At 66.5% G+C, this 57,671-nt stretch carries 47 protein-coding genes and 1 tRNA gene (1 of these 48 only partly in view); 35 read left to right on the top strand and 13 right to left on the bottom strand.

What is annotated here, in order from left to right:
- Positions 1-96: 96 nt before the first annotated feature.
- The 9 genes from DIE17_RS22165 to DIE17_RS22120 all read left to right on the top strand — a co-directional run bounded on the left by DIE17_RS22165 (position 97) and on the right by DIE17_RS22120 (position 13,407).
- Positions 97-1,035: a LysR family transcriptional regulator gene (locus DIE17_RS22165; protein WP_124521942.1), complete on the top strand. Its 939-nt coding sequence runs from the start codon at positions 97-99 to the stop codon at positions 1,033-1,035.
- A 492-nt stretch (positions 1,036-1,527) separates the two neighbouring features.
- Positions 1,528-2,748, top strand: coding sequence for an NAD(P)/FAD-dependent oxidoreductase (locus tag DIE17_RS22160; RefSeq protein ID WP_124921303.1), 1,221 nt, complete (start codon positions 1,528-1,530; stop codon positions 2,746-2,748).
- 105 nt (positions 2,749-2,853) lie between these two features.
- Positions 2,854-3,066, top strand: a complete 213-nt coding sequence (rpsU, locus tag DIE17_RS22155; RefSeq protein ID WP_006479415.1) for a 30S ribosomal protein S21 — start codon at positions 2,854-2,856, stop codon at positions 3,064-3,066.
- Between the two features lie 185 nt (positions 3,067-3,251).
- Complete coding sequence (locus DIE17_RS22150; protein ID WP_059524656.1) at positions 3,252-3,698, top strand: GatB/YqeY domain-containing protein; 447 nt, start codon at positions 3,252-3,254, stop codon at positions 3,696-3,698.
- Positions 3,699-3,770: 72 nt separating this feature from the next.
- Positions 3,771-5,642, top strand: a complete 1,872-nt coding sequence (dnaG, locus tag DIE17_RS22145; RefSeq protein WP_124486423.1) for a DNA primase — start codon at positions 3,771-3,773, stop codon at positions 5,640-5,642.
- 88 nt (positions 5,643-5,730) lie between these two features.
- Complete coding sequence (gene rpoD, locus DIE17_RS22140; RefSeq protein ID WP_124486422.1) at positions 5,731-8,148, top strand: RNA polymerase sigma factor RpoD; 2,418 nt, start codon at positions 5,731-5,733, stop codon at positions 8,146-8,148.
- A gap of 138 nt (positions 8,149-8,286) precedes the next feature.
- Positions 8,287-8,365 (top strand) — tRNA-Ile (locus DIE17_RS22135).
- A gap of 630 nt (positions 8,366-8,995) precedes the next feature.
- Positions 8,996-11,446, top strand: a complete 2,451-nt coding sequence (locus tag DIE17_RS22130) for a glucose/quinate/shikimate family membrane-bound PQQ-dependent dehydrogenase (protein WP_124521940.1) — start codon at positions 8,996-8,998, stop codon at positions 11,444-11,446.
- Positions 11,447-11,856: 410 nt separating this feature from the next.
- Positions 11,857-13,407: a phospholipase D family protein gene (locus tag DIE17_RS22120; RefSeq protein ID WP_124921302.1), complete on the top strand. Its 1,551-nt coding sequence runs from the start codon at positions 11,857-11,859 to the stop codon at positions 13,405-13,407.
- Positions 13,408-13,554: 147 nt separating this feature from the next.
- On the opposite strand, the gene DIE17_RS22115 is transcribed toward DIE17_RS22120, so the two are convergent.
- Together DIE17_RS22115 and DIE17_RS22110 are read right to left on the bottom strand one after the other, a co-directional pair.
- On the bottom strand, positions 13,555-15,390 hold the full coding sequence (locus DIE17_RS22115) for a protease pro-enzyme activation domain-containing protein (RefSeq protein ID WP_124486419.1): 1,836 nt from the start codon (positions 15,388-15,390) through the stop codon (positions 13,555-13,557).
- 241 nt (positions 15,391-15,631) lie between these two features.
- Positions 15,632-15,817, bottom strand: a complete 186-nt coding sequence (locus DIE17_RS22110; RefSeq protein WP_124486418.1) for a hypothetical protein — start codon at positions 15,815-15,817, stop codon at positions 15,632-15,634.
- A gap of 360 nt (positions 15,818-16,177) precedes the next feature.
- Between DIE17_RS22110 and DIE17_RS22105 the strand changes: the two genes are divergently transcribed.
- A complete protein-coding gene (locus tag DIE17_RS22105; protein WP_124921301.1) occupies positions 16,178-16,588 on the top strand; it encodes a hypothetical protein in 411 nt (136 codons plus the stop codon).
- Positions 16,589-16,661: 73 nt separating this feature from the next.
- Here DIE17_RS22105 and DIE17_RS22100 read toward each other — a convergent pair whose 3' ends face one another.
- Positions 16,662-19,151: a mechanosensitive ion channel domain-containing protein gene (locus DIE17_RS22100; protein ID WP_124486416.1), complete on the bottom strand. Its 2,490-nt coding sequence runs from the start codon at positions 19,149-19,151 to the stop codon at positions 16,662-16,664.
- Positions 19,152-19,503: 352 nt separating this feature from the next.
- On the bottom strand, positions 19,504-20,463 hold the full coding sequence (locus DIE17_RS22095; protein WP_185702607.1) for an LLM class oxidoreductase: 960 nt from the start codon (positions 20,461-20,463) through the stop codon (positions 19,504-19,506).
- 1,185 nt (positions 20,464-21,648) lie between these two features.
- On the opposite strand from DIE17_RS22095, the gene DIE17_RS22085 reads away from it, so the two are divergent.
- From DIE17_RS22085 to DIE17_RS22070, 4 genes are all read left to right on the top strand, one after another.
- Positions 21,649-22,545 carry an NAD-dependent protein deacetylase gene (locus tag DIE17_RS22085; RefSeq protein ID WP_124486414.1) on the top strand — a complete coding sequence of 299 codons (897 nt, stop codon included), beginning with the start codon at positions 21,649-21,651 and terminating at the stop codon, positions 22,543-22,545.
- The gene (locus DIE17_RS22080) at positions 22,542-23,183 is read left to right on the top strand and encodes a DUF938 domain-containing protein (RefSeq protein WP_124570558.1); all 642 of its coding nucleotides are present in this window, start codon (positions 22,542-22,544) and stop codon (positions 23,181-23,183) included. The genes DIE17_RS22085 and DIE17_RS22080 overlap by 4 nt, the downstream gene beginning before the upstream one ends.
- 97 nt (positions 23,184-23,280) lie before the next feature.
- Positions 23,281-24,693, top strand: a complete 1,413-nt coding sequence (gene gndA, locus DIE17_RS22075) for an NADP-dependent phosphogluconate dehydrogenase (RefSeq protein WP_044845293.1) — start codon at positions 23,281-23,283, stop codon at positions 24,691-24,693.
- A gap of 200 nt (positions 24,694-24,893) precedes the next feature.
- Complete coding sequence (locus DIE17_RS22070; RefSeq protein WP_044845294.1) at positions 24,894-25,238, top strand: DUF4148 domain-containing protein; 345 nt, start codon at positions 24,894-24,896, stop codon at positions 25,236-25,238.
- 115 nt (positions 25,239-25,353) lie between these two features.
- On the opposite strand, the gene DIE17_RS22065 is transcribed toward DIE17_RS22070, so the two are convergent.
- Entirely contained in the window at positions 25,354-25,674 is a 321-nt protein-coding gene (locus DIE17_RS22065) for a hypothetical protein (RefSeq protein WP_044845295.1), read from the bottom strand.
- A gap of 428 nt (positions 25,675-26,102) precedes the next feature.
- On the opposite strand from DIE17_RS22065, the gene DIE17_RS22060 reads away from it, so the two are divergent.
- Entirely contained in the window at positions 26,103-26,837 is a 735-nt protein-coding gene (locus DIE17_RS22060) for a peptidoglycan DD-metalloendopeptidase family protein (RefSeq protein ID WP_124521934.1), read from the top strand.
- Positions 26,838-26,891: 54 nt separating this feature from the next.
- On the opposite strand, the gene DIE17_RS22055 is transcribed toward DIE17_RS22060, so the two are convergent.
- The gene (locus tag DIE17_RS22055; RefSeq protein WP_124521933.1) at positions 26,892-27,530 is read right to left on the bottom strand and encodes a Pr6Pr family membrane protein; all 639 of its coding nucleotides are present in this window, start codon (positions 27,528-27,530) and stop codon (positions 26,892-26,894) included.
- Between the two features lie 231 nt (positions 27,531-27,761).
- Here DIE17_RS22055 and DIE17_RS22050 point away from each other — a divergent pair, with 231 nt between their 5' ends.
- The 5 genes from DIE17_RS22050 to DIE17_RS22025 all read left to right on the top strand — a co-directional run bounded on the left by DIE17_RS22050 (position 27,762) and on the right by DIE17_RS22025 (position 33,404).
- Positions 27,762-28,298: a cytochrome b gene (locus DIE17_RS22050; RefSeq protein WP_124486410.1), complete on the top strand. Its 537-nt coding sequence runs from the start codon at positions 27,762-27,764 to the stop codon at positions 28,296-28,298.
- A 156-nt stretch (positions 28,299-28,454) separates the two neighbouring features.
- Positions 28,455-28,823: a DUF2946 domain-containing protein gene (locus DIE17_RS22045; protein WP_044845298.1), complete on the top strand. Its 369-nt coding sequence runs from the start codon at positions 28,455-28,457 to the stop codon at positions 28,821-28,823.
- Positions 28,824-28,906: 83 nt separating this feature from the next.
- Positions 28,907-31,039 (top strand): TonB-dependent copper receptor, encoded by a 2,133-nt coding sequence (locus DIE17_RS22035; RefSeq protein WP_124921300.1) that lies wholly within the window; start codon positions 28,907-28,909, stop codon positions 31,037-31,039.
- A 232-nt stretch (positions 31,040-31,271) separates the two neighbouring features.
- The gene (locus DIE17_RS22030) at positions 31,272-32,366 is read left to right on the top strand and encodes a triacylglycerol lipase (protein ID WP_124486408.1); all 1,095 of its coding nucleotides are present in this window, start codon (positions 31,272-31,274) and stop codon (positions 32,364-32,366) included.
- A 3-nt stretch (positions 32,367-32,369) separates the two neighbouring features.
- Positions 32,370-33,404, top strand: a complete 1,035-nt coding sequence (locus DIE17_RS22025; protein ID WP_124646436.1) for a lipase secretion chaperone — start codon at positions 32,370-32,372, stop codon at positions 33,402-33,404.
- 21 nt (positions 33,405-33,425) lie between these two features.
- Here the strand turns inward: DIE17_RS22025 and DIE17_RS22020 are convergent, their stop codons facing one another.
- On the bottom strand, positions 33,426-34,952 hold the full coding sequence (locus DIE17_RS22020; protein ID WP_124521332.1) for a PLP-dependent aminotransferase family protein: 1,527 nt from the start codon (positions 34,950-34,952) through the stop codon (positions 33,426-33,428).
- A 108-nt stretch (positions 34,953-35,060) separates the two neighbouring features.
- Between DIE17_RS22020 and DIE17_RS22015 the strand changes: the two genes are divergently transcribed.
- The 5 genes from DIE17_RS22015 to DIE17_RS21995 all read left to right on the top strand — a co-directional run bounded on the left by DIE17_RS22015 (position 35,061) and on the right by DIE17_RS21995 (position 41,220).
- Positions 35,061-36,155 carry an ABC transporter ATP-binding protein gene (locus DIE17_RS22015; RefSeq protein WP_044845303.1) on the top strand — a complete coding sequence of 365 codons (1,095 nt, stop codon included), beginning with the start codon at positions 35,061-35,063 and terminating at the stop codon, positions 36,153-36,155.
- A gap of 78 nt (positions 36,156-36,233) precedes the next feature.
- Positions 36,234-37,280, top strand: coding sequence for an ABC transporter substrate-binding protein (locus tag DIE17_RS22010; protein ID WP_044845304.1), 1,047 nt, complete (start codon positions 36,234-36,236; stop codon positions 37,278-37,280).
- A 93-nt stretch (positions 37,281-37,373) separates the two neighbouring features.
- Entirely contained in the window at positions 37,374-38,648 is a 1,275-nt protein-coding gene (locus DIE17_RS22005) for an ABC transporter permease (RefSeq protein WP_124921299.1), read from the top strand.
- A gap of 37 nt (positions 38,649-38,685) precedes the next feature.
- Positions 38,686-39,522 carry an ABC transporter permease gene (locus DIE17_RS22000; protein WP_124646435.1) on the top strand — a complete coding sequence of 279 codons (837 nt, stop codon included), beginning with the start codon at positions 38,686-38,688 and terminating at the stop codon, positions 39,520-39,522.
- A 261-nt stretch (positions 39,523-39,783) separates the two neighbouring features.
- The gene (locus tag DIE17_RS21995; RefSeq protein ID WP_124646434.1) at positions 39,784-41,220 is read left to right on the top strand and encodes an MFS transporter; all 1,437 of its coding nucleotides are present in this window, start codon (positions 39,784-39,786) and stop codon (positions 41,218-41,220) included.
- 82 nt (positions 41,221-41,302) lie between these two features.
- On the opposite strand, the gene DIE17_RS21990 is transcribed toward DIE17_RS21995, so the two are convergent.
- Positions 41,303-43,042: a protease pro-enzyme activation domain-containing protein gene (locus tag DIE17_RS21990; RefSeq protein WP_124570561.1), complete on the bottom strand. Its 1,740-nt coding sequence runs from the start codon at positions 43,040-43,042 to the stop codon at positions 41,303-41,305.
- A 700-nt stretch (positions 43,043-43,742) separates the two neighbouring features.
- Here DIE17_RS21990 and DIE17_RS21980 point away from each other — a divergent pair.
- Genes DIE17_RS21980 through DIE17_RS21970 form a run of 3 tightly spaced genes read left to right on the top strand, consistent with a single transcriptional unit; the run spans position 43,743 to position 44,931 of the window.
- Positions 43,743-44,066 carry a helix-turn-helix transcriptional regulator gene (locus tag DIE17_RS21980; protein ID WP_124646432.1) on the top strand — a complete coding sequence of 108 codons (324 nt, stop codon included), beginning with the start codon at positions 43,743-43,745 and terminating at the stop codon, positions 44,064-44,066.
- Positions 44,066-44,497: an SRPBCC domain-containing protein gene (locus DIE17_RS21975; RefSeq protein WP_124486404.1), complete on the top strand. Its 432-nt coding sequence runs from the start codon at positions 44,066-44,068 to the stop codon at positions 44,495-44,497. Before DIE17_RS21980 ends, DIE17_RS21975 begins: the two co-directional genes overlap by 1 nt.
- The gene (locus tag DIE17_RS21970; protein ID WP_124921298.1) at positions 44,494-44,931 is read left to right on the top strand and encodes a DUF1801 domain-containing protein; all 438 of its coding nucleotides are present in this window, start codon (positions 44,494-44,496) and stop codon (positions 44,929-44,931) included. The genes DIE17_RS21975 and DIE17_RS21970 overlap by 4 nt, the downstream gene beginning before the upstream one ends.
- A gap of 117 nt (positions 44,932-45,048) precedes the next feature.
- Here DIE17_RS21970 and acnA read toward each other — a convergent pair whose 3' ends face one another.
- From acnA to DIE17_RS21945, 5 genes are all read right to left on the bottom strand, one after another.
- Positions 45,049-47,766, bottom strand: a complete 2,718-nt coding sequence (gene acnA, locus DIE17_RS21965; RefSeq protein ID WP_044845311.1) for an aconitate hydratase AcnA — start codon at positions 47,764-47,766, stop codon at positions 45,049-45,051.
- Positions 47,767-47,818: 52 nt separating this feature from the next.
- Positions 47,819-49,270: a bifunctional 2-methylcitrate dehydratase/aconitate hydratase gene (locus DIE17_RS21960; RefSeq protein ID WP_124521921.1), complete on the bottom strand. Its 1,452-nt coding sequence runs from the start codon at positions 49,268-49,270 to the stop codon at positions 47,819-47,821.
- 22 nt (positions 49,271-49,292) lie between these two features.
- A complete protein-coding gene (locus DIE17_RS21955; RefSeq protein ID WP_044845313.1) occupies positions 49,293-49,802 on the bottom strand; it encodes a hypothetical protein in 510 nt (169 codons plus the stop codon).
- 223 nt (positions 49,803-50,025) lie between these two features.
- Complete coding sequence (locus DIE17_RS21950; RefSeq protein WP_124486401.1) at positions 50,026-51,030, bottom strand: CoA ester lyase; 1,005 nt, start codon at positions 51,028-51,030, stop codon at positions 50,026-50,028.
- Positions 51,031-51,214: 184 nt separating this feature from the next.
- Positions 51,215-52,201, bottom strand: a complete 987-nt coding sequence (locus DIE17_RS21945; RefSeq protein WP_044843799.1) for a malate dehydrogenase — start codon at positions 52,199-52,201, stop codon at positions 51,215-51,217.
- A gap of 288 nt (positions 52,202-52,489) precedes the next feature.
- Here DIE17_RS21945 and DIE17_RS21940 point away from each other — a divergent pair, with 288 nt between their 5' ends.
- The 7 genes from DIE17_RS21940 to gltA form a co-directional block, all read left to right on the top strand.
- Complete coding sequence (locus DIE17_RS21940; protein WP_082088449.1) at positions 52,490-53,320, top strand: GntR family transcriptional regulator; 831 nt, start codon at positions 52,490-52,492, stop codon at positions 53,318-53,320.
- Positions 53,321-53,490: 170 nt separating this feature from the next.
- Positions 53,491-53,907 (top strand): succinate dehydrogenase, cytochrome b556 subunit, encoded by a 417-nt coding sequence (gene sdhC, locus DIE17_RS21935; RefSeq protein WP_012365678.1) that lies wholly within the window; start codon positions 53,491-53,493, stop codon positions 53,905-53,907.
- Positions 53,908-53,911: 4 nt separating this feature from the next.
- Positions 53,912-54,280 carry a succinate dehydrogenase, hydrophobic membrane anchor protein gene (gene sdhD / locus DIE17_RS21930; RefSeq protein WP_006399546.1) on the top strand — a complete coding sequence of 123 codons (369 nt, stop codon included), beginning with the start codon at positions 53,912-53,914 and terminating at the stop codon, positions 54,278-54,280.
- 3 nt (positions 54,281-54,283) lie between these two features.
- The gene (gene sdhA, locus DIE17_RS21925; RefSeq protein WP_044843800.1) at positions 54,284-56,059 is read left to right on the top strand and encodes a succinate dehydrogenase flavoprotein subunit; all 1,776 of its coding nucleotides are present in this window, start codon (positions 54,284-54,286) and stop codon (positions 56,057-56,059) included.
- Positions 56,060-56,080: 21 nt separating this feature from the next.
- A complete protein-coding gene (locus DIE17_RS21920) occupies positions 56,081-56,782 on the top strand; it encodes a succinate dehydrogenase iron-sulfur subunit (protein ID WP_011658352.1) in 702 nt (233 codons plus the stop codon).
- Positions 56,783-56,790: 8 nt separating this feature from the next.
- Positions 56,791-57,063, top strand: a complete 273-nt coding sequence (locus DIE17_RS21915) for a succinate dehydrogenase assembly factor 2 (RefSeq protein ID WP_044843801.1) — start codon at positions 56,791-56,793, stop codon at positions 57,061-57,063.
- 65 nt (positions 57,064-57,128) lie between these two features.
- A protein-coding gene (gene gltA, locus DIE17_RS21910) for a citrate synthase (RefSeq protein WP_014899964.1) crosses the window boundary here: on the top strand, positions 57,129-57,671 show its 5' end (the start). Its footprint extends 759 nt past the window's final position; the window shows 543 of its 1,302 coding nt (coding positions 1-543); the start codon lies at positions 57,129-57,131; its stop codon lies beyond the right edge, outside the window.

Raw genomic sequence — 57,671 nt, 5'->3', positions numbered from 1 at the left:
GTCGGTCTTTGTGGCGAAAGTTTGCGTCGGGCTATTCAATAAGACAAACGATGATTTCTGACCTATTATCGAGAAAAACTGTTCAATGGAGGGCGCATGTCCGGGGCCAGATTCACGCCGAGGCAGCTTGCTGCTTTCCTTGCCGTGGCGGATGTTCGCAACTTTGCGCGAGCTGGCGAGCGCCTGAACTTGTCGCCGTCCGCCGTAAGTCTGCTGATTGCGGAACTCGAAAGCGGTGTGGGCTTTCGCCTGTTCGATCGCACCACGCGTAGCGTGGCACTGTCGCCGGCCGGCCGGGAGTTCGTCGTTCACGCGAAGAGCGTGATGAGGAATATCGAACTGGCTCAGGCCGCGGCGGACGATATACGGAATCGCGCCGCAGGGATCGTTCGGATTGCAGCTCCGCTTGTAATCGCGACGACGATGATGCCCACTGCGATTAAGAGATACGGGCAAACGCATCCCAAGGTGGTGATACGGATTCGGGATGCGGCAGTCGATAACCTTGTAGACATGGTTGCCAACGGAGACGTCGACCTCGGAGTCGGCCCCGATCAGACGGTCGGTGATGACGTGGCGCGTATCGAACTGTTCAAAAGCCCCTGGGTGCTCTGGTGCGCGCCGGACAATCCTCTCTCTAAACGTGGACGGATTACGTGGTCCGACCTGCGAAAGCAGCCGGTTGTCGCGGCGGGTCGAGACTATGAACGTAACGTTTCACTGATGCGCGCAGGCGTCGCTGACGACGAGCGTATCGCGCCTATGGACGTCGTCGACAACATCAGCACCGCTCTTGGGATGGCAGCGGTTGGACTTGCGTTGACGTTGGCGCCGGCGTATGTCGGCCTGCTGGCGCGACCGCTTGGTTTGGTTATGCGCCGGATTGTAGAGCCGGAAGTCATGCGCCAAGTATGCCTTTACCATTCAGCAAGCCGCGCGGTCTCGCCAGCCGCTGAGGGCTTCCGTCAATACCTTGTAGACTCGTTGAGTGGTATGGAGTCGCTTGGAATAGCTGGGCGACGCGTCAAATGTTGATCCAGTGCTGTCGCACGGGTACGGCCGTCCAACGTGCCGATTCGAAATCGGAGCCACGATTTGAATTTGGGAAAATGTCGCGAGCTTCGGTTGTCCGGAATGTATCGATACAAGGTTGATCCGCGCTCGAACAGCCGCTCTTGGATATCACGCAGGCTGAGCTGAAACCTGTTGACCGAACGACAACCCTCCATGCTGTCCCAAAGCAGGATCGGGAAACCGGGATAGGGCCGGCTGCTGATGAGGAGTCGCTGGTCGCGGAGTTCAGCCGCATTCAGGTTCTCCTGGCGATCAGCAAGGACGAAGGCTGTCGATTCGCGGTTGCATGCGCCCTACCTGAGAATCGAAGCTGCGGCCATCCAAGCGTTGCGTTCTCCGCCGTCGCATGTATCATTCGCCCTTCCTCAAGATATTCATCAGTCGCCTACCTCTAAGTGGCTGATAAATATGCATAATTCATAGCCTATGCAAAGTTCCTGAACAAACCGCGCCATGGAAACTTACGACATCGCCGTGATCGGCGCGGGCGCCGCCGGGATGATGAGCGCCGCGGTCGCCGGGCAACTCGGCCGCCGCGTGGTGCTGATCGACCATGCGCCGCGGCTCGCCGAGAAAATCCGCATCTCGGGCGGCGGCCGCTGCAACTTCACGAACCTCCATGCGGGTCCCGACAACTACCTGTCGTCGAATCCGCATTTCGCGCGCTCGGCGCTTGCGCGCTACACGCCGCGCGACTTCCTCGGGCTCCTCAAGCGCCACCACGTGACCTGGCACGAAAAGCACAAGGGGCAGCTCTTTTGCGATCACGGCAGCGACGCGGTCATCGACGTGCTGAAGCATGAATGCGACGCGGGCGGCATCGCCTGGCGCCGGCCGGTGGTCGTCGACGCGGTGCGCCACGCGCCGTCCGACGGCTTCACGCTCGACACGCAGCAGGCGGGGCCGATCCGCGCACGCGCGCTGATCGTCGCCACCGGCGGCCTGTCGATCCCGAAGATCGGTGCCACCGACTTCGGCTACCGGCTCGCGAAGCAGTTCGGCCACAAGCTCGTCGATACGCGGCCCGCGCTCGTGCCGCTCACCTTTGCGTCGCAGGACTGGGAGCCGTTCGCGGCGCTGTCCGGCGTGTCGCTCGAAGTGCGCGTGTCGACCGGCGACAAGAAGCGCGGCGGCGAATTCGTCGAGGACCTGCTGCTGACCCATCGCGGCCTGTCGGGCCCGGGCATCCTGCAGATCTCCAGCTACTGGCAGTCGGGCGACCCGATCCGTATCGACCTGCTGCCGCAGCGCGACGCGGTGGCCGACCTGCTCGACGCGAAGCACACGTCGAAGCGGCAGATCGGCTCGCTGCTCGCGGACTGGGTGCCGTCGCGCCTCGCCCACGTCTGGCTCGACACGCACCGCGTCGCGGCCGACGCGCGGCTCGCGGACCTGCCCGACAAGACGCTGCGCCAGATCGGCGACGCGCTGTCCGGCTGGACGCTGACACCGAACGGCACCGAGGGCTACAAGAAGGCCGAGGTGACGAAAGGGGGCGTCGATACGCGCGAACTGTCGTCGGCGACGATGATGAGCGCGCGGGTGCCGGGGCTGTTCTTCATCGGCGAGGCGGTGGACGTGACGGGCTGGCTCGGCGGTTACAACTTCCAGTGGGCATGGGCGTCCGGCACGGCGGCCGGGCAGGCTGCGGCGGAGTTCTCGCGCGGCGTCTGACACGGCTGCGCGCCCTGCCGTTGACGGGACCCGGCCCTTATGTCTTTGCACGACGCTCTGCTATACTCGTAAGTCTTCCCTGCAAACCTTTATTCGTGTCGGATCATGACGATCATTCGCGTTAAAGAAAACGAGCCGTTCGAAGTCGCCATGCGTCGCTTCAAGCGCACGATCGAGAAGAACGGTCTGCTGACCGAGCTTCGTGCGCGGGAGTTCTACGAAAAGCCGACCGCCGAGCGCAAGCGCAAGAAGGCTGCTGCGGTGAAGCGTCATTACAAGCGGATTCGCAGCCAGACGCTGCCGAAGAAGCTGTACTGAACGATTGAGCGCCGCGCGGTTCGCTGAGCGGCGCACCGGCGACCTCCGCACGATCGGCCTCGTTCCGGGGCCGCGAGTCGCCGATGCCGGATTCGAGCAACCCGCTTGAGACTTAGTCCCAAGCGGGTTTTTGTGTTGACGCCCGTTCGCGGGCGTCGAAGTCACGTTTCCATCCCGGGTGCAAGATGAGTTTGAAAGAGCAGATCAGCGAAGACATGAAGGCCGCGATGCGCGCGAAGGAAAGCGAGCGTCTGGCGACGATTCGCCTGCTGATGGCCGCGATCAAGCAGCGCGAGGTCGATGATCGGGTGACCCTCGACGACGCGGGCATCACCGCGGTGATCGACAAGATGATCAAGCAGCGCAAGGACTCGATCAGCCAGTTCGAGGCCGCCGGCCGCGACGATCTCGTCGCGAAGGAGCAGGCCGAACTGACGGTGCTGGGCGCCTACATGCCCGCGCAGCTGTCGGACGCCGAAGTGGCCGCCGAAGTCCAGGCCGCGGTCGCGGCAACCGGCGCAGCCGGCCCGCAGGACATGGGCAAGGTGATGGGCGTGCTGAAGGGCAAGCTCGCCGGCCGCGCCGACATGACGGCCGTTTCCGCGCAGGTCAAGGCCGCGCTGTCGAAGTAAAACCCGCTTCCCGGCGCGTCGCATGCGCGTGCGCCGGGGCGTCGTATTGTCTTTTTTTCGCTCGATCCCACGGTGATTCCGCATTCGTTCCTGCAGGATTTGCTGAACCGCGTCGATATCGTCGACGTGGTGGGCCGGTACGTGCAGCTCAAGAAGGGCGGCGCCAACTTCATGGGGTTGTGCCCGTTCCATAACGAGAAGAGCCCGTCGTTTACCGTCAGCCCGACCAAGCAGTTCTATCACTGCTTCGGCTGCGGCGCGCACGGCACGGCGATCGGCTTCCTGATGGAGCATGCGGGGCTCACGTTCCCGGAAGCCGTGCAGGAGCTCGCGCAGTCGGTCGGGCTGACCGTGCCGCACGAGCCGTCGATGCGCGGCGGCGGCGGTGGAGGCGGCGGCGACTATCCGGCGCCCGTGTCGAAATCGGTCGCGACCGCGCTGTCCGACGTGATGTCCGCCGCGTGCGACTACTACCGCAAGCAACTGCGTGGCGCGACCGTCGCGATCCAGTACCTGAAGAACCGGGGCCTGACCGGCGAGATCGCCGCGCGCTTCGGGCTCGGCTATGCGCCGGACGGCTGGCAGAACCTCGAAACGGCGTTCCCGGACTATCGCGACGACTCGCTCGTCGAATCGGGGCTCGTGATCGTCAGCGAGAAAACCGACGCGCAGGGTGTGGCGCGACGCTACGACCGGTTCCGCGAGCGGATCATGTTCCCGATCCGCAACGTGAAGGGGCAGGTGATCGGGTTCGGCGGACGCGTGCTCGGCAGCGGCGAGCCGAAGTACCTGAATTCGCCGGAAACGCCGCTGTTCAACAAGGGCAGCGAACTGTACGGGCTGTTCGAGGCGCGCCTCGCGATCCGCGAGCGCAAGTACGTGCTGGTCGTCGAAGGCTACATGGACGTCGTCGCGCTCGCCCAGCTCGGCTTCCCGAACGCGGTCGCGACGCTCGGCACGGCATGCACGCCGATCCACGTACAGAAGTTGCTGCGCCAGACCGACACGGTCATTTTCAGCTTCGACGGCGACTCGGCCGGCCGGCGCGCGGCGCGCCGCGCGCTCGAAGCGTGCCTGCCGCATGCGGCGGACAACCGGACGATCCGATTCCTTTTCCTGCCGGCCGAGCACGATCCGGACAGCTATGTACGCGAATTCGGTGCGGACGCGTTCTCCGAGCAGGTCGAGCGCGCGATGCCGCTGTCGCAATTTCTGTTGAACGAAGCAATCGCGGGCAAGGCGCTCGATCAGCCGGAAGGTCGCGCGAAGGCGCTGTTCGACGCGAAGCCGCTGTTGCAGGCGCTGCCGGCGAACGCGTTGCGCGCGCAGATCATGCACATGTTCGCCGACCGTCTCGATATCCCGTTCGAGGAAGTCGCGGGATTGTCGGACGTCGATGCGCGCATCGCGGCGCCGCCGCGCCAGGCGCCCGCGCGCAGCGAGCGGCGGCGCGTGACGGACAGCGAAAAGCGCGCGTTGCGCACGCTCGTGATGCATCCGCGGATCGCGTCGCAGCTCGACGACGAACAGCTTGCGACCCTGCGCGCGCTGCCGCGGATCGGCGAGCTGTTCGCCGAAGTCGTCGAGCATGCGCGTGCGCTGGGTGACGGCGCGGAGTTCCGGCTGCTGTCCGATGTCCTGCGGACCTCCTCGAACGGCGCGACTTACGAGGAAATCTTCCGCGAAATTCTGGACTATGATGAAAACGTCCGCGATTTGCTGTTACAGAATCCGGAAGACGAGACGGTGCCCGAGCGGCAGCGTGAACAGGAACGGATCGCGGGGGAGGAACTGCAGGCCGCGGTGCTCAAGATGCGCTATGACGCCTGCTGCGACCGGCTCGATCGGCTGGCGCGGCAATCGACCTTCACACCCGAGGAACTGGCCGAATTGACGGAATTGAACCAGCAGCGAACCGATATGAAACGTCGGCTCGGGCTGTAGGCGGCCGGGGCGCTGAGAGAGGGCGCCCCAGCGTGCTATAATATAAGGTTTCCAGCGGTTTGTTTTCTAAGCAGAGGCGAGATTCGCGATGGCAAAGACGACAGGCGGAAAGAAAGCAACAGGCAAGGGCTCGACGGAGCCGACCACCAAGGTCACAGCGGCCAAGTCTGCTTCTTCCACCAGGACAACGTCTTCAGCCACGTCAGCCCCTGCAGGAAAGAAAACCGCGGCCGGCACTGCTCAGGCTGCGCCGGCGCCGGCAGCCAGAACACGGGCTGCCGCCAGACCCGACTCCGGGCCGGCCCAGCCGGCGGCGAAGCGGGCAAGTGCGAAAAGCGCAAGGGACACGACTGCCGCCGCGGACGAAACGGCAGTACGTACTACTCATGCACCTACGGTTCAACCGGCTGTCGTCCAGCAGCCGCGAGTCGATATAGCCGGTACGGCGAACTCCATGACCAAAAAGCTGAACGAAGTATCCGTCGATGACGACGCAAATCAGAGCGACGAGCAGCCCGCAGCCGCGGCTGCCCCGGGCAAATCCAAGGTGCGCGATCGTCGCGCCAAGGAAAAGGCGCTGCTGAAGGAAGCGTTCGCGACGAGCACGCCCGGCACGGCCGAGGAGCTCGAAGAGCGCCGCGTGAAACTGCGCGCGCTGATCAAGCTCGGCAAGGAGCGCGGCTTCCTCACGTATGCCGAAATCAACGACCATCTGCCGGACAACTTCACCGAGACCGAAGCCCTCGAAGGCATCATCGGCACGTTCAACGACATGGGCGTGGCGGTTTACGAGCAGGCTCCGGACGCGGAAACGCTGCTCCTGAACGACAACGCGCCGGCCGCGTCGTCGGACGATGAAGTCGAGGAAGAAGCGGAAGTCGCGCTGTCGACCGTCGATTCGGAATTCGGCCGCACGACCGATCCGGTCCGGATGTACATGCGCGAGATGGGCACGGTCGAGCTGCTCACGCGCGAAGGCGAAATCGAGATCGCGAAGCGGATCGAGGACGGCCTGCGCCACATGGTGATGGCGATTTCCGCGTGCCCGACGACGATCGCCGACATCCTCGCGATGGCCGAGCGCGTCGCGAACGAAGAGATCCGCGTCGACGAGCTCGTCGACGGCCTGCTCGATCCGAATGCTTCGGACTCCGCCGATACGGACGGTTTCTCCGCGAAGGAAGCGGAAGCGATCGAGAACGAGGACGAGGAAGCCGAAGAGGAAGAGGAAGAAGAGGAAGAGGAGGAAGACGACGGTGCCGCTCAGGCGTCGGCCAATGCCGCCCAGCTCGAAGCCCTCAAGCGTGCCTCGCTCGACAAGTTCTCGCAGATCAGCGAGTGGTTCGACAAGATGCGCCGCGCGTTCGAGAAGGAAGGCTACAAGTCGAAGTCCTACCTGAAGGCGCAGGAAACGATCCAGACCGAACTGATGACGATCCGCTTCACCGCGCGTACCGTCGAGCGTCTGTGCGACACGCTGCGTGCGCAAGTGGACGAAGTGCGTCAGGTCGAGCGTCAGATCCTGCACATCGTCGTCGACAAGTGCGGCATGCCGCGTTCGGAATTCATCGCGCGCTTCCCCGGCAGCGAGACGGATCTCGACTGGGCCGAGAAGATCGCGGCCGAAGGCCATGCGTACAGCGCGGTCCTGTCGCGTAACGTTCCGGCGATCCGCGAGCAGCAGCAGCGTCTGATCGACCTGCAGGCGCGCGTCGTGCTGCCGCTGAAGGACCTGAAGGAAACCAACCGCCAGATGGCGGCCGGCGAACTGAAGGCGCGTCAGGCGAAGCGTGAAATGACCGAGGCGAACCTGCGTCTCGTGATCTCGATCGCGAAGAAGTACACGAACCGCGGCCTGCAGTTCCTCGACCTGATCCAGGAAGGCAACATCGGCCTGATGAAGGCGGTGGACAAGTTCGAATACCGTCGCGGCTACAAGTTCTCGACCTATGCGACGTGGTGGATCCGCCAGGCCATTACGCGTTCGATCGCGGACCAGGCGCGCACGATCCGTATTCCGGTTCACATGATCGAAACGATCAACAAGATGAACCGCATCTCGCGGCAGATCCTGCAGGAAACCGGTCTCGAGCCGGATCCGGCAACGCTCGCCGAGAAGATGGAGATGCCGGAAGACAAGATCCGCAAGATCATGAAGATCGCGAAGGAGCCGATCTCGATGGAAACGCCGATCGGTGACGACGACGATTCCCATCTCGGCGACTTCATCGAGGACAACAACACGGTCGCGCCGGCGGATGCCGCGCTGCATGCCAGCATGCGCGACGTCGTGAAGGACGTGCTCGATTCGCTGACGCCGCGTGAGGCGAAGGTTCTGCGGATGCGCTTCGGTATCGAGATGAGCACCGATCACACGCTCGAGGAAGTCGGCAAGCAGTTCGACGTTACCCGCGAGCGGATCCGTCAGATCGAGGCCAAGGCGCTGCGCAAGCTGCGTCACCCGAGCCGTTCCGACAAGCTGAAGTCGTTCCTCGAAGGGAACTGATTTCCAGCGTCTCACTTGCGAACGCCGCCGGTATCCGCGTGATGCCGGTGGCGTTTGTCCTCTTTAGCGGCTTTGTTGTTACAATGCCGGCCCGGCTTCGTTGCCGGGGTGGCGTGTAGCACAGGTTGCTTCCCGTCTGGGCCCCTAGCTCATGCTTGGTTAGAGCAGCGAACTCATAATTCGTTGGTGCCGGGTTCGACTCCCGGGGGGCCCACCAGATTCGCTTTGTTCGAGAGTTTCCACGCGGTGCAACCGACCGCGATTGGACGCGAAAAGCCGGCCCGGTGGGCCGGCTTTTTCGTTTCTGGGCTTCAACGCGTCGGATCCGGGCAATCCATGGCTCCGGACTACCCGAACGGGTAGGGACCGTTCGTGTTCCCCATCCCTAAACTGCCTTCCCGAAGATTTCGCGGCGAGCGATCGCTTGTCTGCGTATTCGACGACAGACCGGTGCGCATCGAAGCCGACCATCGGCATACGCAGGCGAGCTCGACGCACTCGCTACCACCTATAATCCGAGCAAGCGCGCCTTCTTGTACGGCACGGTCGCACACGTGGACAACAGCAAGAACGGTAAATTCCCGGTGTTTGCGACGGCTCGCGATTCCAGCTTCCAGCTCGCCGACCCGTCCGAACATGGACGAAGGGCAAACCGGCGCGTACGTCGGGATGATGCACGTCTTCTAAAGCAACAGGCCGTTTCGCGGAGCGTTTTCCGCACAGCCGGCCACTGCGGGCACAGCGCAGTGGCTGGACGACTCGCCGGTGTTCGCGCGGGCGAGCCTCGCCACAGGCATCGCTTGACAAGCGATGCTGGCGCCGTCCTCAAAAGAAGGTTGAGATCATCATGACCAGATCAAGCGAATCATCATCGCCGGGGTTCATCGGCGTCGTAACGCTCCTGTTTATCGCGCTTACATCGCTCTTTCTGCTGATAGGCGGCGCGTACCTGCTCTCGCTCGGTGGCTCGGCATATTACGTCGTGACCGGCGTCGTGCTGCTGGCAGTGACGTGGCTGCTGTATCGCCGCAGTCCCACTGCGCTCGTGCTCTACGCGCTCGTGCTCGGGGGCACTGCCATCTGGTCGCTGTGGGAGTCGGGTCCCGACTTCTGGGCGCTCGCGCCGCGCTCGGGGGTGCTCGTCGTGTTCGGCGTGTGGTTGCTGCTGCTCGTGAGCTGGCGTCTCGACGCGCCACGCAAGCTCGGCGTGCAGTCGCTCGTCGGCGCGCTGGTGATCTGGGCGGGCGTGCTCGTGTACGCCTGCTTCAACGATCCGCAGACGGTCAATGGCACGATGGCTTCGTCTGTCGGTTCGCCCGCCGCGAACGCCAACGGCATCGACACCTCGGACTGGCCCGCGTACGGCCGCACTCAGGAAGGCACGCGCTACGCGCCGCTGCAGCAGATCACGCGGGACAACGTGAAGAACCTGCAGGTGGCCTGGACGTTCCGCACGAACGACATGAAAGGCCCGAACGATCCGGGTGAAATCACCGACGAAGTCACGCCTATCAAGATCGGCAATCTGCTCTACCTGTGCTCGCCGCACCAGAAGCTCTTCGCGCTCGACGCGCAGAGCGGCGCGCTCAAGTGGACCTTCGATCCGAAGCTCAAGACCGATCCGTCGTTCCAGCACGTGACTTGCCGCGGCGTGTCGTATGTCGATCTGACGGCGAGCGCCGATGTATCGGCAACGGCTGTTCCGGCTAGCGACGCTGCTGCTTCGGCGCCGCAGGCCGCCGCACCGGCAAGCGACGCAGCCGTATCGGCTACGGGGGCGTGCTCGCGCCGTATCTACCTGCCGGTCAACGACGGCCACCTGTACGCGCTCGACGCACTGACAGGCGAGCGCTGCGCGGGCTTCGGCAGCAATGGCGACCTCGATCTCCAGCATGCCATGCCGGTCACCACGCCGGGTATGTACGAGCCCACTTCGCCGCCGGTCGTCACCAGCAAGGTGATCGTCGTAGCGGGCGCGGTGGAAGACAACTTCTCGAATCGGGAACCGTCGGGCGTGATCCGTGGTTACGACGTGCGCACGGGCCAGCTCATGTGGGCGTTCGATCCGGGCGCGAGTGATCCGAACCATATCCCGGGCCCGGACGAGCACTACACCTGGAACTCGCCGAACTCATGGGCGCCCGCCGCCTACGACGCGAAGCTCGACATCGTCTATCTGCCGATGGGCGTGCGTACGCCGGACATTTGGGGCGGCGACCGTACGCCGGAGATGGAGCGATACGCAAGCGGCCTGCTCGCGCTGCACGCGTCGACGGGCAAGCTGGCCTGGTTCTACCAGACCGCTCACCATGATCTGTGGGACATGGACATGCCGTCGCAGCCGACGCTCGCCGACATCACGACCAAGGACGGCAAGACCGTGCCGGTCGTGTACGGGCCGGCCAAGACCGGCAACCTGTTCGTGCTCGACCGCCGCACCGGCGAAACCGTCGTGCCGGCTCCGGAACTGCCGGTGCCGCAAGGCGCCGCGCCTGGCGACCGTACTTCGCCGACGCAGCCGTTCTCCGAACTCACGTTCCGTCCGAAGAACCTGCTCACGGACAAGGACATGTGGGGCGCGACGATGTACGACCAATTGGTCTGCCGCGTGATGTTCCACAAGCTGCGGTATGAAGGCACCTTCACGCCGCCGTCGCTGCAAGGCACGCTGGTGTTCCCGGGCAACCTGGGCATGTTCGAGTGGGGCGGCATTGCGCTCGACACCGATCGTCAGATCGCCATCGCCAACCCGATTGCGCTGCCGTTCGTGTCGCGTCTGATCCCACGCGGTCCGGGCAACCCGATCGAACCGGCATCGGGTGCCAAGGGGAGCGGTACGGAATCGGGTATCCAGCCGCAGTACGGCGTGCCGTTTGGCGTGACGCTGAACCCGTTCCTCTCGCCGCTTGGCCTGCCCTGCAAGCAACCGGCATGGGGCTACATCGCCGGTATCGATCTTAAGACCAACGAGATCGTCTGGAAGAAGCGTATCGGCACGGTGCGTGACAGCTCGCCGATCCCGCTGCCGTTCAAGATGGGGATGCCGATGCTGGGCGGCCCGATGATCACTGCCGGTGGTGTGGCGTTCATCGGCGCAACGGCGGACAACTACATCCGCGCGTTCGACGTGAACGACGGCAAGCAACTCTGGGAAGCCCGCCTGCCGGCAGGCGGCCAGGCCACGCCGATGAGCTACTCGATCAACGGCAAGCAGTACGTCGTGATCGCCGCAGGCGGCCACGGCTCCTTCGGCACGAAGCTCGGCGATTACGTGATCGCTTACGCGCTGCCGAACTAACACGCGTTGCTGTTCGCACGGAGCGCCGGACAGAGGTATCGCTGCGCACGGTCCGATCCCCGAAACGGCATGCGTGGCATGCCGCTTTTTTTCCCGCTTTCTGGCGACTCTTTGGCCTTCGGCAAAATCTCGAAACCCGCGACGCCGCAAGGCCTCGCGGGTTTTTCTTTTGCGCGCCGCCTGAACGTGGCGAACGTGTCGAACGTGTTCACGTCCGTGTCGCATGTCGTATCGCCGCCACCGGGAAACACGGAGCGCGTGCCGTCCCGATGTCAATCGAAGTATGCTGTGGCGCGACCGGCGCGCGCGCTCGGGATTCGTCCAGCGCGCGGACCGGGGATCCGCGCCGCGCCCCGTCCGGCAGCCAGAACAAACACAAACAGACTTCGCCCGACCGTGGGGTGGCCATCATGATCATGTTGCGTTCGTGGAGTGCGATTCTCTCGTTGCTGATGCTTGCCGCGTGCGCCAGCCTGCCGCCGCAGGCTGATCGTGCGCCGACGCATGCGTTCTCCGATACCGAGAACACGCGCCTCGGCGCGGCGTTCCGCCAGCAGGCCGCCGCCCATCCCGGGCAGGATGCGTTTCATCTGCTGCGCGACCCGGTCGATGCGCTCGATGCGCGCGTGCTGCTCGCCGATCGCGCGGACCGCTCGCTGGACCTTCAGTACTACATCTGGCACGACGACCTGACCGGACACGAGCTCGCGGATGCGATCATCCGCGCGGCCGATCGCGGGGTCCGCGTGCGCGCGCTGCTCGACGATCTCGGGACGAACGCGGACGACCGCAAGCTGCTCGAGATCAGCTCGCATCCGAACATCGAGATCCGGCTCTTCAATCCGGTCGCCACGCGCCACTTCAAGAAGATCGGCACGGTGCTCGAGTTCTCGCGGGTCAACCGGCGCATGCACAACAAGGCGATGATCGCGGACAACCAGGCGGCGATCGTCGGCGGCCGCAATATCGGCGACGAGTACTTCGGCGCGTCGTCGATGCTGGAGTTCGGCGATCTCGACGTGGTCGTGCACGGCCCGGTCGTGAACGACATCTCGACCGAATTCGATACGTTCTGGAATTCGCCGTATGCATATCCGGTCGATGCGCTGGTCGGGCACGACGCGGCGCCCGGCGGCCTCGACCGGGAGCGCGAACGGCTGCGCGATTACCTGCGCGCGATGGAGGACAATCCGTACGTGCTCGAAGCGCGGCAACGGCTCGACCAGATCGTGCACGGGCAGGGGACCGAGCTGTCGTGGGGGCAGGCGACGGTCCTGTACGACGATCCGGCGAAGATCGCACGCTCGCCGAAGGACAGCAACGGGCACCTGATGCCGCAACTGCGCGCACTCGCGCTGCGGCCCGAGCAGGAGCTGCTGATCGTGTCGCCGTACTTCGTGCCGGGCAAGGACATGGTCGAACGGCTGCGTGCGCTCACGGCGCGCGGCGTCCGAGTGACGATCCTGACCAACTCGCTCGCATCGACCGACGTCGCGGCCGTGCATGCCGGCTACAGGCGCTATCGGCGCGATCTCGTCGAAGCCGGCGTGCGGCTTTACGAGCGACGCCCGTCCGGCGACAAGAGCATCTCGAAGCAGGTCATCATCGGCTCGTCGCGCGCATCGCTGCATGCGAAGACGTATGTGTTCGATCGCAAGAGCATCTTCATCGGGTCGATGAATCTCGACCCGCGCTCGCTGAACCTCAATACCGAGATCGGCGTTTACTGCGAGAGCCCGGCGATTGCATCCGAAGTCGCGATGGATCTGGAGCCGCGGCTCGATCGAATCGCGTGGCGCATCGAGTTGCGGACCGATCCGGCCGGGAAAGGGCGCCTCAAGTGGATTCAGACCGACGCGGACGGGAAGGTGACCGAACTCGATCACGAACCGGAAGTGTCGGCGGCGCGGCGCATGGAAGTGTGGTTTCTCGGCTTGTTTCCGATCGAATCGCAGCTGTGATTTCGCCTGCGCGCGACAGCCGCGGGCGACGTGTGCCGACGGTCGTCGTCGATCGGGACGCGCCGCATGCACAGCCGCCGACACGGTTCCGGGTGCGCGCAACGACATGCACCCGGAACCGCACCTCATCGCACGATCAGCGCGCGATCAGCGCGCGAAATCCGCCGTGCTCTGGATGAACGCGTTCAGCTTCGAGATGTTCACGCTGCCGAAGCCCGTCGTCGCATCCCAGCCGGCCTTCGCCTTGTAGCCGTACGTGCCGCTGCCGTTGTTGCCGGACGTCACGTCGTGCAGCAGCGCCGCATTGCTCGGAAAGTACTTGTAGATGCTCGACGCCGGGAACCCGAGCGCGTTGTTGTTCGCCGATTGCAGCCGCGCCCAGATGCCGGTGAAGATCGGCGCGGCGAGGCTCGTGCCACCTTCGTTGTTCAGGTAGCCCGAGCCCCACAGCGTGTCGGACGTCTGGCCGTTCACCACGAGGATCGCGCCGGTGCGCAGGTCGGCGTCGAAGCCGACGTCCGGTAGCGCGCGCTTGGTCGACCCGGTGAGGCTCGACGATTGCCACGTCGGCGCAGCTTCGTACTTGCTGTAGCCGCCGCCCGTCGACCACACGGTGCCCGGCTGCCAGCTCGGATCGTTCCAGACGATTTCGCTGTTGTACGCATTGGTCGACGTGGTGGTGAACAGCGTCGTGCCGCCCACCGCGATTACGTACGGCGACGTCGCGGGCTCGCTCACGGTGTAGGTCGAGCGCGACGGCGTGCCGCTCGCGCATTCGTACGCGCCGTGGTCACCGGCCGACACGGAGAAGGTTTGCCCCTGCGCGACGGCCTGCTTGAAGATCGTGTCGTCGGTCGCCTGCGAGCCGGTGCTGTACGAGGACGATTCGCACACGCCGAGCGACACGTTGATGACTTTCGCGACATTGTCGCTCACCGCCTTGTTGTACGCGGCGGTGATCGCCGTGAGCGTCATCGAGGGTGCCACGTAGAACACGACCTGCTTCACGCTGCCGCCGGCGGCGCCGACGATCGACTGGCTGTCGAGGTTCCATTCGACGGTGCCGGATGTATCGGTGTACGAACTGCCTGACGGACCCGTCGGCACGACGCTGCTGCTGATCGTGCCGAGACCGTTGTTCGCGGCGAACGTGTTGAGGTCGCTGACGGTCTGCGACAGGTCGCCTTCGGCGATGATGCCGACCGTGGTCTGCGAGGCCGTCGGCGTGCCGTCGCCGCCGTAGAGCGACGAGAATTCCGTCGGGTTGTGCGGCACCGCGGATGCGCCCGCGGGGATCGTCAGGTTGCTGGTGTTGCCTTGCGGCTTGCTGCCCGCGCCGGTGTGCATGAGTTCGACGTTCTGCAGGCCCAGCACCGCGCCGACGATGCCGCCGATCGCGTTCGGCACCTGCGCGGCATCGGTGTTCGCGTAGACGCTGCGGCCGTTGCGCGTGAAGCGCTTGAGCGTCGTGCGGAACGCCGACTTGATCGTTGCCGCGGTGCCGGAGGCGGACACGAGCAGGCGGTTCGGCGCAACCACGATGTTGACGAAGCCGGCCTGGCGCAGGTGCGCGACGACGGAGGCGACCTGCCGGTCGGTCGGCGCGTACTGCGCGGCGAACTGCGCCGGCGTGAGGAACTGCTTGTAGTGCGGCGAGCCGGGCGTATGCAGGTCGTGCAGGTACTGGTCGAGTTGCGCTTCGTTGCGCAGGTTCAGCCCGAGCACGATGTCGACCGATTCGCCGGGCGCCATCTCGGTGGCAGCCGCGGCAGCGGCGGCGGTGCTGGCCGCCGGCGCGCCGGCGGTACTGCTGCTTTCACCTTGCTGGACGAGCGGCAGGAAGCCCTTGGTGCGCGTTTCCGTCCAGCCGGCGGCCGGTGCGGCATGGACACTCGCCATGCCGAACGAAGCGGCTGCCGCGGCGGCGAAGGCGAGCTTGACGAAGCGGATGTGCTTTTGTTTCTTGTCTGCAACCTGATTCATGTTGAATTACCCCTCCGGTTGAACATCGAACGGCACGAACAACGACGGTCGACAGCGGCGCGGATCGTGCGCCGCCGATATCCGCCGCGCTCGCGCGGATGGCGCGGACGCGACGGGGCCTTTCGCCCGATCCGCAGGGGTGGTGATCCTCCGGGGGCGAAATGCTGGAATGCTCGGCAATGGAGGCGCTGCGCCGCGATGCAGGGCGGCCGCGCCAGCGGGTTTGATGCAGGCGGGATGACTAGAGCAACAGTTTCGGTATCCTGCTCATTCGGTTCGGTCCTTCGGCCTGCTGCCGGACGGCAGCTGCCCAATCAATTGCATCGGGATGTTGCATGCGCCAACGGAAGAAGAGGCGGTCGGCGGCGAGAACGTCGGTGCGGCGCAAGCGCAATGCGTCGAGCGGAATCGATTGCGTGATGGACAATTCGTCAGATTGCTTGAATCGGACGGTATCAAGAACGAAAGTTCGGTGTCAAACTTTTTCTGATTATATGAAACAAAATTAAATTGAATAAGATGAAATGATTTTGAAAAGTTTCGGGGTATTTTGTAATTTTCAAAGACACTGTCGGATGTAATGACGGATCGGCGCGCCGGATAATTGACGATTCCATTCGTAATGAGCGAATAGTTGTGGAGGAAACATTCGAGCCGCAGACGCCGGCTGCTCCGGTCACGCGTCGCGCAGCGCGCTCGCCGGCGAATGCGTAACGCAATCCGGTCTGCCATCCGCACGGAAACTTCAACGGCGCTCCCGTCGCCGAAGCTCGAGCTTCGGCGTGTCGTGCCGCTCGACGGCCTGCAGGTCGTCGACGAGCCGGAACAGGCCGTCGATACAGTGCAGCAGGCGTTCGTCCGGCGCGTCGCCGCTTGCCGACGCAAGTGTCTTGATCTCGTCGAGCCGCGTTTCGAGTTCCGCAAGCGGGGCGCGCACGATGCAGTCCGCATCGGCGGGCGAGGTCGTTTCGAAGGCAGTTGCGTGCTTGAGGCGAGCGGTCATGGCATTGAAGTCCTCGATGAATTGCGACATGGCGCTCGGGCAACCGTCGCGGTAAACCGCGCGCATCGAAAGATCGTCGGCGACGATCCGGCCGGCAGCGTGCGCGGCGGTGAGCGGGATGCCGGCGCGACGCCGGCCGCGCCGGCGAACGCAGCGAAGCGCGTTCGGCGCGCGAAGAAAACCGCCGCGCGTTGAGCGCGGCTATCCGTCGTTCGTTGGCGCGCGCACGGCGCGACCGGCGGTGGTCGCGCCAGCGGCATCCGTACGATCAGTCCGGCTTGCGCTCCGGCGCAACGGGCGGCGGCGGCTCGGCCGGCGTGCCGGCGGCGTGGTCGCTGTTCTCATCGTTCTCGGGCGCAACGGGCCGCGAACCGTCGTCATACGCGACGAGGCTGCGCTGCGGATTCGCGATCCGGATTCCGCGTTCGCGGAACAGCACCGCGATGCGCCGATTGAATTCGCGCTGCACGCCCCAGCGCGCCGAGTCCTTGCACTGGATCTGTCCTGCCAGCGCGATCGCCGCGCCGTCGACCTGGTCGATGCCCCAGTAGCTGAAGTCCGACAGGATGCCGTCCTTGTAATCCGGATCGTCGCGCAACGCGGCGCCGATCTCCTTCAGTGTCGCGATCGCGCGATCGATGTCCTGGCCGTAGGCAATGCTGACCTTGACGGCCGCGTTGCCGAGCCCGCGATTCGTATTGTTGACGGTCGTCACCGAGCTGAACGGGATCGTGTACAGCGACCCGTCGCCCGCGCGCAGCCGCACGGTGCGGATCGACAGATATTCGACCGTGCCGGATACGCCGGCGAGCGTGACCCAGTCGCCCACCTGCATCGCGTTCTCCATCAGCAGGAAGATCCCGGTGATGAAGTCCTGCACGAGCTTCTGCGAGCCGAAGCCGAGCGCGACGCCGAAGATGCTGGCGCCGGCGAGCAGCGGACCGATGTTCACGCCGATTTCGCTGAGGCCGGTCAGCACGACGACGAGCGCGATCATGATGAACAGCAGCGAACGCAGCATCGGCAGCAGCGTGCGCAAGCGCGCCGCGCGCACGAGGTTGCCTTCGCGTGTCCACTGCTGCAGGCGGCGCTCGATCGCGATGTTCGCGGCTTCCCAGACGATCAGCGCGACGACGGCTGCAATCGCGATCGTGATCAGCGCCGACGCGAGCCGATGGCCGATCGTGCCGGTCGCGAACGCGTGGAAGATCGGCACGCCCCAGGTCTGCAGCAGCAGCACGACGGTCACGACGGCGATCGCCGCCGACACGACCTGGCGCACCAGCGGGTAGTAGCGGTACGCGTGCAGGTGGACGAGCGTGCGGTCGTCGTCGCGGCGCTGGAACACCCGCGCGAGCGCGCCGAACACGACGATCGACACGATCCGCATGCCGATCATCACGGCGATCGAGCGGCCACCGAGCGTGATCAGCACGCGGTAGCCGTTGTGGACGTCGAGCGCCCACACGAACCACAACGCCATCACGACGAACACGGACACGGGTGCCCACGCGTCGGCAAGCGCGTTGCCGACCATCGCGAAGGCCGGCCGATCCTCGCCGGCCGCGCGGATGCGCGCGGCGACCGGCTGGCGGCACCGGAGGATCAGCGCCGAGATCATCAAGTGGCCGACGAGCGCGACCGCCTTCAGCAGCGCGACGTGACCGGCGTCGCTGAGGCCGAAGCTCGCGGCGATCTCGACCGCGGCCGTGCTGGCGCCGACGACCGTCACGATCCGCGCGATCGCGCGCTGCGCGAACGCGGCCCATGCGTCGCTGATGTGCAGCAGCCGCAGCTGCCGCGCGTCGGGCTGGAAGAACAGCCGGCTGACGATCGTCACGAGGCGGCAGATCACGTAGATGTCGATCAGCGATTCGAGTGCCGTTTGGGTCGGCGTGCCGGCGCCGTCGAGGACCGACATCGTCAGGCTCGCGACGCCGACGAATACCAGCAGCGGTATCACCCGCAGTGCGAGGCTGACCAGCGCGCGCGGCATCCGGCGCAGCAGCGTGGTGTGGCGCCGCGCATGGCCGCGACCTTGCGACGACGTATCGGGCGTGCCGGTGCCGTCGGCGCGGGCAGCGGTGGCGGCCGGTTCCGGCGTCGAAGCGCGGTCGCCGGGACCGGGCGGTTCGGGTTCAGCTGAATCGGCGTCGGCATCTGCATCGGCATCGGCATCGGCCCGGCGCGACGATTCGGTGCGGCGCGCGCTCAGCGCGGCCAGCGCGCGCCGCAGCAGCCGCTTCGCGAACCATTCGACGGCGAGCGCGGGCACGAGCACGGCGAGGATGATCAAGATCGCGCGCGTGAGATCGGCACGTTGGTCGGCGCGTACGAGCCGCTCGTGCCACCAGTTGCCGACCGAGCCGACGTCGAGCAGCGAGCGCAGCGATTCGTTCAGCGCGCCGCCGATTTCACCGGCCCAGCGCGATCCCTGCCGCACGAGCATCGACGCGAGCCCGTTCGTCGTGAGTGCGGCCGGAGCGGTGCCAGCCGATGCCGCGCTGGCCGGCGCCGCGGCGCTCGCCGCGAGCGCGGGCGTGCTCAGCACGCCGACGGCCGCGATCGCGCGCAATGTCGTTTCGACCTGCTCGCGCTCGCGCGGGTTTTGCAGGACGGAGAGGGCCTGCTGCGCCTGCTGCGGCGTCAGCGCGGGCACGGCGCCGGAGGCGGCCGAGGCGGCGGCCGGGGCAGGGGCGGCCGCGTGGGCGGCCGATACGACGGCGGCGAGCAGCCAGCCGAGCAGGAAATATCGCATGGGTAGGCGTGCGGGCGCGCATCGGAACGTGACCCGCCGGTCTGGACGATGGACGGAAGTTAACATGATTGCCATCGGAACCGGATAGTTCCGTCGACGAATATTCGAATCGGGCATGCGGCAGGCGGTGCGGGCGTTTGCGCGCTGCCGTGCGGTTCCTTTCGCGTGGCGGTGTCTAGCGCCGGCCGTTCACGATCCATGATGAGGGCGGGTCGTCGGGTGTTGGCATGCGGTCCCGCCGCAAGCGAAAGCGCAGGATCGGGAACGAAACGTGCTCGCCGGTGACTCGATGGATGGCCAACCGTGGCTTCGACTGTGGGCCATGGGTGGAGAATTCCGGATTCCTGATGAATCAACCGCGATCGTCGTGAAAGACCGGCAATACATGCTCGGCGATTTCCTCGATGACCTCGCGCACGGGCCGGTCCGAGCCGGGATTCAGCGTGACGTGGTGCGTGCCGGCTGCCCGCATGTCCCGCAGGATGTCGATGAGCGCATTCCGACCGGTCGCATAGCCGAGCGGCAGCGCGGTGGGCGGTGCATCGCGATTCGCATCGAGATCGAGCCGCATCGATACGCCGAACGCGCGAAAGCCCGGCGGTGCAAGCCGGTCGACGGCCGCGCGCCACATTGAATAACGAGCGCGCTGCGTGTCCGGGTCGCGATGATAGGTCATCCAGCCGATCGCGTTCCGTGCGATCCAGTCGACGCTCTGTCCGCCGGAGCCGACGGCAAGCATCGGCACCGCGTCGTCGCCGAGCGGCAGCAGCGTGAACTCGGGCGCGTCGGGTGGAGTCTCGTCGGGCAGCACACGGGACGGCACGCCGAGCGCGGCCGCGACGATGTCCCAATGCCGGCGATACCGGTCGCGCCGCGTTTGCGCGTCGACGCCGAACGCCGCATATTCGGGTGGCCGGTCGCCCGAGCCGAGGCCGAGGAGGAAGCGCCCGCCGGACAGCGTCGCGACCGACAGCGCGCCTTTCGCGATATGCAGCGGATGACGCAGCGGCAGCACGATCGCGCCGCTGGCAAGCACGATCCGGCGCGTGCGTGACGCGAGCGCGCCGAGCAGCACCCACGGATCGAGATGCCCGACCGGGTCGGGATAATCGGCGCTGTTGAGCGGCACGTCGCGAACCCACAGTGCGCGAAAGCCGAGCGAATCGGCCAGCGCCGCGAGTTCGAGCTGCTCGTTGAAATCCGCGACGGTACGGCCGCTGCGCAGCAGCGGCAGCGTCAGGCCGATCGACAGCCGCTCGGCCGAGAAGACGCGCCGCGCGACGTCGGCGCGGCCGGAGGCGGGCAGGGTCATGTCCATTCCTTGGAGACGGGGCGAAGCCGGTGCGCGCGCCGCACCGTGTCCGAATGCTAACGTGTTTGCGCGCCGCCTGCGGCGCGCGGCGGTATCGGCGATTCCGGCATGATCGGCACCGTCGGTCATCCGGCAATCAATCAGCATGAACGTACGTCGGCGCGTCGTAGCCGGTCTTGCGGCGAGCAGCGTGCTGTCCGTGGTTGCAGGCGGTGCTCGCGGGTTCGACGAGCGCGTTCGACCATGCATGCGCGGCCAGGGTCGCACGACTGACTGTAAGCGGATCGTCGGCATCGAACCGACGCAAACGCGCCGCCCGCGCACGCGTCACATGCGTGCAACACCGGCGTCGCATCCGGTGCGATCGATCGCGCGGGCCGTTTCCCCTCGTTTCACTTTCGAAACGTTCACGCCTGTCTGTCGCCGTGCGATTTGCATCGGGGTCGTTTCACGGCCCGCGCGGCCTTGCACGGCGAAGCATGGTGCGCTCCTTGCATGTCTGTATGCGCCGTGAGCGCGATCGCCGGGCGCAGCAGGGGCCCGGCCGTCGCTTCAGTAGGTCGGACGCATCGAAGACGGGGACAAGAGAATGAGAACAGACCGAATCGCAACGTGCCATGTTGCAAACATGAATCGCCGACCTGCCCGTGATTTCGCGTCGCCGTTGATTACGGCGACATGAGCGCGCGGCTTTTCGTTTCATCCGGACCCATCCGGTTCGTTCCGAACGACGACATGCAGGCGTGACGCACGAGGCCGACCCGTGCCGGTCGGCCGTCGGGGATGAACCGCCGGTGCGCGGATGGGCGACTATGACTTCCGGATCGTCATGCCGACGCGCGAAACGCACGCGCGCCGCACGCGAAGCATGCGTGCGTGTGCCGTGCGCCGTGCCGCGCGGCGATCCTCGCAAACATCAGGGCAATTTCAGGAATTCGAAGGTGTAGTCCCGGGGAAGGTCTGCCGGCGGCGTTGCGGCGGATCCGACGACATTGTGCTGTCAGTTGATCCACTACCCCGATGGATCAATTGTTGATGCGCCCATCGCCATGTGGTCGATGGGCGTCTTTTTTTGCGGCGCCGGTGTCGCGCGCGGACCGCCGGCCGGATCGCGCGGCGTTCTGTATCATGTGCTGGCGCGCCGGCCGCACGGCCGGCCACTGCGCCCGATCACGCGCCGCCAACATGAACGACATCGCCTTGCCCGACCCCTCATCCGCCGGCATCGAACCGGCCGCACTCGATGCGCTGCACGCGTTCGTCGAGCGCCATCCGCGGCTGCTCGTGCTGACCGGTGCGGGCATCAGCACGGATTCCGGCATTCCCGGCTATCGCGACCGCAACGGTCAATGGATGCGCTCGCCGCCGATCCAGCTCCACGAATTCCTCGGTTCCGACGCTGCGCGCCGCCGCTACTGGGCGCGCAGCATGATCGGGTGGCCCGTGGTGGGCCGTGCGCAGCCGAACCGCTCGCATGTCGCGCTCGCGCGGCTCGGCGGCACCGGCCGGATCGAGCGCCTCGTCACGCAGAACGTCGACGGGCTGCACCAGCGCGCGGGCAGCGGCGACGTGATCGAACTGCATGGCGGCATCAACGGCGTCACGTGCCTCGACTGCGGCGCGCATCACGCGCGCGCGACGATCCAGGCCGTGCTCGAAACGGACAACCCCGAGTTGCTCGGCGCGCACGCGGAACCCGCCGCCGACGGCGACGCGCATCTCGAATGGGCCGCGCTCGACACGTTCCGCATTCCTGCCTGCCCGGCCTGCGGCGGGCTGCTGAAGCCGGCGGTGGTGTTCTTCGGCGAGAACGTGCCGCGCGAGCGCGTCGCGCTGGCGTCGCAGGCGCTCGATGCGGCCGATGCGCTGCTCGTCGTCGGCTCGTCGCTGATGGTGTATTCCGGCTACCGGTTCTGCGTGTGGGCCCAGGCGCAGAACAAGCCCGTCGCCGCGCTGAACCTCGGCCATACGCGTGCCGATCCGATGCTGACGCTGAAGGTCGAGGCGCGTTGCGCGCCCGCGCTCGACGCGCTGAACGCGCGGCTGGGCGTCGCCGGCAGCGCGCCGGAGCACGCATCGTGACCGGGCCGACGTCGTCGTCGGATCCGTCCGCGCGGCTGTCGGCACCGGCGGCCGAGCGCAATCGCGGGCCGATCCTCGACGTGCTGCGCCGCGTGCTGCCGGCTACCGGCGACGTGCTCGAGATCGCGAGCGGCACCGGGCAGCATGCGGTCCATTTCGCGCAGGCGCTGCCGGGGCTGCGCTGGCAGCCGAGCGATCCCGACGCGCACGCGCGCCGCTCGATCGCCGCGTGGGTCGCGCATGCCGGCCTCGCGAACCTGGCCGAGCCGCTGGCATTCGACGTGCGCGACGCGTCGTGGCCGGCCGCGGCGTTCGACGCGATCGTCTGCATCAACATGATCCACATCTCGCCGTGGGCCTGCACCGATGCGCTGTTCGCCGGCGCGTCGCGCGTGCTGCGTCCGGGCGGCGTGTTGTTCCTGTACGGCCCGTATCGCCGCGCAGGCCGGCACACCGCGCCGTCCAACGAGGCATTCGACCAGCAGTTGCGCAGCCGCGATCCGTCGTGGGGCGTGCGCGATCTCGAGGCAGTCGTCGCGCTCGGCCTCGACCGCGGGCTCGACTGCATCGAGGTCGTCGACATGCCGGCGAACAACCTGAGCGTCGTGTTCCGGCGCCTGCCGCACGCGGAGCAATGACACGCAAGCGCGCATCGCGGCCGGGTTTCCACTATCCTTTCGCCTGTGCGCGCGGCCCGGCTCGGGTCGCGCCCCGTTTTTTCCGGAGAATTGACTAATGGGCAAACAAGCAATCGGTGTGATCGGGCTGGCGGTGATGGGCCGCAATCTCGCACTCAATATCGAGAGCCGCGGTTACGCGGTGTCGGTGTACAACCGCAGCCGCGAGAAAACCGACGAACTGATCGCCGAATTCCCCGGCCGCAATCTGGTGCCGACCTATACGCTCGAGGAGTTCGTCGCGTCGCTCGAGACGCCGCGCCGGATCCTGATGATGGTGAAGGCCGGCGAAGCGACCGATGCGACGATCGCATCGCTCAAGCCGCTGCTCGAGAAGGGCGACGTGCTGATCGACGGCGGCAATACGCACTTCACGGACACGATCCGCCGCAACCAGGAGCTCGCGCAATCGGGCCTGCATTTCATCGGCACCGGCGTGTCGGGCGGCGAAGAGGGCGCGCTGCGCGGCCCGTCGATCATGCCCGGCGGCCAGCGCGACGCGTACGACCTGGTCGAGCCGATCCTCAAGCAGATCGCCGCGAAGGCGCCGTCGGACGGCGAGCCGTGCGTGGCGTACATGGGGCCGGACGGTGCGGGCCACTACGTGAAGATGGTCCACAACGGCATCGAGTACGGCGACATGCAGCTGATCGCCGAGAGCTATGCGGTGCTGAAGGACGTCGCGGGCCTGACCAACGACGAACTCGGCGCGGTCTACACCGAGTGGAACCAGGGCGAACTCGACAGCTACCTGATCGAGATCACGTCGAAGATCTTCGGCAAGAAGGACGAAGAGACCGGCAAGCACCTCGTCGACGTGATCCTCGATCGCGCCGCGCAGAAGGGCACCGGCAAGTGGACCAGCCAGAACGCGCTGGACCTGGGCGTGCCGCTGCCGCTGATCACCGAGTCGGTGTTCGCGCGCGTGCTGTCGTCGCTGAAGACCGAGCGCGTCGCGGCCAGCAAGATCCTGTCGGGCCCGGCCGCCGCGCCGTTCGACGGCGATCGTGCCGCGTTCGTCGAAGCCGTGCGCCGCGCGCTGTACCTGAGCAAGGTGATCTCGTACGCGCAGGGCTTCGCGCAACTGCGCACGGCATCCGAAGAGTACGGCTGGAACCTCGATCTCGGGACGATCGCGAAGATCTTCCGCGCGGGCTGCATCATCCGCGCGCGTTTCCTGCAGAAGATCACGGACGCGTACGCGAAGGATCCGGCGCTCGCGAACCTGCTGCTCGACCCGTACTTCAAGGACATCGCCGCGAATTACCAGGCGTCGCTGCGCGACGTGGTGGTGGCCGCGGTGAAGGCAGGCGTGCCGGTGCCGGCGTTCGCGTCGGCGGTCGCGTACTTCGACAGCTACCGTTCCGAGCGGCTGCCGGCGAACCTTGTGCAGGCGCAGCGCGACTTCTTCGGCGCCCACACGTTCGAGCGTACCGACAAGCCGGGCAGCTTCCACGCGAACTGGTCGTAACCGGCAGGCGAGGACGGTATTGTTGCGAAATTCTATTCCTTGAGTAGGGTTTTTCGTTCCCGGATCCCGCAATTGTTGGTTCCGAGGAAACAGTGTTTTCGCTCTTTCATGGTTTTCCCTAGGTGATCTCGGGGCTAAACTTTGTTCCATCGCTGCAGACATGGTGTGTGCGGCGGAGCAAAAAAATCCCGGAGGTAATCATGAAATCGCTGATCGCAACGTTCGCTGCAGCTGCCGTCCTCGCCGTTCCCGCCGTCTCGTTCGCCCAACAGAACGCCCCCGTCACCCGTGCGCAGGTGAAGGCCGAACTGGCCCAGCTGCAACAGGCCGGCTACAAGCTGGGCAGCGACCGTACCGACTACCCGGCAAGCATCCAGGCAGCTGAAGCCCGCGTAAACCCGCAACAGAACGTCGCCGCTGCCGATACGAGCGGCTACGGTGCGCAACCGGCCGCCCAGCAAGAATCGGGCGCCCCGGCCGCTGCCAAGACCGGCTGGCAGGTCAAGCGCGTGTCGGACGGTGCACCGGTCTACAAGGGTCGTTGAGCGTCATCGATCGCCGGCCGCATGGGCGGCCTGATCTGACCCCTGCGCAGTACACACAGCCCGTCGTTCCGAATCACGGAACGACGGGCTGTATTCATTGGCGGCGCCCGCCGCGTCAGTGCAGCGGCCGCGGGCCGCGGCCGATGTCCCGGAACAGCGCGTCGCCCGGTTCCAGCGCCTGCAGCCATGCTTCGTCGTAGCCGCTCAGCGTGTCGAGCGCATCGCGCAGCCGCTCGATTGCGAGTACCGGCAGCTCGACGCTGTGCCGGGTAGCGCCGCTCAGGTGCGCGACGCTCGCCAACTGGACGAGGGCGTCCGCGGCTTCGGCGACGTCCGTCGCGAACAGCAGGTGCCGGTTGAGCAGTTCGACGAGGCCGCTGGAACCGGCGAAATCCTCGGCGTTGAGCTGCACGGACAGAAACGTCGCATTGTTCATGGTTTTTCTCCTCGTTATCGCTGGAACGTGTGGTGCTCCTCCGAGTATAGGAGGCGGCCGGCAGCGGGGCGGCGCTCATGGGCGCGATACGGCTGCCCGCCGCGGGACGGCCGGCCCGAAGTCCGCGGGACACCCTGCGCGGCGCGGCCCGCAGCCCGCCGGTACCCGTTCGTGGCGCCGCAAGATTGTTGCCGGCTGGGGCTCCTGCCGCGGTCCTGACCGCGACAAATGGTATCTTTGCCGGTCGGGACGACGCAGAAATGGCGCGAAAAAGGGGCCGGTGAGCCCTTTCGCGTCGACGTCCCGCGGTGGAAACTGACGGCCGCGAGAGCGGTCGGATACTGGTTGGTCCGGCCGTTCGGCCGGACATCGTGCGTCGCACGCCGGAGGGCGGTGGGCGGCGCAACGACGCAAATCCGGGAGGACCCTTGAGAAAAACGATTCCGATCCACGATGCGCTCACGCGCTGGTTGCCGCAGGCGGCGTTCGTCGCCGCGGCCGCCGCGCTGACGGGCTGTACGATGACGCCGTGGACCGACAGCTGGCAGCCGGTGCGGCCGTCGACGCCTGCGTCGGTCGCCACGCCGGGCGTGATCGCCGGCTATTACCGCGTAAATCCGGGCGACACGCTCGCCGGCATCGCCGCCGCCTACGGGCAGCGCGTGCAGGACCTGGCCGGCTGGAACCACATGTCGCCGAATGACGCCGTGTATCCCGGCCAGGTGCTGCGCGTCGCGCCGCCGCCTGCGGCGACGTCGCTCGGGCAGCCGTCCGCGGCGGCCGCGCAGCCGGGCTCGCTGGCATGGCCGGCCATGGGTATCGTCGCGACGCCGTTCTCGGCCGGCAAGACGCGCGGCATCGTGATCGCCGCGTCGGGGCCCGACCGTTCGGTGCGGGCCGCGGCCAACGGGCGGGTGGTGTACGCCGGCTCCGGCGTCAAGGCGTATGGCCCGCTCGTGATCCTGAAGCACGACAACGGGCTCATCACGGCCTACGGGCACAACGGCAGGCTGCTCGTCAACGAAGGCGACGCGGTGCGCGCGGGCCAGCCGGTCGCCGAGATGGGCACCGACGCGAGCGGCCGCGCGACGTTCGAGTTCGAAGTCCGGCAGAACGGCAAGGTCGTCGACCCGATGAACTTCCTGCCGCGCAACGGCGGCTGACACGCCGCTTCACGACGTGTGCGCCGTGCGGCGCACACGCTCCCGCTCCGGCCTTCACCCTTCCTCGAGCGCCGCGGCGTCGGACTGCCTCGCATGATTGCCGAGCCAGCGGATGCCTAGCGCGAGCCCTGCCGCGCCGAGCGCGATCAGCGAGCACTGGATCGCGACCGGCAGGTAGCCGTGCGGCCGCGGATCGACGAACGGATAGGGATACCAGTTCTCCAGCGCGCCGCGCACGAGCGTATAGGCGAGATAGATGACCGGAAAGCCGAGCCACGCGACCGCGCTGCGCCACGGGATCGGCGAGCGCGGCTCCACGTACAGCCAGTCGCACAGCACCACGAGCGGCACGATCCGGTGCAGGACCCAGTTGTTGAGGGCCGGCGTGACGTGGCGCAGCGCATCGAGCCGTGCGAGCAGCAGTTCGTAGACGATCGCGGTGATCAGCACGTAGAGCACGGCGGCGCCGCGCATCGATTCGTAGCGGGCCGAGCCGGGACGCGTGATGCGCGACAGCCCCGCGACAAGCATGGCCGCTGCATACAGGCTGCTCAGTTGGGTGAAGTAGCTGAGGTAGTTGCCGAGATGGAAGGCCGGCATGCCCCAGTTGCCGGCGACGCTGTGCAGCGTGGTGGACACCGCGAGCAACGCGGCGATCAGCCGGTAGGCCGCAACGAAGATCGCTTTGCTCATGATGCCCGCGCAACGTCGCACCAAAGCTTCATCGTGCCACAGCCGCGCACGCGCGCGATGCGGATTTTCCATATGGCGGCACCGTGGAACGGGCCGCGCGGATTCGTCGGATATTTGATCCGGTCGCACAACGCCGGCCACGCGCGAGGCTACAATCGGGGCAGCCGCCGGGCACCGGCCAGCCCGGCACGGGCCTCCCCCGCATACCACACGAGAAACACGAGACAACGCATGAAAAACATCCTCGCGAAACAGACGCGCTACAGCGCGCCCGCAATTTTCTTCCACTGGGTCATCTTCCTGTTGGTGGCACTCGCCTACCTGGCCATCGAGATTCGCGGACCGAAAGGCAGCGACAGCCGCGTGTTCTGGATGAACGTGCACTTGCTGGCAGGCACGTTCGTGCTCGTGCTGTCCGTGCTGCGCGTGCTGTGGCGGATGATCAGCCGCGTGCCGGACCCGATTCCGCAGGCGACGCTGCTCAAGTGGCTGTCGATGCTCGCCCATGTCGCGCTGTATGTCTTCATCATCGCGCAGCCGCTGCTCGGCATCATGCTCGTCAACATGGGCGGCAAGCCCGTGTCGCTCGACTGGATCGGCGTGTCGTTCACGCTGTTCGGCCCCGACAAGGCGCTGCGGCCGACGATCAAGGAAGCGCACGAACTGATCGGCAACGCGTTCTACTTCGTGATCGGCCTGCATGCGCTGGCCGCGCTTTACCACCACTTCATCCGGCGCGACGACGTGCTGCGACGCATGGCGCCGTGATCGCCGCGCGCTGAAGCCGCGCAGCATCCGGGGGCGCATGGTTGTTGACGCAACCATGCGCCCCCGATCCGTTTACCCCGATGCGCGGCTGGCCATCGCGGCGAACATTCTGTAACATCTCGGCTGTTTTTACGTTCCGCTTACGCATCGCCGCGCATGCTGCACCGACATCGTCACCTGACCGCCTGGCTCGGCGTGTTCGCGATCTGGCTCGCGATCGCGGCGCCGCTGGTGTCGCAGTGGCGCATCGCGCAGGCGACGACTCCCGACGCAATCGTCTGTAGTGCAGAGCATGGTGCGCACCGTGCGCCCGATGCAGGCCACGCGCACGATTACGCGCGGCATCTCGATGCGTGCGGCTACTGCGGCTTCTTCGCGCACAGTCCAGCGATCGGCGGCGCGGCCGCCGTATCGTTCGCCTTCGTCCCCGCTCATGCCGTTTCCGCCGCCGCGCCGCATGCCGTCGCGGCGCGCGCCGACCGCTACCCGCGCGCATATCCACGCGCACCGCCCGAGCGCGCCTGACGCGCTGCCTTCCGTTTCTTTCATCGCCGATATCCGTGCGGTCCGTCGAGGCCGCGTGGAGGGCGTCACTCGGGCTTTCGATCATGACCATTCTTTCCTTGCGCGCGCCGAGGGCGTCGCGCCATTCCCGTGTGCGGCGCGTGCCGCGCATGCTGAAACTCACCGTTCCCGCGCTCGCCGTCGGCGCGATGACCGCGGCGGCGGCCGCGACCGAATCCGCACGTGCGTCCGGGGCGCCCACGGACGACGCGGCCACGCTGCTGCCGCCCGTCGAAGTCGTTGCGTCGCCGCTGACGACGCCGCTCGTCGTCGTCACGGATCCGAAGACGCCGCGCCAGCCGCTGCCGGCGAGCGACGGCGCGGACTACCTGAAGACGATTCCCGGCTTCACGTCGATCCGCAGCGGCGGGACGAACGGCGACCCCGTGCTGCGCGGGATGTTCGGTTCGCGGCTGAACATCCTCGCGAACGGGATGCCGACGCTCGGCGCCTGCCCGAACCGGATGGACGCGCCGACTTCGTATATCGCGCCGGAAAGCTATGACAAGGTCACCGTCGTGAAGGGCCCGCAGACCGTGCTGTACGGCCCCGGCGCCTCGGCCGGCACCGTGCTGTTCGAACGCGTGACGCCGCGTTTCGAGCGTCCCGGCATGCGGTTCGACGGCAGCGTGGTCGGCGGCTCGTTCGGCCGCAACGACCAGAACGTCGACGTGACGGCCGGCACGCCGGACGTCTACGGCCGCGTGACCGCGAACCACGCGCATGCGCAGGACTACGACGACGGCAACGGCAATGCCGTGCCGTCGCAATGGGACAAGTGGAACGCCGACGCGGCGCTCGGCTGGACCCCCGACGATCACACACGCGTCGAGCTGACGGCGGGCACCGGCGACGGCTACGCGCGCTACGCCGGGCGCGGGATGGACGGCGCGCATTTCCGCCGCGAGACGTTCGGCCTGTCGTTCGACAAGCGGCATCTCGGCGACGTGCTCGACCGGATCGAGGCGCGCGTGTACTACAACGAAGCCGACCACGTGATGGACAACTATACGTTGCGGCAGCCCGACCCGACCAGCAGCATGCCGATGCGAATGGCATCCGAGGTGCGGCGCCGCACGCTCGGCGCGCGGGCGGCGGCGACCTTCCGTTTCGGTGACGACTTCAAGCTCGTGACCGGCGTCGACGCACAGTCGAACCGGCTCGACGCGCGCTCGGCGATGGGGCGGCAGAACTACGGCGACCAGCCGTGGAATGCGCAGGCGACGATGTGGAACGCCGGTGCGTTCGGCGAGCTGACGTGGTATGCGAGCGATGCGTCGCGCGTGATCGGCGGCGCGCGGGTCGACTACGCGAGCGCGCGCGACAAGCGTGCGACGACGAGCGGGATGATGGCGAGCAAGCCGAATCCGACTTTCGACGACGATCGCGCGCGCGTGCTGCCGAGCGGATTCGTGCGCTACGAGCGCGATCTCGCGTCGCTGCCGGTCACATGGTATGCGGGGATCGGCCATGCGCAACGCTATCCCGACTACTGGGAGCTGTTCTCCGCGAAGCGCGGGCCCGCCGGCTCGATCAACGCGTTCTCGGCAGTGCAGCCGGAGAAGACCACGCAGCTCGACATCGGCGCGCAGTACAAGAGCGATCGGTTCGATGCATGGGTGTCGGCCTACGCGGGATATGTACAGGACTACATCCTGTTCAACTACGCGGCCGGGATGATGGGAACGACCACACAGGCAACCAACGTCAACGCGCAGATCATGGGCGGCGAAGCCGGCGTATCGTGGCGGCCGGTCGCGCCGCTGCGCGTCGAGACGTCGCTCGCGTATGCGTGGGGGCGCAACGCGACGAGTGGCGATCCGCTGCCGCAGATGCCGCCGCTCGAGGCGCGCTTCGGGCTCGAGTACACGCGCGGCGCATGGTCGGCCGGCGGGCTGTGGCGGGTCGTTGCGCCGCAGCATCGCTATGCGGTGAACGAAGGCAACGTGGTCGGCAAGGACTTCGGCCCGAGCGCCGGCTTCGGCGTGCTGTCGCTGCATGCGCAGTACAACGTCAGCAAGAAGGTGCAGATCTCGATCGGCGTCGACAACGTGCTGGACAAGGCCTACACCGAGCACCTCAACCTCGCCGGCAACGCGGGCTTCGGCTATCCGGCGAACGCGCCGGTAATGGAGCCGGGGCGCACGGCATGGGTGCGCGTGAGCGCGAAACTGTGACGTGCGGCGCGCGTGTGCGATGCAGCATGCGGGCGCGTGAATGCAGCCCCCGCCCGAACGGGCGGGGCGCGTCAACCGATTAGAGAACCGTATCTAGTCAGGGCGCAAACGTTCGCGACTCGTGATTCACTCCCGCATTCGATGCACACGGTACCCGCGACCGTTCGCGACGTGCCGTGCGCGTCGATCCGATCTCATTCGCACCGGCAGCACAATAATCAGGAGAACATGCATGGCCAGATCGATGCGTTCCAGGATGGTGGCAGGGGCAGTGGCATGCGCGATGAGCGTCGCGCCGTTCGCGGGGACGGCCGCGGTGATGACGCTCGCGACGACGCACGCGGCGATGGCGGCAACCGCGCCGGCGGACAATTACGCGGCGACGCGTTACCCGATCATCCTCGTGCACGGGCTCACCGGCACCGACAAGTACGCGGGCGTGCTCGAGTACTGGTACGGCATCCAGGAGGACCTGCAGCAGCACGGCGCGACCGTCTACGTCGCGAACCTGTCCGGGTTCCAGAGCGACGACGGGCCGAACGGGCGCGGCGAACAGCTGCTCGCTTACGTGAAGACGGTGCTTGCCGCGACCGGCGCGACCAAGGTGAACCTGGTCGGTCATAGCCAGGGCGGCCTCACGTCGCGTTATGTCGCTGCCGTCGCGCCCGATCTCGTCGCGTCGGTCACGACGATCGGCACGCCGCATCGCGGCTCGGAGTTCGCCGATTTCGTGCAGGGCGTGCTCGCCTACGATCCGACCGGATTGTCGTCGTCGGTGATCGCCGCGTTCGTCAATGTGTTCGGCATCCTGACGAGCAGCAGCAACAACACGAACCAGGACGCGCTCGCCGCACTGAAGACGCTGACGACCGCCCAGGCCGCCGCGTACAACCGGAATTACCCGAGTGCCGGGCTCGGCGCGCCGGGCAGTTGCCAGACGGGCGCGCCGACCGAGACCGTCGGCGGCAATACGCACCTGCTGTATTCGTGGGCCGGCACGGCGGTCCAGCCGACCGTTTCCGCATTCGGCGTCACCGGCGCGACGGATACCAGCACGATCCCGGTGATCGATCCGGCAAATGCGCTCGACCTGTCGACACTCGCATTGTTCGGCACGGGCACGGTGATGATCAATCGCGGCTCAGGCCAGAACGACGGGCTCGTGTCGAAGTGCAGCGCGCTGTACGGGAAGGTGCTGGGCACGAGCTACAAGTGGAACCATCTCGACGAGATCAACCAGTTGCTCGGCGTGCGCGGTGCGTATGCGGAAGATCCGGTCGCGGTGATCCGCACGCATGCGAACCGGCTGCAGCTCGCGGGCGTGTGATCGATGACGACACGTGAAGGACGCGCGCCGCTCGCGCGGCGCGTCGTGGTCTACGGCGCGGTGGGGCTGGCGGCGATCGCCGGCGTCGCGATCTGGACCGGTACGGCATCGCATCGCGGTGCCGACGCGACGCATGCGTCGGCGGATGCCGCAGCCCTCGGCGGCGCGAACCCCGCGCTGTCGCAGCCCGCATTGCCGGCGAGCGCTGGCCTGCCGCCGCCGCTCGCCGGTTCCAGTGCGCCGCGGCTGCCGCTCGACACCGGCGGCCACCTCGCGAAGTCGCGCGCGGTGCGCGATTTCTTCGACTACTGCCTGACCGCGCGGAGCGACTTGAGCGCGCCCGCGCTCGATGCGCTCGTCGTGCGCGAGATCGCCGCCCAGCTCGACGGCACGGTCGCGCAATCCGAGGCGCTCGATGTCTGGCATCGATACCGCGCGTATCTCGACGCGCTCGCGAAGCTGCCGGAGGCGGGTGCGGTCGACAAGTCCGATCTCGGCGCGCTGCAACTCGCGCTCGACCAGCGCGCGTCGATCGCGTATCGGACGCTCGGCGACTGGAGCCAGCCGTTCTTCGGCACCGAGCAGTGGCGGCAGCGCTACGATCTCGCGCGGCTGAAGATTACGCAGGACCCTGCGCTGACGGAGGCGCAAAAGGCGGAGCGGCTCGCGGCGCTCGCGCAGCAGATGCCGGCCGACGAACGCGCGGCACGGCAGAAGGCTGACCGGCAGCAAGCCACGATCGACCAGATCGCGCAATTACGGAAGAGCGGGGCGACACCCGATGCGATGCGCGCGCAACTGACGCAGACACTCGGCCCGGAAGCCGCCGCGCGCGTCGCGCAGATGCAGCAGGAGGACGCGTCGTGGCAGAGCCGCTACGCCGACTATGCGGCGCAGCGTGCGCAGATCGGCGCGGCCGGATTGTCGCCGCAGGATCGCGACGCGCAGATCGCCGCGCTGCGTCAGCGCATGTTCACGAAGCCCGGCGAAGCGCTGCGCGCGGCGTCGCTCGACCGCGGCGCGGCTGCCGCGCAGTAGTGCGCGCAATCGCGCACGCGCTCATGCCGCGCGCGTGAAGCGCCGCGGCAGATGCTGTTCGATGGTGGCCGCGAGCGTGTCGAACGCGGGGCCGATGCGTTCGTGCGCGACGCATGCGTAGCCGAGCAGCAGCCCGCGCCGCGCGGTGTCCAGGCTGCTGTAGTAGCTGGTCAGCGGGCGTACGATCACGCCCGCGTCGAATGCGCTTTGCGTGACCGCGCGATCGTCGCACGTGTCGGGCAGGCCGAGCACCAGATGGAGTCCCGCCTCGTCGCCCATCACGGGCAGCGCGTCGCCGAAGCGCGCATGGATCGCATCGATCAGCAACTGCCGGCGCTCGCCGTACAGCGTGCGCATTCGCCTGACGTGCGAAGTGAGGTGCCCGTCCATGATGAACTCGGCCAGCACGGCCTGCTGCATCAGCTGGCCCTCGCGATACAGCTCCGACAGCCCGGTGCGGAACGTGTCGACCAGATGCTCCGGCACGACCATGTAGCCCATCCGCAGGCCCGGGAACAGCATCTTGCCGAGGCTGCCGACGTAGATCACGCGGCCGCCGTCGTCGAGCCCCTGCAGCGACGCGAGCGGGCGGCTGCCATAGCGGAATTCGCTGTCGTAGTCGTCCTCGATGATCCAGCAGCGGTGCTGGCGTGCGTACTCGAGCAGCATCCGGCGGCGCGCGAGGCTCATCACCATCCCGAGCGGATACTGATGCGACGGCGTGACGAGCACGAGCCGCGGCGGATGCTGCATGTCGCCCGCGCTCGGATCGAGGCCTTCCTGGTCGACCGGCACCGGCGTGAGCGCGAGGCCGGTCGCCTGCAGCACGCTGCGCACGCCCCAGTAGCACGGCTCCTCGACCCACGCGCGATCGCCGATATCGGACAGCAGCCGCACCGCGAGATCGATCGACTGGTGGATGCCGGTCGTGATGATCACCTGGTCCGGCGTGCATTTGACCGAGCGCGCGACGCGCAGGTAGTCGGCGAGCGCGCGGCGCAGCGGCCGGTAGCCGCCGCCCGGCGCATAGGTCAGCAATTCGGGATTCGCTTCCTTCCACAGGCGCGCCTGCAGGCGGCTCCAGGTGCGGCTCGGGAATTCCGACACGTCCGGCACGCCCGGCATGAACGCGCCCCACTGGCGCCGCGACACGCCCGCGTGCTCGATCAGCTGCCGGCCGCGCATCGACAGGCCGCCTTGTGCGTCCTGCTGCAGCGCCGCATCGGCATCGGACGGCGGCGGTGCGGCGGCGCCCGGCACGCGGATCGCGGCCGCGTCCGGCCGCGTGTCGGCCACGTAGGTTCCGCTGCCGGTCGTCGTCAGCACATAGCCTTCGGCCGTCAGCTGGTCGTACACGTGCAGCACGGTATTGCGCGCGATCGACAGGTCTGCCGCGAGCGTGCGCGAACTCGGCAGCTTTGTGCCTGGCCCTAATTCCCCGGTGAGAATGGCCTGCTGCATCAGTTGCAGCAGTTGGCGGTACATCGGCTCGGACGAGCCGCGGTCGAGACGGGCCGAGAGCCAGTCGCCCAGGATCACGGTATCCAAAGTGGTCCTACTAGGAATATTGAAATGGTTCCCTAGTATAGAACCGTGCGCGCCTTATAGTGGCTCGCATCTCAAAAACGTTTGTCGCGCAGCAAGGGGACAGCCACGATGAAGTCCGATGATGTGATCGTCAGCTTTCGCGGCGTGCGGAAGACCTACGACGGCGAGACGCTGGTCGTCAAATCGCTCGACCTCGATATCCACCGAGGGGAATTCCTGACGCTGCTCGGGCCGTCCGGCTCGGGCAAGACCACCTGCCTGATGATGCTGGCGGGCTTCGAGTTCCCGACGGGCGGCGAGATCCGCCTCGACGGGGAACTGCTGAATACCGTGCCGCCGCACAAGCGCAACATCGGCATGGTGTTCCAGAACTACGCGCTGTTTCCGCACCTGACGGTCGAGCAGAACGTCGCGTATCCGCTGACGGTGCGCAAGCTCGCGGCCGCCGAGCGCGCGGAGCGCGTCGCGCATGCGCTGAAGATGGTGCAGATGGAGCGTTTCGCGAAGCGCTATCCGGCGCAGTTGTCGGGCGGCCAGCAGCAGCGCATCGCGCTCGCGCGTGCCCTCGTGTTCGAGCCGAAGCTGGTGCTGATGGACGAGCCGCTCGGCGCGCTCGACAAGCAGTTGCGCGAACACATGCAGTACGAACTGAAGGCGCTGCACGAGAAGCTCGGCGTGACCTTCGTGTACGTGACGCACGACCAGGGCGAGGCGCTGACGATGTCCGATCGCGTCGCCGTGTTCGACAAGGGCATCGTGCAGCAGCTCGATACCGTCGACCGCCTGTACGAATCGCCGTGCAACGAATTCGTCGCGAACTTCATCGGCGACAGCAACCGGCTGCGCGGCACCATCGCGCGCGTCGACGGCGAATTCTGCGAATTCCGGCTGGACGACGGTACGCAGCTCGTCGGGCGCCGCATCGGCGACGCGGCCGAAGGCGCGCCGGCCGTCGCGTGCATCCGCCCCGAACGCATGAGTCTCGCGAACGGGCACATGAACGGCAGCACCGCCAACCGCGTCACCGGCGAGGCGCGCAGCCTCATCTATTTCGGCGATCACGTGCGCATGCGCTGCGCGCTGCCGGGCCAGGACGAATGCTTCGTGAAGGTGCCGCTCGGCACGGGCGCGCTCGACGCGTTCTCGCCCGGCGCGCCGGTATCGCTCGCATTCGCGCCCGAGCACCTGCGCGTGTTCGCCTGACACAGGGTTTTCCCGCTTTATCGCTGCACGTCGTCAACAACAACTGCCCACTTCCACCACGAGAGGAGAGGAACCATCATGAACGGAGCAAGCACTACCGCGCGTCGCACCGCGCTCGCACTGGCGCTCGCCGTCGTCGGCGCATCGGCCACGGCGGCCGAACTCACGGTCGTCAACTTCGGCGGCGCGAACGGCGACGCACAGAAGGCCGCATTCAACCAGCCGTTCGAGAAGGCGACCGGCAACAAGGTCACGGCCGTCGAGTACAACGGCGAGCAGGCGAAAGTGAAGGCGATGGTCGAGGCGAAGCACGTCAACTGGGACGTGGTCGAAGTCGAGTCGGGCGACCTGAACCGCGGCTGCGACGAAGGGCTGTACGAGAAGCTCGACTGGTCGAAGATCGCGAAGAAGTCCGACCTGATTCCGGAATCGCCGCAGGTGTGCGGCGTCGGTTTCTTCGTGTGGTCGACCGCGCTCTCGTACAACGCCGACAAGCTGAAGACCGCGCCGACCGGCTGGGCCGATTTCTGGAACGTGAAGAAATTCCCCGGCAAGCGCGGGATGCGCAAGGGCGCGCGCTACAACCTCGAGTTCGCGCTGATGGCCGACGGCGTCTCGACGAAGGACGTATACAAGGTGCTCGGCACGAAGGCTGGCCAGGATCGCGCGTTCAAGAAGCTCGACGAACTGAAGCCGTACATCCAGTGGTGGGAAGCGGGCGCGCAGCCGCCGCAGTTCCTCGTGGCCGGCGACGTCGTGATGTCGACCGCGTACAACGGCCGCATCGACGCCGCGCAGAAGGAAGGCAAGAACCTGAAGGTCGTGTGGAACGGCAGCATCTACGACCTCGACTACTGGGCGATTCCGAAGGGCTCCCCGAACAAGGCGCTGGCCGAACAGTACATCGCGTACACGCTGACGCCGAAGCCGCAGCAAGAGTATGCGCATCACATCGCGTACGGCCCCGCGAACGTCGCGGCGATCAAGTCGCTCGACGCGAAGACGCTCGCGAACCTGCCGAACTCGCCGGCCAACGGCAAGAACGCGGTGCTGGAGGACATCGGCTTCTGGACCGACCACAGCGACGAGCTCGAGCAGCGCTTCGCCGCGTGGGCGACGAAGTAACCGCTACTCAGGTGTCCTGATGCAACCTGCCGCGCGGCGCGTCGAACGCGTCGCGCGGCATTCCGCCGGATCGAGCCCGGCCGGAGAGAACCGTTGAACACGATGACGATCGCTCCTTCCTCGCCGTCGATAGCCGCGCTCAAGCGCGAGCTGAAGGCCGCCGAGGCCCGCAAGCGCACGATGGCGTTGCTGCTGATCGCGCCGCTCGCGATCTTCCTGCTGCTCATCTTCGTCGTGCCGATCGGCACGCTGCTCACGCGCGCGGTGCAGAACCCGGAGATCGCGACCGCGCTGCCGAACACGGTGGCCGCGCTGTCGGGCTGGGACCGCAAGACACCGCCGGCCGATGCCGCGTATGCCGCACTGGCGGCCGACATGACGAAGGTCGCCGACAGCGAGGCGATGGGCGCGCTCGCGCGGCGCCTGAACACCGAGATTCCCGGCTACCGCTCGCTCGTCGCGAAGACGGCGCGCGCGATGCCGCTAAAGGGCGAGGAGGGCGCGGGCACCGCGGCGCTGACACCCGCGCAGACCCGCGCGAAGCTGATCGACCTCGATTCGCGCTGGGGCGAACCCGCGTACTGGCAGGCGATCGCGAAGAACGGCAGCCAGGTGTCGCCGTTCTACCTGCTCGCCGCGCTCGACCACAAGCAGGACGGCTTCGGCCAGATCGTGCGGGCCGATCCCGACCAGTCGATCTATCTGGCGATCTTCGGCCGCACGTTCGTGATCGGCGTCGCGGTCACGCTGTTCGCGCTGCTGCTCGGTTATCCGCTCGCGTACTGGATCTCGACGCTGTCCGAGCGCCGCGCGAACCTCGTGATGATCCTCGTGCTGATTCCATTCTGGACCTCGGTGCTGGTGCGCGTCGCCGCATGGATCGTGCTGCTGCAGAGCGAGGGGCTGATCAACACCGCGCTGATCGGCGCCGGGCTGATCTCGCATCCGCTGACGCTGCTGTTCAATCGCGTCGGCGTGTACATCTCGATGACGCACATTCTGCTGCCGTTCATGATCCTGCCGCTGTACAGCGTGATGAAGTCGATCCCGCCGACCTACCAGCGCGCGGCCGTGTCGCTCGGCAGCCATCCGTTCGCCGCGTTCTGGCGCGTGTATGTGCCGCAGACCTATCCGGGCGTCGGCGCGGGCGCGCTGCTCGTGTTCATCCTCGCGATCGGCTACTACATCACGCCCGCGCTGCTCGGCGGGCCGAACGACCAGATGGTCAGCTACTACGTCGCGTACTTCACCAACGTGACGATCAACTGGGGCATGGCGTGCGCGCTCGGCGGGCTGCTGCTCGCGGCGACGCTGGTGCTGTATGCGGTGTACGGGCGCTTCACGCGCACCAACGTGAGCCTCGGCTGAGCGCCGGGGACAGGAAAACGGGAAGGGGAAGCCGACCATGAAACTCACCAGGCCGCTGTTTGCGCCGCACATGTCGTTCGCCGAGCGCGCGTGGTACGTCGCATTGCGCGTGCTCGTCGTGCTGACGCTGCTGTACCTGATCCTGCCGGTGCTCGCGATCGTGCCGCTGTCGTTTTCGTCGAGCACGTTCCTCGTCTATCCGATTCCGGGCTTCTCGACGCGCTGGTACGAGAACCTGATCGCATCCGACGAGTGGCGGATGGCCGCGAAGAACAGCTTCATCGTCGCGCCGTCGGCGACCGTCGTCGCGACCGTGCTCGGCACGCTCGCCGCGATCGGGCTCACGAAGGCGGATTTCCGCGGCAAGGGGCTGCTGATGGCCGTGCTGCTGTCGCCGATGATCGTGCCGGTCGTCGTGGTCGGCGTCGGCATGTACCTGTTCTTCGCGCCGCTCGGGCTCGCGAACACCTACACCGGCCTGATCGCCGCGCACGCGGCGCTCGGCGTGCCGTTCGTCGTGACGACGGTGGCCGCGACGCTGCAGGGCTTCAACCAGAACCTGGTGCGCGCGAGCCTGTCGCTCGGCGCGAACCCCGTCACGACGTTCTTCCGCGTGACGCTGCCGGTGATCGCGCCGGGCGTGATGTCGGGCGCGCTGTTCGCGTTCGCGACGTCGTTCGACGAAGTCGTCGTCACGCTGTTCCTCGCGGGCGCGGACCAGACGACGCTACCGCGCCAGATGTTCACCGGCATTCGCGAGAACATCAGCCCGACGATCGCCGCGCTCGCGACGATCCTGATCATCTTCTCGACGAGCCTGCTGCTCGCGCTCGAATGGCTGCGCGGCCGCAACGCGCGGCGCGCGGTGTCGTAACGGCGGCCGGATGCGTGACGTTGAGCCGGCTGCCGGGCCGGCGATCGTTGCGTTCTCGACGAAGCCGCGCACCTGATCCGGCGCGGCGAAGCTTTCGTTTCGCTGACTGACGAAGCGGTTGCCTGCACGTTCGATGCGGCTCTGCAACAATACGGCTCGTGGTGCCGCGCGTTCCGTTGCCGTCGCACGCACGGAGCGCCCGTTGCCGCGCCGCTCAATCCGCGACGCCGCGCGTCGCTCGTCAGTCAGCCGAGCCTCATCTTGTCCGAATTCGCATCCCCCGCCGGCACCCGGGAGCCGGCCGTCAACTGGCGCGCGATGTCCGCCGTGCTGCTGGCCGTCGCGCTCGCGACGCTCGACACCGCGATCGCGAACACCGCGCTGCCTGCGATCGCCGCCGACCTGCACGCGTCGCCGGCCGCGTCGGTGTGGATCATCAACGCGTACCAGCTCGCGATGGTCGCGACGCTGCTGCCGTTCGCGTCGCTCGGCGACATCGTCGGCCACAAGCGCGTGTATGTCGGCGGCCTCGCGGTGTTCACGCTCGCGTCGCTCGGCTGCTCCCTTGCGGCGACGCTGCCGCAGCTGACGGCGGCGCGGATCGTGCAGGGCTTCGGCGCGAGCGCGATCATGAGCGTGAACGTCGCGCTGATCCGCAACCTGTTTCCCGCGCACCGGCTCGGGCGCGGCGTCGGCTTCAATGCGCTCGTCGTCGGCGTGTCGTTCGCGGTGGGGCCGACGATCGCGTCGCTGATCCTGTCGCTGGCCGCGTGGCCGTGGCTGTTCGCGGTGAACGTGCCGCTCGGCGTGCTCGCGCTTGCCGTGGCGATTCCGTCGCTGCCGCAGACGGCGCGGGGCAAGCACGCGTTCGATCCGCTCGCCGCGCTGTTCAACGTGATCACGTTCGCGTCGCTGATCTTCGCGCTCGGCGAATTCGCGCAGCGCGGGCCGCTGTCCGTCGTGTTCGCGGCCGCCGCGGTCGCGCTCGCGTTCGGCTGGCTGCTGATCCGCCGCCAGGCCGGGCACCCGGCGCCGATGCTCCCGGTCGACCTGTTCCGCCGGCCCGTGTTCACGCTGTCCGCGCTGACGGCCGTGTGCGCGTTTGCCGCGCAGGGGCTCGCGTTCGTGTCGCTGCCGTTCTACTTCGAAACCGTCCTGCATCGCGACGCGGTCGAGACCGGTTTCCTGATGACGCCGTGGTCGGCGATCGTCGCGCTCGCCGCGCCGATCGCGGGCCGCTTGTCCGACCGTTATCCGCCCGGATTGCTCGGTGCGATCGGGCTCGCGCTGCTGAGCGCGGGGATGGTGTCGCTCACCGCGTTGCCGGCAGCGCCGAGCGTCGTCGACATCGGCTGGCGGATGATGCTGTGCGGCGCGGGCTTCGGCTTCTTCCAGTCGCCGAACCTGAAGGCGCTGATGTCGAGCGCGCCGCCCGAGCGCAGCGGCGGTGCGAGCGGGATCATCGCGACCGCGCGGCTGATCGGGCAGGCGACCGGCGCGGCGCTCGTCGCGCTGTCGTTCGGGATCGCGGGGCGTCACGGGCCGACGCTCGCGCTGATGCTCGGGGCGGGTTTTGCCGGGGCGGCGAGCGTGGCGAGCGGGCTGCGGCTCTTCGCGCCATCGCACCGGGCCGGCGCGCCGGTCGCGACGACAGCGACGACAGCGACGACAGCGACGAACGAGCGGGCGACGGAGTAGGGCTCCGCGCCCGCCCGCTGCCCGAATCTTTCCCGGCCGGTGCGCGGCGAACGACCGCCGCGCGCCGGCCGTCGCGTCGGGCTCAGAAGCCGCCCGTCTGGATCAGCTTGTTGAGGTTCGCGATGTTCAGGCTGCCGAAGCCGGTCGTCAGGTCCCAGCCGGTGCCTGCTCTGTAGCCATACCCCTGATAGCCGTTGTTCCCTGACACGACGTCATAGCGCACGAGCGACGGATTCGACGGGATGTCCGCATAGAACTTCGCAGCCGGGAAACCGATACCCGTGCCGTTCGCCGCGAGCAGACGCGCCCAGAAGCCGGTGAAGATCGGCGCAGCGAGGCTCGTGCCGCCGATCTGCTGCAACTGGCCGTAGTTGTAGATGTACGCGCCCGTGCTTTGCGCGGCATCGAACGATACGTCGGGCAACTGACGATTGCTGCCCGATTGCCACGCCGGCGCCGGCAGCACCGTGCTGACGCCGCCGCCCGTCGCCCACAGCTTGCCGTTGCCGTCGAGGCCTTCGTTCCACACCGTTTCGTTCGAGAACGCACCCGCCGACGTGGTGTACAGCGTCGTGCCGCCGATCGCGAGCACGTGCGGCGACGCGGCCGGCCACGACACCGTGTAGTTCGCGCCGTCCGGATAGCCGCGGTTGTTGCACTCGTACACGCCTTCGTCGCCCGATGACACCGAGAACGTCTGACCCTGCGCGGCAGCCGTCGTGAAGATCTGCTCTTCGGCGTCGATCGTGCCGTCCGCGTTCGCGTCGGTCTCGCACCAGCCGAGCGACACGTTGATCACCTTCGCGGTGTTGTCCGACACCGCGCGGTTGAACGCCTGCGTGAGCCCCGTGTTGCCGGCGGCGTTCAGGTCCGCCATGTAGAACACGAGCTTGCCGACCTGACCGCCGGCCGAGCCGACGATCGACTGGCTGTCGAGATCCCATTCGCCCTGGCCGTCCTGGTCGTCGCTGTAGCTGCCGGTCGTGCCGGTGCCGTTGGTCTTCACGGTCTGGGTCGCGACCGTGCCGTAGCCGTTGCTCGACGTGAACTGCTTCAGGTCCTGCAGCGTCTGCGATACGCCGCCGATCGTGATGATGCCGACGCTCACGCCGGCCGCGGTCGGCACGCCGGTCGCGTTGTAGAGGCCCGGGAATTCCTTCGGATAGTGGCCGGTGGCCGTGCCGGCCGCGAGCGCCTGCGGCTTCGCGACGTTGCCGATGCGCAGCATCGGCCGTGCGCGCGCGACGTTCTGCAGCCCGAGCACCGAGCCGACGACGTCGCCGAGCGCGCGCGGCACCTGCGCGGTCGACGCGTTCGCGAAGCCCGAGCGGCCCGCGTACTCGAAGTGCACGAGCGACGTGTTGAACGCGGTCTTCACCGTGCCGGCCGTGCCGCGCGCGGACACCAGCAGCCGGTTCGGCGCGACCTCGATGTTCACGAAGCCGCTCTTGCGCAGATAGTCGACGACCGATTTCACTTGCGCGTCGGTCGGCGCGTAGCTGGCGAGGAACTGTTCGTGCGTCAGGTACTGGCGGTAATGCGCGTTGCCGGGCCGGTTCACGTCGTGCGCGAGCTGCTTGAGCTGCGCGGCGTTGCGCAGCTTCAGGCTGACGACGATGTCGGCCGTTTCGCCGGCCGCGAGTTCGAGCGACGGTGCGGCGCTGCGCGCCATCAATTGCGGGCCGGTCAGAAAGGCCTTCGTGTGGGTGTCGACCCAGTCCGTCGTCGCATGTGCCGCGCCGGCGGCGAGCACGAGCGGCCACGCGCATGCGAGGCGGCGCGGCGACGGAAGGGGAAGGGCAAACCAGGCGTTCCTTTTCATCGGGAGTCCTTTTTAGGAGAGACGACGTTGCTGGAAGCCCCGGCCCTTGTGGGGCCGCGAGCGGTGACGAGCGTAGGGCGTCGGTGCCGTTCAGGTAGCTGCCAGTTTCCATAGCTGTCAGTTCTGACATCGGCGTGCTCGCGTGCCGGCGATGCGTCGTTCATGCATGCGGCAGTGGCCCGCGGCAAAGGGAACCGGTTCGCCACGCGACCGCGCATCGGTCGCTGGCGTTTGCGCGCACGACTCGTTCGTTTCCGCAGCGGATTGCGCGCGATTGCAGAGCGAAGGACCGCGTGTGAGCGGCGCTTTCGATCGCGCGTGAACGCATTGCGCGTTGCAATATGTGGTCAGGCGTTGCCGCGCGGCCGGCGCGACGACGTACGAATGCGCGAATGCATAAAAACGGAACCCGTCGATCGCGCGCGTTTCCCGAACTGTGGAACGACGTAGTGGCGAGTCTTGCAGCGTGCTTTCGGTTGGAGCGTCCGGCGAGCAGATTAGAAGAAACGCTCGAATCGGACGGTGGCGCTGCCTCGACGCGCGCGTGATGTTCTTCGCAAGCCGATTCGCCGCCATTCCGTCCGTTCCGGCGAACGGCCCCGCTGCAGGATCGCCTGATGCTTCCTGCGAAATCGCTCCTTGACGTGCGTCGATCCGGGGATATTCTTGAATCCATAACTATCGGGTTATGAATCAAGCCATGCAAAACGTTCCCGACATGCTGTTCAGGACGCTCGCCGATCCGACCCGCCGCGCGCTCTTCGAGCGGCTGTGCGAGGAGGGCGAGCTGACGGTTGCCGCGCTGACGGCGCACGCAGGCGTGACGCAGCCGGCGGTATCGAAGCATCTGGGGGTACTGAAGCAGGCCGGGCTCGTGAGCGACCGTCACGAAGGCCGGCAGACGCACTACAGCGCGCAGCCGCAAGCGCTGACTCCGTTGATCGACTGGACCAGCCAGATGGCAGGCTTCTGGCAGAACCGGTTCGACGCGCTCGAAGATCTGCTCAAGAGGATGGATCAGTAATGAACCAGGCCACCACTGAAACACGCACCGTCGTCGTCGAACGGGAACTGTCGCATCCGCCGGAGAAGGTCTGGCGTGCGCTCACGCAACCGCATCTGATCGAGGCATGGCTGATGCAGAGCGATTTCGAGCCCGTCGCGGGCCGCGCGTTCAGCTTCCGCGCGGACTGGGGTTCGGTCGACTGCACGTTGCTGACGATCGAGCCGCAGCGCGTGCTGTCCTACACGTGGGCCGCGTACGGCCTGGAAAGCGTCGTCACCTGGACGCTCACGCCGACGCCGGTCGGCACGCTGTTGCGGATGGAGCAGGCCGGTTTCCGCGCGGATCAGGAGCAGGCGTACCGCGGTGCGCAGCACGGGTGGGCGCGGTTCTTCGAGTCGCTCGAACAGGTGCTGGCCCGTCCTGACGAAGGCACGGAGGCCCGCTCATGAGCGCGGCATCGGACCCGAGCCCGTCCGAACGCATCGACGCGCTGATCGCCGGTATTGCCGACTGGCGCGGCAAGACGTTCGCCGATCTCCGCCAGACAATCCTCGACGCCGAAGCGGACATCGTCGAGGAGTGGAAATGGATGGGCAGCCCGGTGTGGTCGTGCGCCGGGATGATCGCGGTCGCGAACGCGCACAAGGGCAAGGTGAAGCTCACGTTCATGCATGGCGCGCACCTGTCCGATCCCGACGGGCTGTTCAATGCGGGCCTTGAAGGCAATGCGCGCCGTGCGATCGATTTCCTCGAAGGCGACAAGCTCGACAAACGGGCGCTGAAGCGTCTCGTTCGCGCGGCGATCGACTACAACCGCGCGCACCTGAAGAAGAACGCGCGGCCGGCCGCAGGCGGCAGGACGCGCGCCGACAAGGCCGCATGACGCACCGGCGGCGCCGGCACACCGCCGCGCAGGCAAAAAAAGCCCGACACGAGGTCGGGCTTCCAAATCGGCCGCAACCGCCGCGAGGCGGCTGCGGCACCTGCAAAAGCCGCGCGCTTACGCTGCGAGCAGCGAGCGCAGCACGAACGGCAGGATACCGCCGTGCTTGTAGTAATCGACTTCGATCGGCGTATCGATGCGCAGCAGCACCGGCACGCGGGTCGTTTCGCCGTTCTTGCGGTGAATCACGAGCGTGACGTCCTGCTGCGGCTTGAAGTCGTCGCCGAGGCCTTCGATGTCGTAGGTCTCTTCGCCGGTGATGCCGAGCGACTGGATGCTGTCCGCGCCCTTGAACTGCAGCGGCAGCACGCCCATGCCGACCAGGTTCGAGCGGTGGATCCGCTCGAAGCTGCGTGCGATCACGGCCTTCACGCCGAGCAGCTGCGTGCCCTTCGCGGCCCAGTCGCGCGACGAGCCCGTGCCGTACTCTTCGCCCGCGAACACGACGGTCGGCGTGTCGGCGTCGACGTACTTCATCGCCGCATCGTAGATCGACAGCTGTTCGCCGCTCGGCTGGTGAATCGTCAGGCCGCCTTCGACACGCGTGCCGTCCGCCTTCGCCGGGATCATCAGGTTCTTGATCCGGACGTTCGCGAACGTGCCGCGCATCATCACGTCGTGGTTGCCGCGGCGCGAACCGTAGCTGTTGAAGTCGGCCTTCTGCACGCCGTTCTCCTTCAGCCACTTGCCTGCCGGCGAGTCTTCCTTGATCGAGCCTGCCGGGCTGATGTGGTCGGTCGTGACCGAGTCACCGAAGATGCCCAGCGCGCGCGCGCCCTTGACCGTCGGGATCGAATCGGCCGGCTCCATCGAGAAGTCGTTGCCGAAGAACGGCGGCTCCGCGATGTAGGTCGACTTCGGCCAGTCGTAGACCTGGCCCGTCTCGCCCTCGATCTTGCTCCAGAGGTCGCCCTTCTTGGTCAGCTTCGAGTAGTTGTCCTCGAACTTCTTCGGGTCGAGCGCGAACTTGAGCAGCGCGTGGATTTCCTCGCTCGTCGGCCAGATGTCGCCGAGGTAGATGTCGTAGCCGTCCTTGCCCTTGCCGACCGGCTCGGTCATCAGGTCGCGCGTGATGTTGCCGGCGATCGCGTAGGCGACGACCAGCGGCGGCGACGCGAGGAAGTTCGCGCGGATGTTCGGGTGGATGCGCGCCTCGAAGTTACGGTTGCCCGACAGCACGGCTGCCGCGACGATGTCGTTCTTCGTGATCGCTTCGTTCAGTTCCGGCGTCAGGTCGCCCGCGTTGCCGATACAGGTCGTGCAGCCGTAGGCGGCGACTTCGAAGCCGAGCTTCGCGAGGTAGGGCAGCAGGCCCGTCTTCGTCAGGTATTCGGTGACGATGCGCGATCCCGGCGCGAGCGAGGTCTTGATGTGCGGCGCGACGGTCAGGCCGGCTTCGACGGCCTTCTTCGCGAGCAGGCCGGCAGCCAGCAGCACACTCGGGTTCGACGTGTTCGTGCACGACGTGATCGCGGCGATCAGCACGTCGCCGTTCTTCACGTCGACGCCGTTGCTCGTCGTGTACTGCGCGTTCAGGTCGTCCGCCTTCTTCGCGAAGCCGTTTTCCGCGACCGGCTTCGAGAACAGCTCGGTGAACGTCGACTTGACGTTGCCGATCTCGATGCGGTCCTGCGGGCGCTTCGGGCCGGCCAGCGACGGGGCGACCGTGGCGAGATCCAGCGTGACCGTCTTCGTGTAGTCGATGTCGCCCGCCTTCGGAATGCCGAACAGCTTCTGGGCCTTGAAGTAGTTCTCGAACGCGGCGATTTCCGCCTTCGTGCGGCCCGTGCCTTCGAAGTATTCGATGGTCTTTTCGTCGACCGGGAAGAAGCCCATCGTCGCGCCGTATTCCGGCGCCATGTTGCCGATCGTTGCGCGGTCCGGCAGCGACAGCGACTTCGTGCCTTCGCCGAAGAATTCGACGAACTTGCCGACGACCTTTTCCTTGCGCAGCATTTCGGTGATCGTCAGCACCAGGTCGGTGGCCGTCACGCCTTCGCGCAGCTTGCCCTTCAGCTCGACGCCGACGACGTCCGGCGTCAGGAAGTACACCGGCTGGCCGAGCATGCCGGCTTCGGCCTCGATGCCGCCCACGCCCCAGCCGACCACGCCGATGCCGTTGATCATCGTCGTGTGGCTGTCCGTGCCGACGAGGGTATCCGGGTAGTACACGGTGTCGCCGCCGTCCGTCTTCTTGTGGACGCCGCGCGCGAGATATTCGAGGTTCACCTGGTGGACGATGCCGACGCCCGGCGGCACGACCTTGAACGTGTCGAACGCCTGCATGCCCCACTTCATGAACTGGTAGCGCTCGTTGTTGCGCTGGAATTCCAGCTTCATGTTCAGGTCGAGCGCGTCCTTCTGGCGGAAGTAGTCGATCTGCACCGAGTGGTCGACGACGAGATCGACCGGGACCAGCGGCTCGATCTTCTTCGGATTCTTGCCCGAACGCTCCGCGACGCCGCGCATGGCCGCGATGTCGGCGAGCAGCGGCACGCCCGTGAAGTCCTGCAGCACGACGCGCGACACCACGAACGGAATCTCGTCGACGCGCTTCGCGGTCGGCTGCCAGTTCGCGAGCTGCTCGATGTGTTCTTCGGTGATCTTCTTGCCGTCGTAGTTGCGCAGCACGGACTCGAGCACGATACGGATCGACACCGGGAGGCGCTCGATCTTCGTCTTCAGTTCCTTGCCGAGCTGCGGCAGCGAGTAGAACTTGCCTTTGCCGGAACCGCTGTCGAATTCCTTGAGGGTCTTGTGGAGATTGTGGGCCATGGTGATTTTCCTGGGTTTAAGGCTAGGAAACAAAGAGTCCTGTAGATGACGGCTATATCACATACAAGTCGACGTACTCATCGACCGGCATCGCTTCGAGCTTTGCCTGGTCCAGCGACACGTCGAGAATCGCTTGTTGCTGCTTTGCCGGGAAACGGCGGGCGAGGTTGGTCCGGAACTTCTCGACCAGGAGCGGGATGCCGTCCGCACGGCGTCGCTGATGGCCGATCGGGTATTCGACCGCTACTTCGGCAAGCGTCGACCCGTCCGCGAATTCGATCGTCAGCGCATTCGCGATCGACCGCTTGGCGGGGTCATGGTAATCCTTCGTGAACTGCGGATCCTCGACGCACACGGTTTTCGCGCGCAGCGCGTCGATGCGCGGATCGGCGGCGACCGCGTCTTCGTAATCGGCCGCGGTCAGCCGGCCGAACAGCAGCGGCACGGCGACCATGTACTGGATGCAGTGGTCGCGATCGGCCGGATTGGCGAGCGGGCCCTGCTTGTCGATGATGCGGATCGCGGCCGCGTGCGTGCGGATCGTGATCCGGCTGATTTCGTCGGTCGTGCGGCCCGCCGCGGCGAGCTGCGCGTGCAGCTGCAGCGCGGCCTCGGCCGCCGTCTGCGCATGGAATTCGGCGGGGAACGCGATCTTGAACAGCACGTTTTCCATCACGTACGTTCCGTACGGGCGCTGGAAGCGGAACGGCTTGCCGTCGAACAGCACGTCGTAGAAGCCCCAGGTTTTCGCGGTGAGCGCCGACGGGTAGCCCATTTCACCCGTTTTCGCGATCAGCGCGAGGCGCACCGCGCGGGACGTCGCGTCGCCGGCCGCCCACGACTTGCGCGAACCGGTGTTCGGCGCGTGGCGGTAGGTGCGCAGCGCGTGGCCGTCGACGAATGCGTTGGATACCGCGTTGATCAGCTCGTCGCGCGTGAGCCCGAGCAGGCGGCCGACGACGGCCGTCGACGCCACTTTCACGAGCAGCACGTGGTCGAGCCCGACTGCGTTGAATGAATTCTCGAGTGCGAGGCAGCCCTGGATCTCGTGGGCCTGGATCATCGCGACGAGCACGTCGCGCATGGCGAGCGGCTTCCTGCCGGCCGCGACGGCCGTGCGGGACAGCCAGTCGGCCGTCGCCAGGATCCCGCCGAGGTTGTCGGACGGATGACCCCATTCGGCGGCGAGCCAGGTGTCGTTGAAGTCCAGCCAGCGGATCATCGCGCCGAGGTCGAAAGCAGCCTGGACGGGATCGAGCTGGAAGGACGTGCCGGGCACCTTCGCGCCGTTCGGCACGATCGTGCCCGGCACGACGGGGCCGAGCAGCTTGGTGCAGGCCGGGTAGGACAGCGCCTCGAGTCCGCATCCGAGCGTGTCGATCAGGCAATGACGCGCCGTCTCCAGCGCGAGCGCGCTGTCGATGCCGGTGTTCAGCACGTAGTCGACGATATCGACGAGTACCGTATCCGGAGCGGGGCGGACGTTGGAGACCGAGGCGGACATCGAGGAGCTCGGGAGAGCGCGCTTAGTTCGTTGCCGGCTTCAGCTCGTTCGATTGCGTCGGAGCCGGCGTGCCTTGCGCCATTTCCGGCGTCACGCATTCGTCGGCGAGACGCTCGCCGCCGTTCGCGTCGCTGAACAGCATCGCCTTGCTCGGGATCACGACCAGCTTGAAGCCTGCTGCCGGATCATAGAACGTGTCGGCGCCCGTCGTCGTGGCCTGACGCGGCAGCTTGTAGTTCTTCTTCGCCCAGTGAACCGTGACGACCTGGTCACGCTTCATGTCGCCGGCGAGGTCGAACGACAGGCCGTCCTTGCACGACCACTTGGCCGCGCCGTCCGGTACCGGATCGACCTTGGCCGCGGCACGCGCCTGTGCCTTCTTGCTGCGCGGAACGATGCGCTTGGCCGGCGCCGGGCGCTTGGCCGTCTTCTTCGCAGTCGTCGCCGTATCCTGGGCGAACGCGCTCGGAGCCGACACCAGCATCGTGGCGGACAAGGCGCCGATGGCGGTAGCGATCAGGAGTTTCTTCATGGAGTCAGAACCTTTCGATAATCAGTTGACAAGGGCCGGCAGCTGACACCGCCGGCCGGTTTGAAACTGCACGCGCCCCGGAAGCGCGCAGCGGCCGCTATTTTCACCTATTTGGCCGCGCTCATATCAGGTTTTCGGGCTCCGTTACGTTTTTTGTCGTTTCGCCAACCCGTCTCGGGTTCGCGCCCCGGTGATTCGATGAAATTCGTGTGTCGGCGCGCGCTCACCGCGCGTCTCCGGCGGCCGGGCCGAACAGCGGCGCGGCCTCGGCCGGCACCGGCTGGCCGGTCGCCCGTGCGCGGCGCAGCACCGACCAGTAATAGCGGTAGCTCGCGCGATCGTGCAGTGTATCGCCGTGGCGCGTCGGGCCCCAGTCGGCGGCCTGCGCTGCCAGCAGGATGTCGGCGGCCAGCGCGACTTCATCGGTGCGCGGCGCGAACGCGTCGACGATCGGGCGGATCTGCGCGGGATGGATGCTCCACATCCGCGTGAACGCGAACTCGTCGCGCGCGCGGCGTGCGTCGCCGGCGACGACGGCCATGTCGCGCACTTCCGTCGTCACGTTGTGCGACGGCGTCTTGCCGTGCGCATGGCAGGCGGCGGCGATTTCCAGCTTCGCGCGGCGCACGAGCGGGTGGTCGAACTGGCCGGGCGAGCGCATCGCCGCATCGGGAATCGCGCCGTGATGCGCGGACACGAAGTCCATCAGCCCGAAGCTCAGCGTGCCGACCAGCGGCAGCGCGGCGAGGGCGGCCGCCTGGGCGAGCGCGCCGTGCGTCTCGACCAGCACATCCACCGGAATCGGCTGCGCGAGGCCGAGCTCGCGGCGCGTGCCTTCGATGAACGCGACCATCTCGGCCGCGTCGGCGGCGCTCGCGATCTTCGGCAGCGTGACGTAGGCCGGCGCGCGCGCGGCGCGCAGCACGATGCGCACGTCGTCGCGCCAGTGCGGATGGGAAAAGTCGTGGATGCGGACGCCGACCCGCCCGAAGCGGTTCTCGGCGCCGCCGAGGAGTTCGGCGACGAGCTGCGCGTGCGCGGCTTCCTGGCCGACGGCCGCGCCGTCCTCGCAGTCGAGCGTGATGTCGAACACGGGGCCGAGTTCGGCCTGGAGCGCGAGCGACTTGCGCATCAGCTTCTCGCTGCCCGCGTAGTGATCGCAGCAGGGCAGGATCGCGGGCGGGGACGCCCCGTCGTACAGCACTTGTGCAGGAGTGAGCGCGGACATCTCTTCTACGTCAAGGAAGCGGGCAACGTGGAGAAAATCGGATTCGGGCACGTTCTGGGCCGGCGCGCGGGGCGCCTGGAGCGGCAAAACGTGCCCGGATCGGATCGGGCGGCGGGGCCGGTTGCAGCCCCGCCGCCCGTGCCGTGGCCGGGCCGCCCGCAGGCGGCCCGGCCATGCAGCCTGCTTAGTTCTTCAGCAGGTGGGCGACGCCGTCGCGCTCTTCGAGCAGCTCGGCCAGCGTGCCGTCCATCTTCTCGCGCGAGAACGCGTCGATTTCGAGGCCTTCGACACGCTTGTACTCACCGTTTTCGCACGTGACCGGCACACCGTAGATGATGTCTTCGGGGATGCCGTACGAGCCGTCCGACGGGATGCCCATCGTGACCCACTTGCCGTTCGTGCCGAGGACCCAGTCACGCACGTGGTCGATCGCCGCGTTGGCTGCCGACGCCGCCGACGACAGGCCGCGCGCTTCGATGATCGCCGCGCCGCGCTTGCCGACGGTCGGGATGAACGTGTCGCGGTTCCACACGTCGTCGTTGATCAGCTTCAGCAGCGACTCGCCTTCGACGGTCGCGAAGCGGAAGTCGGGGTACATCGTCGGCGAGTGGTTGCCCCACACGGCGAGCTTCTCGATCGACGCGACCGGCTTGCCCGACTTGGCGGCGAGCTGCGACAGCGCGCGGTTGTGGTCGAGGCGCAGCATCGCCGTGAAGTTCTTCTTCGGCAGATCCGGTGCCGACTTCATCGCGATGTACGCGTTGGTGTTCGCCGGGTTGCCGACGACCAGCACCTTCACGTCGCGGCTCGCGACTTCGTTCAGCGCAGCGCCCTGGACCGTGAAGATCTCGGCGTTCGCCGACAGCAGGTCCTTGCGCTCCATGCCCTTCGAGCGCGGACGTGCACCGACCAGCAGCGCGACGTCTGCATCCTTGAATGCAACCTTCGGATCGTCGGTGATCACGACGCCCGCGAGCAGCGGGAACGCGCAATCGTCGAGTTCCATCACGACGCCTTTGACGGCGGCTTGGGCTTGCGGGAGGTCGAGCAGTTGCAGGATGACCGGCTGGTCCTTGCCGAGCAGGTCGCCGTTCGCGATGCGGAACAGCAGGGAGTAAGCGATTTGACCTGCGGCGCCGGTGACGGCAACGCGCTTTGCGGGCTTAGCCATTGAAAATCTCCAGGACGGGTGAAGCGGTGGACGCTAGGCAAAACGCCATTCTATGCGCGTTACGCGTAGCGTTGCATTGAAGCAGGGCGGAGGATTCGCGAAAGGCAGACGCGGTGAACCTGGAGACGGCCGTGGCACGTAGCCGGGGACGCATTTTGCACCCGCGAACCCTTGCTCGCCCCGGAGTGTAGGAGCCGATGGACCCAAAGTCAAACGGTATCATATGTCTTATATAAGACAGATGTTTTGCGGAATTTGAGTGGACGGAAAAGCGCGGTTTGTGATGAAATGCGCGCCATGACATCGAACCAGGCGAACAACGCGAATCCGACCGGCGCAGGCGGCCCAGGGCAGCCGGGCGCGGGCGATTCCGTGCCGGCGCCTGCGCCTGCCGCTTCGCCGTCGCCGACCTTCAGTCCGTTATACCAGCAGATCAAGTCATTGATCACGCAAAGTCTCGAATCCGGTGAATGGAAGCCGGGCGAGATCATCCCGAGCGAGGTGGAGCTGGCTGCCCGTTACAAGGTCAGCCAGGGCACCGTTCGCAAGGCGATCGACGAGCTGGCCGCGGAAAACCTCGTGGTCCGGCGGCAAGGCAAGGGTACTTTTGTTGCGACGCACAATGAGGATCGCGCGCAGTTCCGCTTCCTGCGGCTGCTGGCCGACGACGGCGCCGAGCATCCGCACGTGAGCCGCCTGCTCGAATGCCGGCGCCTGCGCGCGCCGGCCGAGATCGCGCGGCAGCTCGACCTGAAGCCGGCCGATCCGGTCGTGCAGGTGCGTCGCCTGCTGGAATTCGAGAACGAAGTGACGGTGCTCGACGAGATCTGGCTGCCGGGCGCGATGTTCCGCGGGCTGACGTTCGAGCGGCTGAGCGAGTACAAGGGCCCGCTCTACGCGATGTTCGAGACGGAATTCGGCACGCGGATGATCCGCGCGACGGAGAAGATCCGCGCGGTGGCGGCGGAGCCGGCGGTGGCCGACCTGCTGCACGTGCCGGCGGGTTTTCCGTTGCTGTCGGTCGAGCGCGTGTCCTATACATACGGAGACCGGCCGGTGGAAGTGCGGCGCGGCTGGTATGTCACAACCGGGTATTACTATCAGAATGACTTGAGCTGACGACGGATCGGCACAAGCAGCGTGCGCGCGGGTTTCCCGTTTTCGCGTAGCACGTTTCGGGCCGCCTTTATTCCCGTTCGCGTAATGATCCAGAGCAGACTTTCGCTGCAGCGCGATATAAAAAGGCGCTAAAATCGCGGATTAGTGTGACAACATAGTAGGGGTCTAGCATGACTGACGCAGTAAGAAAGCCGAGGCCGGAATACCGGAACATCGGAATCGGCGACATCACCTTGAAATATCGCATGCCGCTGGCGGCGATATTGTCGATTCTCCACCGAGTCAGCGGCGCGCTGCTGTTCCTGTTCCTGCCGTTCCTGCTGTTCCTCTTCGACCAGAGCCTCACCTCCGAGCTCAGCTTCGAAGTCTTCAAGGCTTTCCTCTCCAACATTGTCGTCAAGCTGATCGTCCTCGCGCTGTCCTGGGCGTTCCTCCACCATTTCTGCGCCGGCATTCGCCACCTGCTGATGGACGTCAACCACGACGCCGTCTCGAAGGAAGGCGGCAAGCGGACGGCCGTCGTCGTCTTTGTCGTCTCGATCGCGCTGACGATCGCCATGGCACTCAAACTGTTCGGAGCATTCTAAGAAAATGGCAGCCAATAACCGAATCGGCTCGAAGCGCCTCGTCGTCGGCGCTCACTACGGCCTGCGCGACTGGCTCGCGCAGCGCGTCACCGCCACGATCATGGCGGTCTACACGGTCATTCTGCTCGTCCTGTTCTTCGGCGCGCATGACTTCTCGTACGAAGGCTGGGCATCGATCTTCTCCGCGCAATGGATGAAGCTCGCGACTTTCGTGACGCTGCTTTCCCTCTTCTACCACGCATGGGTCGGCGTGCGCGACATCTGGATGGACTACGTGAAGCCCGTCGGTGTGCGCCTGCTGCTGCAATCGCTGACCATCGTCTGGCTGCTCGCATGTGCGGGCTACGCCGCGCAGATTCTCTGGAGAGTGTAAAGAATGGCTGCAATCAAAACTTCCCTGCCGCGCCGCAAGTTCGACGTGGTGATCGTCGGCGCGGGCGGCTCGGGCTTGCGCGCAGCGCTGCAACTGTCGCGCGCGGGCCTGTCGGTCGGCGTGCTGTCGAAGGTGTTCCCGACCCGTTCGCACACGGTGGCCGCACAGGGCGGCATCGGCGCGTCGCTCGGCAACATGAGCGAAGACAACTGGCACTTCCACTTCTACGACACGATCAAGGGTTCCGACTGGCTCGGCGACCAGGACGCGATCGAGTTCATGTGCCGCGAAGCACCGAACGTCGTGTACGAACTGGAACACTTCGGCATGCCGTTCGACCGTAACGCGGACGGCACGATCTACCAGCGTCCGTTCGGCGGCCACACCGCGAACTACGGCGAGAAGCCGGTCCAGCGCGCATGCGCGGCCGCCGACCGTACCGGTCACGCGCTGCTGCACACGCTGTACCAGCAGAACGTCGAGGCGAAGACGCAGTTCTTCGTCGAATGGATGGCGCTCGACCTGATCCGCGACGCGGACGGCGACGTGCTCGGCGTGACGGCCCTCGAGATGGAGACGGGCGACGTCTACATCATGGAAGGCAAGACGACGCTGTTCGCGACGGGCGGTGCAGGCCGGATCTTCGCGGCATCGACCAACGCGTTCATCAACACCGGCGACGGCCTCGGCATGGCTGCCCGCTCGGGCATCGCGCTGCAGGACATGGAGTTCTGGCAGTTCCACCCGACCGGCGTGGCCGGCGCGGGCGTGCTGATCACCGAAGGCGTGCGCGGCGAAGGCGGTATCCTGCGCAACGCGAACGGCGAGCGCTTCATGGAACGCTACGCACCGACGCTGAAGGACCTGGCGCCGCGTGACTTCGTGTCGCGTTCGATGGACCAGGAAATCAAGGAAGGTCGCGGCGTCGGTCCGAACAAGGATCACGTGCTGCTCGACCTGTCGCACATCGGCGCCGAGACGATCATGAAGCGTCTGCCGTCGATCCGCGAAATCGCGCTGAAGTTCGCGAACGTCGACGCGATCAAGGAACCGATCCCGGTCGTCCCGACGATCCACTACCAGATGGGCGGCATCCCGACCAACATCCACGGTCAGGTCGTCGGCACGTCGCGCGGCCACAAGGATCCGGTCAACGGCTTCTACGCAGTGGGCGAGTGCTCGTGCGTGTCCGTGCACGGCGCGAACCGCCTCGGCACGAACTCGCTGCTGGACCTCGTGGTGTTCGGCCGTGCGGCCGGCAACCACATCGTCGAGCACGTGAAGAACCAGAAGGAACACAAGCCGCTGCCGGCCGATGCAGGCGAGTTCTCGCTGGCGCGTCTGAACAAGCTCGACAAGTCGAGCTCGGGCGAGTACACGCAGGACGTCGCGAACGACATCCGTGCGACGATGCAGAAGCACGCAGGCGTGTTCCGCACGTCGGCGCTGCTGAAGGAAGGCGTCGACCAGATGGCCGGCCTGAAGGCCCGCGTGGAAAACATCCACCTGAAGGACAAGTCGAAGGTGTTCAACACCGCGCGCGTCGAAGCGCTCGAGCTGGAGAACCTGATCGAAGTCGCCCGCGCGACGATGGTGTCGGCGGAAGCGCGCAAGGAAAGCCGCGGCGCGCACGCGCACAGCGATTACGAACACCGCGACGACGACAACTGGCTGCGCCACACGCTGTGGTACAGCGAAGGCGATCGCCTCGACTACAAGCCGGTTCAAATGAAGCCGCTGACGGTCGACTCCGTGCCGCCGAAGCCGCGCACGTTCTAAGCCGAGTCAAAGGAATCCGAAATGGCAAAACGCATTTTTGAAGTCTACCGCTACGATCCGGACAAGGACGCGGCACCGCGCATGCAGACGTACGAGCTCGAGATCCAGCATGAGCGCATGCTGCTCGACGCACTGGTCAAGCTGAAGGCCGTCGACGAGACGCTGTCGTTCCGCCGTTCGTGCCGCGAAGGCGTGTGCGGTTCGGACGCGATGAACATCAACGGCAAGAACGGTCTCGCGTGCCTGACGAACCTGAACGACCTGCCGCAGAAGATCGTGCTGCGTCCGCTGCCGGGCCTGCCCGTCGTGCGCGACCTGATCGTCGACATGACGCACTTCTTCAACCAGTATCACTCGATCAAGCCGTACCTGATCAACGACGCGCCGCCGCCGGAGAAGGAACGCCTCCAGTCGCCGGAAGAACGCGACGAGCTCGACGGCGTGTACGAGTGCATTCTGTGCGCGAGCTGCTCGACGTCGTGCCCGAGCTTCTGGTGGAACCCGGACAAGTTCGTCGGCCCGGCCGGCCTGCTGCAGGCTTACCGCTTCATCGCGGATAGCCGCGACACCGCCACCGGCGAGCGTCTCGACAACCTGGAAGACCCGTACCGTCTGTTCCGTTGCCACACGATCATGAACTGCGTCGACGTTTGCCCGAAGGGCCTGAACCCGACGAAGGCGATCGGCAAGATCAAGGAACTGATGGTTCGCCGCGCGGTTTAAAGTTTGTGATGAGCGACGATTCGCATCAATCCGACCCGCACCGTCGCGCGCGCCTCCGCTGGCGCGCGCGGCGGGGTCTGCTGGAAAACGACATCGTATTCGAGCGTTTCTTCAGCAGATACGAGCATGACCTCACCGATGCAGACGTAGGCGCGTTGTCGCGCCTGCTCGATCTGAGCGACAACGACCTGATGGACTTGCTCCTCGCGCGCAAGGAACCAGAGGGCGACCTAGACAGCCAGGATATTCACCGGCTGTTGGAGATGCTGCGCAACGTGTAACGCCAAGGTGTAACGCGCTGTGCCCGTTATCGAATCCCGTTTCTATTTTCGATTGAGGATGTGCCATGACTCCGTCTGATGTTAAAGCCACGCTATCGTTCAGCGACAACTCGCCGAGCGTCGAACTGCCGATCTACAAGGGCACGATGGGCCCGGACGTGATCGACATCCGCAAGCTGTACGGCCAGACCGGCAAGTTCACGTACGACCCGGGCTTCATGTCGACGGCAGCTTGTAATTCGGCGATCACGTACATCGACGGCGACAAGGGCGAACTGCTGTACCGCGGCTACCCGATCGACAACCTCGCGCAGAACGCCGACTTCCTCGAGTCCTGCTACCTGCTGCTGAAGGGCGAGCTGCCGAACGCGGCGCAAAAGAAGGAATTCGTCGACACCGTCACGAAGCACACGATGGTGCACGAGCAGATGCACTTCTTCTTCCGTGGCTTCCGCCGCGACGCGCACCCGATGGCGATCCTGGTCGCCGCGGTCGGCGCGCTGTCCGCGTTCTACCACGACTCGCTCGACATCAACGACCCGCGTCACCGCGAAGTGTCGGCGATCCGCATGATCGCGAAGCTGCCGACGCTCGTCGCGATGGCGTAC

The organism is Burkholderia sp. Bp9099, assembly GCF_003857805.1.
Classification (GTDB): domain Bacteria; phylum Pseudomonadota; class Gammaproteobacteria; order Burkholderiales; family Burkholderiaceae; genus Burkholderia.
This window is presented reverse-complemented; position numbering and strand designations above follow the sequence as displayed.

Coding starts and splice junctions, on each gene's coding strand:
- DIE17_RS22035 (WP_124921300.1), top strand. CDS start 28,907: ATGACCATTCTTTCCTTGCGCGCGCCGAGGGCGTCGCGCCATTCCCGT.
- DIE17_RS22120 (WP_124921302.1), top strand. CDS start 11,857: ATGATCATGTTGCGTTCGTGGAGTGCGATTCTCTCGTTGCTGATGCTT.
- DIE17_RS22065 (WP_044845295.1), bottom strand. CDS start 25,674: ATGAACAATGCGACGTTTCTGTCCGTGCAGCTCAACGCCGAGGATTTC.
- DIE17_RS22055 (WP_124521933.1), bottom strand. CDS start 27,530: ATGAGCAAAGCGATCTTCGTTGCGGCCTACCGGCTGATCGCCGCGTTG.
- DIE17_RS21950 (WP_124486401.1), bottom strand. CDS start 51,030: ATGTCCGCGCTCACTCCTGCACAAGTGCTGTACGACGGGGCGTCCCCG.
- acnA (WP_044845311.1), bottom strand. CDS start 47,766: ATGGCCCACAATCTCCACAAGACCCTCAAGGAATTCGACAGCGGTTCC.
- DIE17_RS22130 (WP_124521940.1), top strand. CDS start 8,996: ATGACCAGATCAAGCGAATCATCATCGCCGGGGTTCATCGGCGTCGTA.
- DIE17_RS22010 (WP_044845304.1), top strand. CDS start 36,234: ATGAACGGAGCAAGCACTACCGCGCGTCGCACCGCGCTCGCACTGGCG.
- sdhD (WP_006399546.1), top strand. CDS start 53,912: ATGGCAGCCAATAACCGAATCGGCTCGAAGCGCCTCGTCGTCGGCGCT.
- DIE17_RS22165 (WP_124521942.1), top strand. CDS start 97: ATGTCCGGGGCCAGATTCACGCCGAGGCAGCTTGCTGCTTTCCTTGCC.
- DIE17_RS22025 (WP_124646436.1), top strand. CDS start 32,370: ATGACGACACGTGAAGGACGCGCGCCGCTCGCGCGGCGCGTCGTGGTC.
- DIE17_RS21915 (WP_044843801.1), top strand. CDS start 56,791: ATGAGCGACGATTCGCATCAATCCGACCCGCACCGTCGCGCGCGCCTC.
- rpoD (WP_124486422.1), top strand. CDS start 5,731: ATGGCAAAGACGACAGGCGGAAAGAAAGCAACAGGCAAGGGCTCGACG.
- rpsU (WP_006479415.1), top strand. CDS start 2,854: ATGACGATCATTCGCGTTAAAGAAAACGAGCCGTTCGAAGTCGCCATG.
- DIE17_RS21940 (WP_082088449.1), top strand. CDS start 52,490: ATGCGCGCCATGACATCGAACCAGGCGAACAACGCGAATCCGACCGGC.
- DIE17_RS22160 (WP_124921303.1), top strand. CDS start 1,528: ATGGAAACTTACGACATCGCCGTGATCGGCGCGGGCGCCGCCGGGATG.
- DIE17_RS22115 (WP_124486419.1), bottom strand. CDS start 15,390: ATGAATCAGGTTGCAGACAAGAAACAAAAGCACATCCGCTTCGTCAAG.
- DIE17_RS22050 (WP_124486410.1), top strand. CDS start 27,762: ATGAAAAACATCCTCGCGAAACAGACGCGCTACAGCGCGCCCGCAATT.
- gndA (WP_044845293.1), top strand. CDS start 23,281: ATGGGCAAACAAGCAATCGGTGTGATCGGGCTGGCGGTGATGGGCCGC.
- DIE17_RS21970 (WP_124921298.1), top strand. CDS start 44,494: ATGAGCGCGGCATCGGACCCGAGCCCGTCCGAACGCATCGACGCGCTG.
- DIE17_RS21975 (WP_124486404.1), top strand. CDS start 44,066: ATGAACCAGGCCACCACTGAAACACGCACCGTCGTCGTCGAACGGGAA.
- DIE17_RS21980 (WP_124646432.1), top strand. CDS start 43,743: ATGCAAAACGTTCCCGACATGCTGTTCAGGACGCTCGCCGATCCGACC.
- DIE17_RS22085 (WP_124486414.1), top strand. CDS start 21,649: ATGAACGACATCGCCTTGCCCGACCCCTCATCCGCCGGCATCGAACCG.
- DIE17_RS21960 (WP_124521921.1), bottom strand. CDS start 49,270: ATGTCCGCCTCGGTCTCCAACGTCCGCCCCGCTCCGGATACGGTACTC.
- sdhC (WP_012365678.1), top strand. CDS start 53,491: ATGACTGACGCAGTAAGAAAGCCGAGGCCGGAATACCGGAACATCGGA.
- DIE17_RS21990 (WP_124570561.1), bottom strand. CDS start 43,042: ATGAAAAGGAACGCCTGGTTTGCCCTTCCCCTTCCGTCGCCGCGCCGC.
- DIE17_RS22000 (WP_124646435.1), top strand. CDS start 38,686: ATGAAACTCACCAGGCCGCTGTTTGCGCCGCACATGTCGTTCGCCGAG.
- DIE17_RS22100 (WP_124486416.1), bottom strand. CDS start 19,151: ATGCGATATTTCCTGCTCGGCTGGCTGCTCGCCGCCGTCGTATCGGCC.
- DIE17_RS22015 (WP_044845303.1), top strand. CDS start 35,061: ATGAAGTCCGATGATGTGATCGTCAGCTTTCGCGGCGTGCGGAAGACC.
- DIE17_RS21920 (WP_011658352.1), top strand. CDS start 56,081: ATGGCAAAACGCATTTTTGAAGTCTACCGCTACGATCCGGACAAGGAC.
- DIE17_RS21955 (WP_044845313.1), bottom strand. CDS start 49,802: ATGAAGAAACTCCTGATCGCTACCGCCATCGGCGCCTTGTCCGCCACG.
- DIE17_RS22030 (WP_124486408.1), top strand. CDS start 31,272: ATGGCCAGATCGATGCGTTCCAGGATGGTGGCAGGGGCAGTGGCATGC.
- sdhA (WP_044843800.1), top strand. CDS start 54,284: ATGGCTGCAATCAAAACTTCCCTGCCGCGCCGCAAGTTCGACGTGGTG.
- DIE17_RS22095 (WP_185702607.1), bottom strand. CDS start 20,463: ATGACCCTGCCCGCCTCCGGCCGCGCCGACGTCGCGCGGCGCGTCTTC.
- DIE17_RS21945 (WP_044843799.1), bottom strand. CDS start 52,201: ATGGCTAAGCCCGCAAAGCGCGTTGCCGTCACCGGCGCCGCAGGTCAA.
- DIE17_RS22045 (WP_044845298.1), top strand. CDS start 28,455: ATGCTGCACCGACATCGTCACCTGACCGCCTGGCTCGGCGTGTTCGCG.
- DIE17_RS22150 (WP_059524656.1), top strand. CDS start 3,252: ATGAGTTTGAAAGAGCAGATCAGCGAAGACATGAAGGCCGCGATGCGC.
- DIE17_RS22070 (WP_044845294.1), top strand. CDS start 24,894: ATGAAATCGCTGATCGCAACGTTCGCTGCAGCTGCCGTCCTCGCCGTT.